This window comes from Enterobacter quasihormaechei (assembly GCF_004331385.1).
Taxonomy (GTDB): Bacteria; Pseudomonadota; Gammaproteobacteria; order Enterobacterales; family Enterobacteriaceae; genus Enterobacter; species Enterobacter quasihormaechei.
In genome coordinates, this window is sequence record NZ_SJON01000008.1 from 113,744 (window position 1) to 169,529 (window position 55,786).

Annotated in this window: 56 protein-coding genes and 1 pseudogene (2 of these 57 cut by a window edge); 27 read left to right on the forward strand and 30 right to left on the reverse strand. The window is 56.5% G+C overall.

What is annotated here, in order from left to right; genetic code table 11:
• The 14 genes from E0L16_RS12565 to ftsY all read right to left on the reverse strand — a co-directional run.
• Nucleotides 1–747, reverse strand: the 5' portion of a protein-coding gene (locus tag E0L16_RS12565; protein WP_107534115.1) for an MFS transporter. The gene continues 525 nt to the left of window position 1, outside the view; the window shows 747 of its 1,272 coding nt (coding positions 1–747); the start codon lies at nt 745–747; the stop codon falls past the left edge of the window.
• Nucleotides 747–1,361 carry a cysteine hydrolase family protein gene (locus E0L16_RS12570; RefSeq protein ID WP_107534116.1) on the reverse strand — a complete coding sequence of 205 codons (615 nt, stop codon included), beginning with the start codon at nt 1,359–1,361 and terminating at the stop codon, nt 747–749. The genes E0L16_RS12565 and E0L16_RS12570 overlap by 1 nt, the downstream gene beginning before the upstream one ends.
• 5 nt (nt 1,362–1,366) lie before the next feature.
• On the reverse strand, nt 1,367–3,238 hold the full coding sequence (locus E0L16_RS12575; RefSeq protein WP_131637039.1) for an FAD/NAD(P)-binding protein: 1,872 nt from the start codon (nt 3,236–3,238) through the stop codon (nt 1,367–1,369).
• Nucleotides 3,235–4,437: a pyridoxal phosphate-dependent aminotransferase gene (locus tag E0L16_RS12580; protein WP_107534118.1), complete on the reverse strand. Its 1,203-nt coding sequence runs from the start codon at nt 4,435–4,437 to the stop codon at nt 3,235–3,237. Before E0L16_RS12580 ends, E0L16_RS12575 begins: the two co-directional genes overlap by 4 nt.
• Before the next feature lie 44 nt (nt 4,438–4,481).
• Nucleotides 4,482–5,489 (reverse strand): TauD/TfdA family dioxygenase, encoded by a 1,008-nt coding sequence (locus E0L16_RS12585; RefSeq protein ID WP_131637040.1) that lies wholly within the window; start codon nt 5,487–5,489, stop codon nt 4,482–4,484.
• 44 nt (nt 5,490–5,533) lie between these two features.
• On the reverse strand, nt 5,534–7,468 hold the full coding sequence (locus tag E0L16_RS12590; RefSeq protein ID WP_131637041.1) for an aconitase family protein: 1,935 nt from the start codon (nt 7,466–7,468) through the stop codon (nt 5,534–5,536).
• Nucleotides 7,465–7,842, reverse strand: a complete 378-nt coding sequence (locus E0L16_RS12595) for a cupin domain-containing protein (protein ID WP_107534122.1) — start codon at nt 7,840–7,842, stop codon at nt 7,465–7,467. Before E0L16_RS12595 ends, E0L16_RS12590 begins: the two co-directional genes overlap by 4 nt.
• A gap of 29 nt (nt 7,843–7,871) precedes the next feature.
• The gene (locus E0L16_RS12600) at nt 7,872–8,423 is read right to left on the reverse strand and encodes a TetR/AcrR family transcriptional regulator (RefSeq protein WP_107534124.1); all 552 of its coding nucleotides are present in this window, start codon (nt 8,421–8,423) and stop codon (nt 7,872–7,874) included.
• A 411-nt stretch (nt 8,424–8,834) separates the two neighbouring features.
• Nucleotides 8,835–9,935, reverse strand: coding sequence for a branched chain amino acid ABC transporter substrate-binding protein LivJ (livJ, locus tag E0L16_RS12605; RefSeq protein WP_015571474.1), 1,101 nt, complete (start codon nt 9,933–9,935; stop codon nt 8,835–8,837).
• Between the two features lie 197 nt (nt 9,936–10,132).
• Nucleotides 10,133–11,398: a 4-aminobutyrate--2-oxoglutarate transaminase gene (locus tag E0L16_RS12610; protein WP_102750273.1), complete on the reverse strand. Its 1,266-nt coding sequence runs from the start codon at nt 11,396–11,398 to the stop codon at nt 10,133–10,135.
• Nucleotides 11,399–11,533: 135 nt separating this feature from the next.
• Nucleotides 11,534–12,391, reverse strand: a complete 858-nt coding sequence (rpoH, locus tag E0L16_RS12615) for an RNA polymerase sigma factor RpoH (RefSeq protein WP_000159624.1) — start codon at nt 12,389–12,391, stop codon at nt 11,534–11,536.
• A 250-nt stretch (nt 12,392–12,641) separates the two neighbouring features.
• Nucleotides 12,642–13,697, reverse strand: coding sequence for a permease-like cell division protein FtsX (gene ftsX, locus E0L16_RS12620; RefSeq protein ID WP_063449549.1), 1,056 nt, complete (start codon nt 13,695–13,697; stop codon nt 12,642–12,644).
• Complete coding sequence (gene ftsE, locus E0L16_RS12625) at nt 13,690–14,355, reverse strand: cell division ATP-binding protein FtsE (protein ID WP_063449550.1); 666 nt, start codon at nt 14,353–14,355, stop codon at nt 13,690–13,692. Before ftsE ends, ftsX begins: the two co-directional genes overlap by 8 nt.
• A gap of 2 nt (nt 14,356–14,357) precedes the next feature.
• A complete protein-coding gene (gene ftsY, locus E0L16_RS12630; protein ID WP_131637042.1) occupies nt 14,358–15,818 on the reverse strand; it encodes a signal recognition particle-docking protein FtsY in 1,461 nt (486 codons plus the stop codon).
• Nucleotides 15,819–15,944: 126 nt separating this feature from the next.
• Between ftsY and rsmD the strand changes: the two genes are divergently transcribed.
• Both rsmD and E0L16_RS12640 read left to right on the forward strand, forming a co-directional pair.
• Nucleotides 15,945–16,547 carry a 16S rRNA (guanine(966)-N(2))-methyltransferase gene (rsmD, locus tag E0L16_RS12635; RefSeq protein WP_131637043.1) on the forward strand — a complete coding sequence of 201 codons (603 nt, stop codon included), beginning with the start codon at nt 15,945–15,947 and terminating at the stop codon, nt 16,545–16,547.
• Nucleotides 16,531–16,812 carry a DUF1145 family protein gene (locus E0L16_RS12640; RefSeq protein ID WP_063449553.1) on the forward strand — a complete coding sequence of 94 codons (282 nt, stop codon included), beginning with the start codon at nt 16,531–16,533 and terminating at the stop codon, nt 16,810–16,812. The genes rsmD and E0L16_RS12640 overlap by 17 nt, the downstream gene beginning before the upstream one ends.
• An 82-nt stretch (nt 16,813–16,894) precedes the next feature.
• On the opposite strand, the gene E0L16_RS12645 is transcribed toward E0L16_RS12640, so the two are convergent.
• Nucleotides 16,895–17,254, reverse strand: coding sequence for a DUF2500 domain-containing protein (locus E0L16_RS12645; protein WP_063865367.1), 360 nt, complete (start codon nt 17,252–17,254; stop codon nt 16,895–16,897).
• Between the two features lie 129 nt (nt 17,255–17,383).
• On the opposite strand from E0L16_RS12645, the gene E0L16_RS12650 reads away from it, so the two are divergent.
• Together E0L16_RS12650 and zntA are read left to right on the forward strand one after the other, a co-directional pair.
• Nucleotides 17,384–18,010, forward strand: a complete 627-nt coding sequence (locus E0L16_RS12650; protein WP_063865366.1) for a lysoplasmalogenase — start codon at nt 17,384–17,386, stop codon at nt 18,008–18,010.
• Nucleotides 18,011–18,086: 76 nt separating this feature from the next.
• Entirely contained in the window at nt 18,087–20,258 is a 2,172-nt protein-coding gene (gene zntA, locus E0L16_RS12655; RefSeq protein ID WP_131637044.1) for a Zn(II)/Cd(II)/Pb(II) translocating P-type ATPase ZntA, read from the forward strand.
• Between the two features lie 93 nt (nt 20,259–20,351).
• Here the strand turns inward: zntA and E0L16_RS12660 are convergent, their stop codons facing one another.
• The 4 genes from E0L16_RS12660 to tusA form a co-directional block, all read right to left on the reverse strand.
• Complete coding sequence (locus E0L16_RS12660; RefSeq protein ID WP_131637045.1) at nt 20,352–21,638, reverse strand: TRAP transporter large permease; 1,287 nt, start codon at nt 21,636–21,638, stop codon at nt 20,352–20,354.
• A 10-nt stretch (nt 21,639–21,648) separates the two neighbouring features.
• Nucleotides 21,649–22,158 (reverse strand): TRAP transporter small permease, encoded by a 510-nt coding sequence (locus tag E0L16_RS12665; RefSeq protein WP_131637046.1) that lies wholly within the window; start codon nt 22,156–22,158, stop codon nt 21,649–21,651.
• Nucleotides 22,159–22,170: 12 nt separating this feature from the next.
• Entirely contained in the window at nt 22,171–23,142 is a 972-nt protein-coding gene (locus E0L16_RS12670) for a TRAP transporter substrate-binding protein (protein ID WP_063865363.1), read from the reverse strand.
• 233 nt (nt 23,143–23,375) lie between these two features.
• Complete coding sequence (gene tusA / locus E0L16_RS12675) at nt 23,376–23,618, reverse strand: sulfurtransferase TusA (RefSeq protein WP_023307136.1); 243 nt, start codon at nt 23,616–23,618, stop codon at nt 23,376–23,378.
• 169 nt (nt 23,619–23,787) lie between these two features.
• On the opposite strand from tusA, the gene E0L16_RS12680 reads away from it, so the two are divergent.
• The 5 genes and pseudogenes from E0L16_RS12680 (at nt 23,788) to acpT (ending at nt 26,995) form a co-directional block, all read left to right on the forward strand.
• Nucleotides 23,788–24,453, forward strand: coding sequence for a 7-cyano-7-deazaguanine/7-aminomethyl-7-deazaguanine transporter (locus tag E0L16_RS12680; protein ID WP_063449994.1), 666 nt, complete (start codon nt 23,788–23,790; stop codon nt 24,451–24,453).
• A 72-nt stretch (nt 24,454–24,525) separates the two neighbouring features.
• On the forward strand, nt 24,526–25,083 hold the full coding sequence (locus tag E0L16_RS12685) for a DcrB family lipoprotein (protein WP_063865362.1): 558 nt from the start codon (nt 24,526–24,528) through the stop codon (nt 25,081–25,083).
• 134 nt (nt 25,084–25,217) lie between these two features.
• A complete protein-coding gene (locus E0L16_RS12690) occupies nt 25,218–26,267 on the forward strand; it encodes an AI-2E family transporter (protein ID WP_063865361.1) in 1,050 nt (349 codons plus the stop codon).
• Nucleotides 26,268–26,399: pseudogene (locus tag E0L16_RS22220) on the forward strand (beta-ketoacyl-ACP synthase); the annotation flags it as partial. It lies immediately after the preceding gene.
• 2 nt (nt 26,400–26,401) lie between these two features.
• Nucleotides 26,402–26,995 carry a 4'-phosphopantetheinyl transferase AcpT gene (acpT, locus tag E0L16_RS12695; protein ID WP_112792227.1) on the forward strand — a complete coding sequence of 198 codons (594 nt, stop codon included), beginning with the start codon at nt 26,402–26,404 and terminating at the stop codon, nt 26,993–26,995.
• A 60-nt stretch (nt 26,996–27,055) separates the two neighbouring features.
• Here acpT and E0L16_RS12700 read toward each other — a convergent pair whose 3' ends face one another.
• On the reverse strand, nt 27,056–27,562 hold the full coding sequence (locus E0L16_RS12700) for a phenolic acid decarboxylase (protein ID WP_063449998.1): 507 nt from the start codon (nt 27,560–27,562) through the stop codon (nt 27,056–27,058).
• Nucleotides 27,563–27,661: 99 nt separating this feature from the next.
• Between E0L16_RS12700 and E0L16_RS12705 the strand changes: the two genes are divergently transcribed.
• The 3 genes from E0L16_RS12705 to E0L16_RS12715 all read left to right on the forward strand — a co-directional run bounded on the left by E0L16_RS12705 (nt 27,662) and on the right by E0L16_RS12715 (nt 30,136).
• Complete coding sequence (locus E0L16_RS12705) at nt 27,662–28,543, forward strand: LysR family transcriptional regulator (RefSeq protein ID WP_063865398.1); 882 nt, start codon at nt 27,662–27,664, stop codon at nt 28,541–28,543.
• Between the two features lie 32 nt (nt 28,544–28,575).
• Complete coding sequence (locus tag E0L16_RS12710; protein WP_063450000.1) at nt 28,576–29,370, forward strand: SDR family NAD(P)-dependent oxidoreductase; 795 nt, start codon at nt 28,576–28,578, stop codon at nt 29,368–29,370.
• Between the two features lie 106 nt (nt 29,371–29,476).
• Entirely contained in the window at nt 29,477–30,136 is a 660-nt protein-coding gene (locus E0L16_RS12715; RefSeq protein WP_074177577.1) for an HAD family hydrolase, read from the forward strand.
• Between the two features lie 83 nt (nt 30,137–30,219).
• Here the strand turns inward: E0L16_RS12715 and E0L16_RS12720 are convergent, their stop codons facing one another.
• A complete protein-coding gene (locus E0L16_RS12720) occupies nt 30,220–31,245 on the reverse strand; it encodes a TerC/Alx family metal homeostasis membrane protein (protein ID WP_023298822.1) in 1,026 nt (341 codons plus the stop codon).
• Nucleotides 31,246–31,573: 328 nt separating this feature from the next.
• Between E0L16_RS12720 and E0L16_RS12725 the strand changes: the two genes are divergently transcribed.
• A complete protein-coding gene (locus E0L16_RS12725; protein WP_107534143.1) occupies nt 31,574–32,908 on the forward strand; it encodes an MFS transporter in 1,335 nt (444 codons plus the stop codon).
• Nucleotides 32,909–32,943: 35 nt separating this feature from the next.
• Here E0L16_RS12725 and E0L16_RS12730 read toward each other — a convergent pair whose 3' ends face one another.
• A complete protein-coding gene (locus E0L16_RS12730; RefSeq protein WP_131637070.1) occupies nt 32,944–33,681 on the reverse strand; it encodes an IclR family transcriptional regulator in 738 nt (245 codons plus the stop codon).
• Nucleotides 33,682–33,850: 169 nt separating this feature from the next.
• Here E0L16_RS12730 and E0L16_RS12735 point away from each other — a divergent pair, with 169 nt between their 5' ends.
• Nucleotides 33,851–34,543, forward strand: a complete 693-nt coding sequence (locus E0L16_RS12735) for an RraA family protein (RefSeq protein WP_131637047.1) — start codon at nt 33,851–33,853, stop codon at nt 34,541–34,543.
• Nucleotides 34,543–35,490, forward strand: a complete 948-nt coding sequence (locus E0L16_RS12740) for a hydroxyacid dehydrogenase (protein WP_131637048.1) — start codon at nt 34,543–34,545, stop codon at nt 35,488–35,490. The genes E0L16_RS12735 and E0L16_RS12740 overlap by 1 nt, the downstream gene beginning before the upstream one ends.
• A gap of 30 nt (nt 35,491–35,520) precedes the next feature.
• Here the strand turns inward: E0L16_RS12740 and E0L16_RS12745 are convergent, their stop codons facing one another.
• On the reverse strand, nt 35,521–36,717 hold the full coding sequence (locus tag E0L16_RS12745) for a BaiN/RdsA family NAD(P)/FAD-dependent oxidoreductase (protein ID WP_131637049.1): 1,197 nt from the start codon (nt 36,715–36,717) through the stop codon (nt 35,521–35,523).
• 228 nt (nt 36,718–36,945) lie between these two features.
• On the opposite strand from E0L16_RS12745, the gene pitA reads away from it, so the two are divergent.
• From pitA to E0L16_RS12760, 3 genes are all read left to right on the forward strand, one after another.
• Nucleotides 36,946–38,445 carry an inorganic phosphate transporter PitA gene (gene pitA, locus E0L16_RS12750; RefSeq protein ID WP_063450006.1) on the forward strand — a complete coding sequence of 500 codons (1,500 nt, stop codon included), beginning with the start codon at nt 36,946–36,948 and terminating at the stop codon, nt 38,443–38,445.
• Nucleotides 38,446–38,617: 172 nt separating this feature from the next.
• Nucleotides 38,618–39,007 carry a polymorphic toxin type 44 domain-containing protein gene (locus tag E0L16_RS12755; RefSeq protein WP_207388506.1) on the forward strand — a complete coding sequence of 130 codons (390 nt, stop codon included), beginning with the start codon at nt 38,618–38,620 and terminating at the stop codon, nt 39,005–39,007.
• Nucleotides 38,985–39,392, forward strand: coding sequence for a hypothetical protein (locus tag E0L16_RS12760; RefSeq protein WP_131637050.1), 408 nt, complete (start codon nt 38,985–38,987; stop codon nt 39,390–39,392). Before E0L16_RS12755 ends, E0L16_RS12760 begins: the two co-directional genes overlap by 23 nt.
• Before the next feature lie 43 nt (nt 39,393–39,435).
• Here the strand turns inward: E0L16_RS12760 and uspB are convergent, their stop codons facing one another.
• Complete coding sequence (uspB, locus tag E0L16_RS12765) at nt 39,436–39,771, reverse strand: universal stress protein UspB (protein ID WP_003861224.1); 336 nt, start codon at nt 39,769–39,771, stop codon at nt 39,436–39,438.
• A gap of 282 nt (nt 39,772–40,053) precedes the next feature.
• On the opposite strand from uspB, the gene uspA reads away from it, so the two are divergent.
• Nucleotides 40,054–40,491: a universal stress protein UspA gene (gene uspA / locus E0L16_RS12770; RefSeq protein WP_003861223.1), complete on the forward strand. Its 438-nt coding sequence runs from the start codon at nt 40,054–40,056 to the stop codon at nt 40,489–40,491.
• A 60-nt stretch (nt 40,492–40,551) separates the two neighbouring features.
• On the opposite strand, the gene rsmJ is transcribed toward uspA, so the two are convergent.
• Both rsmJ and prlC read right to left on the reverse strand, forming a co-directional pair.
• Complete coding sequence (gene rsmJ / locus E0L16_RS12775; RefSeq protein WP_131637051.1) at nt 40,552–41,304, reverse strand: 16S rRNA (guanine(1516)-N(2))-methyltransferase RsmJ; 753 nt, start codon at nt 41,302–41,304, stop codon at nt 40,552–40,554.
• A gap of 7 nt (nt 41,305–41,311) precedes the next feature.
• Nucleotides 41,312–43,354 (reverse strand): oligopeptidase A, encoded by a 2,043-nt coding sequence (gene prlC, locus E0L16_RS12780; RefSeq protein WP_131637052.1) that lies wholly within the window; start codon nt 43,352–43,354, stop codon nt 41,312–41,314.
• A 206-nt stretch (nt 43,355–43,560) separates the two neighbouring features.
• On the opposite strand from prlC, the gene E0L16_RS12785 reads away from it, so the two are divergent.
• From E0L16_RS12785 to E0L16_RS12795, 3 genes are all read left to right on the forward strand, one after another.
• Nucleotides 43,561–44,403, forward strand: a complete 843-nt coding sequence (locus E0L16_RS12785; RefSeq protein ID WP_006808562.1) for a 23S rRNA (adenine(2030)-N(6))-methyltransferase RlmJ — start codon at nt 43,561–43,563, stop codon at nt 44,401–44,403.
• 71 nt (nt 44,404–44,474) lie between these two features.
• Nucleotides 44,475–45,827, forward strand: a complete 1,353-nt coding sequence (gene gorA / locus E0L16_RS12790; RefSeq protein ID WP_131637053.1) for a glutathione-disulfide reductase — start codon at nt 44,475–44,477, stop codon at nt 45,825–45,827.
• 184 nt (nt 45,828–46,011) lie between these two features.
• Nucleotides 46,012–47,661: an alpha,alpha-trehalase gene (locus tag E0L16_RS12795; protein WP_063865347.1), complete on the forward strand. Its 1,650-nt coding sequence runs from the start codon at nt 46,012–46,014 to the stop codon at nt 47,659–47,661.
• A gap of 52 nt (nt 47,662–47,713) precedes the next feature.
• Here the strand turns inward: E0L16_RS12795 and E0L16_RS12800 are convergent, their stop codons facing one another.
• Complete coding sequence (locus E0L16_RS12800) at nt 47,714–49,297, reverse strand: STY4199 family HEPN domain-containing protein (RefSeq protein ID WP_131637054.1); 1,584 nt, start codon at nt 49,295–49,297, stop codon at nt 47,714–47,716.
• A 149-nt stretch (nt 49,298–49,446) separates the two neighbouring features.
• On the opposite strand from E0L16_RS12800, the gene E0L16_RS12805 reads away from it, so the two are divergent.
• Nucleotides 49,447–49,986 (forward strand): GNAT family N-acetyltransferase, encoded by a 540-nt coding sequence (locus E0L16_RS12805; RefSeq protein ID WP_131637055.1) that lies wholly within the window; start codon nt 49,447–49,449, stop codon nt 49,984–49,986.
• A 71-nt stretch (nt 49,987–50,057) separates the two neighbouring features.
• Entirely contained in the window at nt 50,058–50,396 is a 339-nt protein-coding gene (locus E0L16_RS12810) for a lysozyme (RefSeq protein ID WP_063865344.1), read from the forward strand.
• Here the strand turns inward: E0L16_RS12810 and E0L16_RS12815 are convergent.
• Complete coding sequence (locus E0L16_RS12815; protein WP_131637056.1) at nt 50,375–50,977, reverse strand: response regulator transcription factor; 603 nt, start codon at nt 50,975–50,977, stop codon at nt 50,375–50,377. The two genes, E0L16_RS12810 and E0L16_RS12815, sit on opposite strands and share 22 nt — an antisense overlap.
• Nucleotides 50,978–51,150: 173 nt before the next feature.
• Complete coding sequence (locus tag E0L16_RS12820) at nt 51,151–51,909, reverse strand: SDR family NAD(P)-dependent oxidoreductase (protein ID WP_131637057.1); 759 nt, start codon at nt 51,907–51,909, stop codon at nt 51,151–51,153.
• 119 nt (nt 51,910–52,028) lie between these two features.
• Between E0L16_RS12820 and E0L16_RS12825 the strand changes: the two genes are divergently transcribed.
• From E0L16_RS12825 to E0L16_RS12835, 3 genes are all read left to right on the forward strand, one after another.
• Nucleotides 52,029–52,928, forward strand: a complete 900-nt coding sequence (locus E0L16_RS12825; RefSeq protein ID WP_063865341.1) for a LysR family transcriptional regulator — start codon at nt 52,029–52,031, stop codon at nt 52,926–52,928.
• 50 nt (nt 52,929–52,978) lie between these two features.
• Nucleotides 52,979–54,004: an inner membrane protein YhjD gene (yhjD, locus tag E0L16_RS12830; protein ID WP_131637058.1), complete on the forward strand. Its 1,026-nt coding sequence runs from the start codon at nt 52,979–52,981 to the stop codon at nt 54,002–54,004.
• A 260-nt stretch (nt 54,005–54,264) separates the two neighbouring features.
• Nucleotides 54,265–55,587, forward strand: a complete 1,323-nt coding sequence (locus E0L16_RS12835; RefSeq protein WP_131637059.1) for an MFS transporter — start codon at nt 54,265–54,267, stop codon at nt 55,585–55,587.
• 93 nt (nt 55,588–55,680) lie between these two features.
• Here E0L16_RS12835 and E0L16_RS12840 read toward each other — a convergent pair whose 3' ends face one another.
• On the reverse strand, nt 55,681–55,786 hold the 3' end of the coding sequence (locus E0L16_RS12840) for an AsmA family protein (protein WP_131637060.1). 1,937 nt of this gene lie beyond the right edge of the window; 106 of the gene's 2,043 nt are visible here — the last part of the coding sequence; its start codon lies off the right edge, out of view; its stop codon occupies nt 55,681–55,683.

Genomic DNA, 55,786 nt, shown 5'->3' on the forward strand with positions numbered 1-55,786 from the left:
AGTGAGCAGCGCGAACTGCGGCCCGCAGAGAATGCCGATTGCCAGCACGATTTTCCAGATGGCAGGATCGTACAGCGGCCCTTTGCCCGGTACGGCAGACGCAGTAGCGGCCTGAGCCGTATTGCCCCCGACGCGATCCGGCTCGTGCAACCACAGCCAGGCATAAAAACCCACCACGGCGCACAGCAGCGCAGAGACGATAAACATCGTTACAAACCCCCATGTAGCCGCCAGCCAGGGGAGAAGTAACGCGCCAATCCCATAGCCCATCGGTACCGCGGTCTGACGGATACTCATCGCCAGACCGCGCTCCCCCTCCTGAAACCAGGCCATGATCGCCCTGCCGCTGGAGCCGTTTACGCTGCTGCCAAGCAGTCCGATAAACAACACTCCGGTAATAAGCAGGCCGTATGCGGGAATAAAACCGTTATGCGGCGCGGCAAAGGCCGCCATCAGCAGCAACATCGCGCCGGTACTTAACAAGCCGGTCAGCAGGATCGGGCGGTCGCCCCAGCGGTCGGTCAAAAGCCCCCAGGGCAGCTCGCTAATCGCGATCCCCAATCCCAGCATCCCAAGCACGAACCCCAGCTCGGCATTGCTGATGTTGTAATCGGCACGCATAAAGACCGCCGTCGCCGGCAAGCCTCCTACCACCATTGAGAAACAGGCGTTGGCCGCTACGCCAATACCCAACACTTTCCAGCGGTGGCGCGCGCCGCGCAGCAGAGTCGTTGCAACTTCTGTCATCAGAGGGCCTCCTGAGTGGCATTAAACGTCCGGCGAGCCGGGAAAAGATCGGCGGTTTTTCGCCGTTCAGCGGTACTGCCAATCACCTCCAGAGCCGCCAGATGTTTCACGTTATTCACCGCCGCAACGGCATCTTCCAGCACTACGACGTGAAAACCGCGATCGTGGGCGCTCATCGCCGTCGCCAGCACCACAAACTCGGTAGAAACGCCGGCCAGCACCAGCGTGTCCACGCCCATGCTTCGCAGCGTCAATTCAAGGCTGGTCTGGTAAAACGGATCAACCCGATGCTTGCGGACAATGCTCTCCTCCGGCAGCGGTGCCAGCGCTTCGACGATATCCGTCGACCAGGTGTCAAAACGCAACAGCCGGTTGCGACGTGCGATATCAAAAACCTCGGAGCCGGTTGGGCATTCAACGTAGTTTTCAGAAAAACCAACTACCACATGCACCACCGGAGTATGAGCGGCACGCGCCCCTGCCAGCGCCTGAGCAGCCTGTTTAATCACCCCTTTTTCCCGCACCTGCTGGTAGTAACCCATCTGCGCGTATACGCCGTCGGGATGGACTATCTCATTGAGAAAATCCAACATCAGTAACGCCATTTTTTTCATCGTCTTTATTCCTGCTTAAGATCGGCAGCGGGTAGCGCCGTTAAGATGTGTTCTGCAATGGCATCCGCATCGCAGATAAAATCAGTCCAATAGCCCGGGCGGCTGCTGCCAGCGGACATAAACCAGCGCGTGTGTTCGCTGGGAATACCAATAACGTAAAGCTGGGGAACCGCCTTCCCCTGCTGGTTAAGGGGATGATATGGCGCGCGGGTAACCGCCACGCCGCCGGTCTGAAAGCGGGTATCGGCATCTTCCACGGTGAAGTTTTGCCAGAGACCACGCTGCCGCAGCGCCTGAGTCAGCGGCGATAGATCCCGCGTCAGATCCTGCCCCGGCACCCTGGCGTCCAGCAGCGTCTCTACGCGCCACACGGCCCCTTCCACCTGTGGGGAAGAGAGCTCAAAAGCAGCGCTTTCCACGCCGCAGGTGATCTGCATACGCGGCCCGACGACCGCCAGAATGCCGGCGTCAATCAGAGCGAGCATTTGACGGGTTCGGTAGCGCGGCGGCCCGGCGGAAAGCAGCGCACTCACCGGGGAGTAGCGGGAGAGAAACGCATCGCGAAACGAGGCCGGAGCCAGACCGCCGAAATCCACCACTCTGCGCACCAGCCCGCGAGTATCGCGCAGCGTATCCAGCGCTGCCTTAAGCGGGTTATCCACGTTACCTCCCTCCGCGTGTTCACTATCGCGAACCAGCTCTTCGCGCAGCGCGGCATGGAAATGGCTCGCGGAGATGAACCGGCGCTCACGAAAGGGATCGCCGAGCTGATAAATATCCAGTGCAGGCACATCGGTGAGGCCAAAGCGCGCGGCGATGTCCGGCAGGCTATCAAACGCCTCAACCTCCAGCGCCTGCGCGCAGGCACGAAATTCCAGTTCGGCGGAAAGGCCAAAACGCTGGCGCAGCGTGGTGGCGTACCAGGTCAGGTTGACCTCTGCCATCAGCAGCGGCAGCACGTCGCGATCAAAATCGAGTTGTCCGCGGGCGGCCAGGGCCTCGGCACGCTCCTGGGTAAAAAGCACGCTTTGATAGCGGAAGTTAGGGGGCTTCTGGTTACGCCCACGGCCGGGGATGGGCAGACTACTGCGTGAACCGGCCACCAGACGCGGCTCGCGCCCGGAGGGTTGATAGCGCAGTGAGCCATCGGCCTGCTCAATAAACTGGCCGCCGCGCCCGGTGGTTAACGCCGCCATGACATCCAGAAACGACAGCCCCAGTCCTAAAATGCCGACGGCGCTGCCGGGGGCGATCTCCTCCAGCGGCATATCGGCGGCTGAATCGCCAGGCACCCAGCGCAGCGACGGATGAGTGTCTGCATAGGCCTGCCAGCGCTGCTCCTGTTCGCTCAGGCTGTTACGGGGATGGCCGCTGGCAATAACCACGCGGTCTACCGTGAGGGTTTCACCATCGCGAAATAACAGCACCGCCCGGCTATTGTTCAACGGCACTATGTCTGTTACCTCCGCCTGTCGAGGGCAAAAGCGCTGCGCCGGGCTAAACGAGGCTTTGATGCAGTTCAGAACGAAGTGCATATATTCGCCATACAGCGCACGCGGCGCCCAGGCATTCTCGCCAGGGAAGTCGTCCCGCGTGGCACGCCACCAGGCGGCGAGCGAAGGGCCGCAGCCTGGACGAGCCGTTGCCACGTCGCCTTCGCCGGAAAAGGCGGAGACTTCTTCCGCTACGGTATTCATGACGAAAGCGGCATCCTGTTCCTGGCGCCAGATACGGCCCGTTCCGGGGTGCTGTTTATCGATATAGTGGATTTCCACCCCGGCGTCCGGCTGGTCCTGTAAACGCGCGGCGAGGCGTTCAAGTACCGAAAGCGCCCGAGGGCCATTGCCAATAATGGCGATTCGAAGCGCTTCGCTCATGACGCCACCTGCTTTAGCGGATACGGGCAGTCAGCGAGCGCCTGGCTGATGCTATCCAGCGCGGCGATAAGCGTGTCAGTCGCCCCGGCAAACGACAGGCGAATCGCGCTGGATTCCTCCTTGCCGAATGCGGTACCCGGCGTGACGGCAACATGGGCGTGAGTCAGCAGCCAGTGTGTTACAGCCCGGGCGTCCCCCATACCCAGGCCGCTGATGTCGGCGTAAACATACAGTCCTCCCTCCGGCGCCCGGCAGGCGATCCCCGGAATGGCGTTTAGCCGGTTTACCACCAGATCCCTGCGCTGACGGTAGTGCGCCACCATATCCAGCATCGGCTGACGGTCACCAATCAGCGCGGCCAACCCGCCCTGCTGCACGAAGGAGCCGGCGCATCCCACGCTGTGCTGCTGAACTTTAAGAATTTCATTGAGCAGAGTTTCCGGCGCGCTGAGGTAGCCGAGCCGCCAGCCGGTCATCGCCCAGGCTTTGGAGAAACCGCTGATAGTGACGGTACGCTCAAACATGCCGGGTTCCGCCGCGAGGCTACGATGGCGCCCCGGCAGATAGCGGATATGTTCGTAAATTTCATCCATCACCACGAACAGGTCATGCTTCTGCGCGACCTGGCAGACCGCGTCGATCTCCTCTGTTGTTAACACCCGCCCGGTGGGGTTGTTCGGGTTATTAAGCAACAGCACGCGGGTTTTCGCGGTGATGCAACTTTCTAGCGCCTGACGGGTGAGGAAGAACTGATTCTCTTTTGCCAGCGGCAGGGTCACCGGCTTCGCCCCGGCCATTTCCGCCATCGCGATATAGCTCACCCAGCAGGGGGTGGGGATCACGATTTCATCGCCAGGATTCAGCAGCGTCATCAGCGTAATAAACAGCGCGTGTTTCGCCGAAGGCGTCACAATAATATTTTTATTCCACTGAACCGGCAGCTGATTTTCTTCAAAGAGCTGGCTGGCGATGGCTTTTAATAATCCAGGCGTACCTTTACTGGCGGTGTAATGGGTCATGCCATTTTTCATCGCCGTTATAGTGTAATTAGTAATATGATTTGGCGTGGCGAAATCAGGCTCGCCGCCGCCTAAATCATAAATAACTTTCCCTTCCGCCTGCATGGTTTTAACTTTATCGAGAATGGCATAGGTTTCTGATAACCCTATACGCTTTACGCGATCGGCGACGTTTCTCATCGTACATGTTCCGTTAAATAAAGAAATAAATTTTGCGAAGCGGTCTAATCTTCAACCCGGCCAAAAATACCGTTATGCCAGTGTTCCTGATATTTCTCGGCAGTTTGCCGATCGCGGAATGCATAGGTTTTTAATAGCCAGCGGCGCGCGGCATTCTCTTTATCCTTAATTTCAATTTTTTCCCGGTTGTGCAATCCATCCTGGTTGGCGAAGGTTAAAAGGTCGCCCTGCAAAATCCGGTGGCGCTGTTTATCCGCTTTGGTCATCGCCTGCATAAAAGCAATCAGGGCGTCTTTTGCCTCATTGGGCGCCTCTGGCGCAACGTGAGTCAACGTATCCAGGTAACGAATGCTATGGTGATTTTTCAAAATGGCGTGATCCGGCGAGCTCACCTGACGGCGGTTGGTTTCACGGGAGTAAACGTCAAACTGGGTGCGATACCACGGCTGGCGAAGCGCCGCCTGCTGGTCGTCCGTCAGGTGCGCCAGAATGGCTTTGCCGTCAATATAGCCGGTAAAAATCAGCTCCTCGTCCGGGCTGCGTAGACCCAAAAGCGTGACGAAATCAGCGCGTACCGCGTGAGCGGTACGGTCGTTATGGTAGACCAGTTCACTATCGCTAAAACCCGTTAATTGCCCGCTGTATTTGCGAATAGCAATAACATCGGTAAAGAAATCTCCATTATTACGGCTGCCGTAGGCTAATAACGGTGTATCGGTTAGCAGCGAAAAACATTCCAGCAGTACCTCGCCGATAAATGTTTTTTTCTTTTTATATTTATCGCTAATGGGATTTTCCGGATCCAACTCCGGCAAGTCGATATCCCGTGGGCAATTGCGTAATACATGAATATCACTTACGCCCAACTCGCGTTCATTTTTAATTGCGGTACAAATATCGACAAAAAAGCCTGGCACGCCTCTAAAATAACAAATCTCAGCAACCGCAAGCTTAAATACCTGATAATCCGTATAAGGATTAACAACAATTTGCTGGAAGAAGCGGGTTAATTCTTTGTTTTCTTCATCCGAAAAATGATAAAACGGTTTCATGATGTCTTGCACCCTGTTAATGAGCTGATTGTAAGTAAGTAGAATTAACGGTACTGACGTTTTAAATCATTAAATGAGGTTATTTCACCCTTTATTGCGCTGGCGACCACCGTCGAAGGGCTGCCTAGCCAGACTTTCCCCGGACCTGAGCGGCCAGGAAAATTTCGATTAATGGCGCTGATAGTGACCTGTCCAGCATTCACCGACGATCCGGGGCCGCAGTTTGCGCAGGCACCGCAGGCAGGTTTGAGCAGTATCGCCCCAGCCTGATGGAACGTCTCCAGATACCCTTGCTCGCGACAGTAGTCGTAGACATCCATGGTGCCAAACTGTAGATAGAGCGTCACATCCGGCGGCAGTAGTTTACCCCTGGATAAAGCCCAATCCAGCACCGCATGATATTCATCAAAATCATCCCGCTTGCCCGCAGTACATGAACCGCCGTAGGCAATATCAATTTTAACCGGCTCGCTCAAAGACGACAGCGCCAGCCCATTACCCGGATCGCCCGGCAGTGCAATCATTGGCGCAAGATCGATGCAGTCAATCACCATTGTTGAGGCGTAATGCGCGCCCTCATCGCTACGCATCCACGCTTCAATGGTGAAATCGATTCCGCGACGGGCCTTCAGGAAGGCAACAGTCTGCGCATCGGGCGCCACCAGTCCTGAAACGCCACCCAACTCTGCCACCATATTGGTGAGCGTGGCGCGTTCGTCCACCGATAATCCCTCGACGGCCTCACCACAAAATTCAAAGATTTTGCCAATACCACCTCCCTGACGGATCCACTCCGTTGCCAGCAGGTGCAGTACCATATCTTTCGCGCCAGTGCCTTCCGGCAGCGTACCGGTGAACACTACTTTCACCGTTTCCGGCGGCGTCATACGAAAAGCGCCGGTAACCATGCTGCCTGCCATATCGGTGCTGCCGACGCCCACAGCCAAACAGCCCAGCGCACCACAGTGTGGGGTGTGGGAGTCGGTGCCGATGATAAGCTGCCCAGGCAGGGCGTGGCGCTCCGCCATCAGCGCATGGGAGATACCTTCTGCACCCTCGCCGTCCGGGTTGTATCGGTGTGCCGTCAATCCCCACGTTTGGGTAAACGCCCGGTGAGCCGCCAGCAGGTGTTCCAGGTCGCCGGTAAGCTGCCCGTCAATATGCACTTTGCTTTGATGCATGTACGGCAGGTGATCTTCAAAGGTGATGATCGAATCCGGCTGCCACAGGGTCAGCTCGCGGCCAAAAGTCCGTTTCAGCATATGGCCACACATGGCGGTGTAATACTCATGGATAAAGCGCCAGTCCGGGCGCAGCAGTAGCGCGGTGCCGGGGAAATCGCCCTGCTCCAGACGATGGCGGACAATGATTTTCTCCCCCAGCGTCATCGGTTTCGGCTCGCTCGTGGCGGCTAAAGGCGGCAGACCGCTTTTCTCCATCTGTCCTTTCCACCAGGCCAGCAGCCCGCCGGACTGGATAACGCGTCGGGCGCTCTCTTCCCGGTCAGCAACAATCTCTTCAAGGGTGAGCGCTTCTCCGCGCGCCAGTTTGTCCACCAGCGCCATGTTAGTGGAGGTGAGCAAACCTATGTTATCGGCGTTTTGCCGGTAGATACGTTCAAAACTTTCGGCGATGACCAGCTGTACGCCGGCTGCCTTCTCCGCAACCGGGCTATGCTCGCGGGATGAGCCTTTACCGTAGCGCAGTCCGCCAACCACGACGTTTATCCCTGCCTCAACGATGGCATTTTTTCCTATCGGATTTTCAGCGCCGCACTTCAGGCCCGTCCAGGCGAATGCTCCCAGTCGTTCGTCGTAGTAGGCTAGCGCCGGGATAGGGGTGATTTCATCGGTGGAAATGTTATCGCGCAGCGGCCTGGCCTGCGCCAGCGAAAGAGATTCGCCACGAAGCTGAGCCGTAATTTTGTTCGGGTCTGCCGCCAGGAATAATATTCTGGCCTGAGTTAGCATCAGTTTCATGCGGCGACATCCGTAAGAGCGGCTTCAACGCGGCCGCCCCAGACTGCATAGATGAGCGCGCCTTGCGGCGTTCGCCAGGCGTGCTCGCTGCCTGGTGCGTAGCAGATTAGCTCACCGGGGTGGTAAACACCGTTATCGTCTTCAAAGGTGCCATCCAGAATCAGAAACGTTTCATGCCCCGTATGGAGATGAGATTTTGCAGATGCCCCCGGCGCGCAATGCACTAGCGCGATGCGCTGCCCTGAATCATCCTGAAAAAGTTCAAAAATGCGCGCATCCTTGCGATCAAGCGTGCTGTGGGCTTCCCAGGCGACGCTATCTATATTCTTCAACACCGAAAACAAATTCAGGGTAACGGGCAGACCGTTATTCATTCTCTCTTCTCCCAAAAGCCAGGCGGTATTTATTTGAGCATTGCGATCACTCCAGCAATAGCTTGTTTGTAATACGCTTCGGACTGGGTTGCCCTGGCGATAACAAACGCCCCCTGCATGACTGAAATGAGCGTTAATGCCGTTTGTTTTACATCCAGATCGGCAGAAAATTCACCGGAGGTTTTTCCCTCTTCCAGCACTTTTTCCAGCTCGCCGATCAGCCATTCAAAATTGTTCGCAATGGGTTCACGTAGCGTGTCGTCGCGAATCACTTCGCTATCCTGCGCTAATCCGCCCATCCTGCACCCAGCCAGTACTTCACGTTCACGCAGCAGATAGTCCTTAATTCGCTCACGTGCATTTTTCTCAGCATGCAAAATGGTGGAAATCTCTTTTTGTAGCTCCTCGGCGTTAAGCAGGATCGTCTGTCGGGCCAGATCCGCCTTGCCTTTGAAGTGGTGATACATGCTTCCTTGCCCAACGCCAGAAACCTGTTGTATCTCTTTCGGGCTAGTGTTGGAGTAACCACGGGTCCATAAAAGTTCCTGCATGGTTTTAATCAGTGCGTCTTTGGTTTTCATTTTTGTACCTATTAGTATGTAAAATGGCAATCACTAAATTAGCAAAAAGTTGTTAATATCGACCCTCTCAAATGTTACAGATGTTAATTTTATGTATATGCAATATTCCGATATAAAAATTCCATCACCCCTTTTTGCTCTGCAATAACCACAATAAATGTAGTAAATTCGTTGGGTTACGCTAAAAGTGCATAAGAAAAGCACAGACGAGGCGGTAGTAAAAGCCCTGAAACATGTTGTTTGATCAATATCACCTTCTGGTTTGCCCGATTGTTCTTAATCATCAGGCAAAAGCATAGTGCGATGGCGCTAAATAATATTGTAGTGATAGTAAACAAAACCGGAGGCGGGAAAGAAAAAAGCGAGGAGAGGAGAGACGGCGAGCGGTAAATCCCGCCCGCCGCAGGAAAATTATTTTGCGTCGGTGGCAGTACCGTTAGCATGCCAGTCAAACACGCCGAACTCGAAGCCCTTCAGGTCGCCCTTCTCATCCCATGAGAGCGGCCCCATCACGGTTTCTACCGAATTCGCTTTCAGCCAGGTGGCAATCTCCGCCGGATCGGCTGACTGGTTCAGGCCCGCTTGCAGAGACTGCAACGCTGCGTAGGTGGTCCACACGAACGCACCGCTTGGATCCTGTTTCTTCGCCTTGATGGCATCCACCACTGGTTTGTTCGCAGGTACCTGGTCGTAGTTCTTCGGCTTGGTCACCAGCAGGCCTTCGGCAGATTCACCCGCGATGTTAGACAGGGAAACGTTCGCCACGCCTTCTGGGCCCATGAACTGAGTCTTCAGACCCGCCGCACGCGCCTGACGCAGGATCTGCCCCATTTCCGGGTGATAGCCGCCGTAGTAAACGAAGTCGATATTCTCTTTCTTCAGACGCGCCACCAGGGTAGAGAAATCTTTCTCGCCGGCGGTGATACCGTCAAAGAACACCACGTTGGCGTTCGCTTTTTTCAGGTTGTCCTGCACCGCGCGCGCCAGGCCTTCACCGTACTGCTGTTTATCATGAACAATCGCGATGCGCTGCGGCTTCACTTTTTCCACGATGTATTTCGCGGCGGTTGGGCCCTGATCGGAGTCCAGACCGGTGGTGCGCAGGATCAGCTTGTAGCCGCGTGCGGTCAGCTCGGGTGCCGTCGCTGCCGGGGTGATCATCAGAATGCCTTCGTCTTCGTAGATGTCAGACGCGGGCTGCGTGGAGGAGGAGCACAGGTGACCGATAACGTATTTGATGCCGTCGTTCACCACTTTGTTCGCCACCGCGACCGCCTGTTTCGGGTCACAGGCATCGTCATATTTTACGATTTGCAGCTTTTCGCCCTTGATACCGCCCTTAGCATTAATGTCTGCAACCGCCTGTTCCGCGCCCGTAAATTCCTGGTCGCCGTACTGTGCTACCGGACCGGACATCGCGCCCACCACGGCCACTTTAATATCGGCCTGCGCCATGGTGCTGAATGCCAACGCGATACATCCTGCCAGTAACGCTTTACCCTTCATATTCATCCTGAGATTCCCCATTATTATGGTTATAACGATTGTTGTGATGTTGTTGTGTAGCGCTTTATTTCAGTTATAGGCCTGCTGCTCGCGCTTTTTCAGCATACTCTGCTAAAACATACCCCATTTTTATGATTTTGGAATAGCTAATTTGAAATGAAAATATGATACGCCCGACCGTTATTTCAGCCGGGCGTTTGGCTTTATCGTGTCAGCGAGGCGGAAATAATATCCAGCGCTTTACGGAACTGTGCTTCGGGGATGGTAAGCGGATAGAGAAAACGGATCACGTTGCCGTAAACGCCGCAGCTCAGGAGCAACAGCCCTTCGTTCAGCGCGCGCTCCTGAACCTGGCGGGTAAATTCCGGCGACGGCTGCCCGGTTTGCGGATCGGTAAATTCCACCGCCACCATTGAGCCCTGCGCGCGGATATCGGCGATATACGGACAGCCATCCTTCGCTTTGTTCAGCACCTCGACCAGATGATGGCCGAGATGAGACGCGCGCGTGCAGAGGTTGTCTTCGTCAATCACGTCCAGCACCGCATGGGCCGCGGCGATCGCCAGCGGGTTACCCGCGTAGGTACCGCCCAATCCGCCAGGCGCAGGCGCATCCATCACCTCGGCACGGCCCGATACCGCTGAGAGCGGCATTCCGCCCGCCAGGCTTTTCGCCATGGTGATGAGGTCCGGCTTCACGCAATGGTTTTCCATGGAGAACAGCTTGCCGGTGCGGGCGAAGCCGGTTTGTACTTCATCGGCAATCAGCAAAATACCGTGCGTGTCGCACAGGGCACGCAGCGCCTGCATGAAATCAGCGGGCGCGACGTTGAACCCGCCTTCCCCCTGAACCGGTTCAATAATGATGGCCGCCACCTGATCGGGCGCGATGTCGGCTTTGAAAATGCGCTCCAGGCTTTTTAGCGCTTCGGCGGTACTGACCCCGTGCAGGTCGTTGGGGAATTGCGCGTGGTATACCGAGCCGGGGAACGGGCCGAAGCCGAGCTTATAGGGCGCCACTTTGCCGGTCAGCGCCATGGTCATAAAGGTACGACCATGGAACGCGCCGCCGAAGGTGATGAGGCCGGGACGTCTGGTATACGCGCGGGCAATTTTCACCGCGTTTTCGACCGCTTCTGCACCGGTTGAGAAAAAGGCGGTTTTGGCCGGTCCCTCTATCGGTACGCGCTGGTTGATGCGCTCGGCAAGCGCCACATAGCCTTCGTAGGGGACGATTTGATAAGCGGTATGGGTAAAGGCGTGAAGCTGTTTTTCGATGGCAGCGATAACTTTTGGATGGCGATGGCCGGTATTCAGCACGGCGATCCCGGCGGCAAAATCAATATACTCGTTACCTTCCACGTCCCACACCGTGGCGTTTTCGGCTTTATCGGCATAGAAGTGACACATGACGCCGATACCGCGCGGCGTTGCCTGGATACGTCGGTCATTCAGTTCGTTATTTTTCACCCTGATCCCCTGAGAATGTCGCCTGCTTAGCGCACCAGTAAGTGTTTGCCAGGGGGGAGAAATTCGCCAGAGCGGGCGCTAAAAAAACAGAACCCCCGAATTTGCATTCGAGGGTTATCGGGGACTTCGCCTGAATTACGCTTCGATAGCGGCGCGAAGTTTTTTCATGGCGTTCTTCTCAAGCTGACGCACACGTTCAGCGGAGACGCCGTAGCGGTCGGCCAGCTCCTGCAAGGTGGACTTGTTATCTTCGTCCAGCCAGCGGGCACGGATGATATCCTGGCTACGCTCGTCGAGGCCTTCCATCGCGAAGGTCAGCTTGTTTGCCGCCTGGTCTTCCCAGTTATCCTCTTCAATGCCATCAGCAAAGTTAGAGGTTTTATCCTGAAGATACAGGACCGGGGCCATCGGCTGGCTGTCGGACGCATCGTCGTCGGCAGACATATCAAACGTCATGTCCTGCGCGGCCATACGGGATTCCATCTCGCGGACGTCTTTGCTGGAAACGCCCAGCTCGCGCGCGACCATTTCCACTTCATCCTGATTGAACCAGCCCAGACGCTGCTTGGTTTTACGCAGGTTGAAGAACAGTTTGCGCTGCGCTTTCGTCGTGGCGACCTTCACAATACGCCAGTTACGCAGAACGTATTCGTGAATTTCCGCTTTGATCCAGTGCACGGCGAAGGAGACCAGTCGCACACCCACTTCCGGGTTAAAGCGACGCACCGCTTTCATCAGGCCAATGTTACCTTCCTGAATCAAGTCCGCCTGCGGCAGGCCGTAGCCCGCGTAATTACGAGCAACGTGAACAACAAAGCGCAGGTGAGACAGGATCAGCGTTTTAGCTGCTTCCAGATCGCCCTGGTAATGCAGCTTTTCAGCAAGCTCCTTTTCTTCCTCAGCCGTTAACATCGGCCAGGTGTTCGCAGCCCGGATGTAAGATTCCAGGTTACCAACAGGGGCTAAAGCTAAAGTTTGCATTTCTTTGGTCATTCATTCCTCTCAATGTTTCTTCTGGTCCAGGTTGTCCCCGTCAGGCAACAACCATGCCAAAGCGTTTGAGCAACGAGATTAGCATTCACTCTTTTATCAGACAGTGATTTTATCCACAAGTTCCAGGTGCAACCGTGAATAAATTACGCACAAAATGTGACATGAAGATGATTACAGGGGAAGAGACGACAGGGACGCTTTCCCTGCAAGCGAACATCTCGGTGCAGGGAAAGATTATATCACGCTTTTATTAGTCGGGAGTAAAGTGGCGTAAATGTTGAACCGTTGCCAGCCATGCCGCTATCCAGCCGATCATGGAGCAGACCAGCAGCAAAAGCAGGCACTCATCGAAGCCTAAACCACTGATATCAAACTTCGTTCCAAAAACCTGCGCCACTTCGGTGACGGCAGACGAAAGCCGCATCACCAAAATTTCTGACAATATCAGTGAAAGAAATGCGCCGGAAAAACCGAGCAGCGCGCCACCATAAAGGAACGGACGCAGGATGAAACCATCCGTTGCACCAATCAGCTTCTGCACGTTGATGGTATCGCGACGGGCGAAGATGCTCAGGCGAACGCTGTTACCGATGACGAGGAAGACCGCCGCCACCATCAGCACGCCAATCATCGCCGACACGCGTCCTACCAGCCCGGTCAGGGCGGCAAGACGGGCAAACCAGCTGTCGTCCATGCGCACTTCATCAATCCCATTGATGCGGGTAATGCGGTCGCGCAGGGTGTTGAGCGAATCCGTGCCCTGGAAATCCAGCTTCGGGATCACCACCGCCACGGCGGGCAGCGGGTTCTCTTCGAGCATATCCAGCGCCCCGCCGAACCCGGACCAGTTGCGGAACTCGCCCAGCGCTTCATCGCGAGAAAGATAGTTCACCTTCTCCACGCCCTGTTCAGCCTGAATCTGCCCGACCACCTGCGCCGCCGCGTTATCGTCGAGCGCTTTATCCAGATAAACGGTGATCTGCGGCGACGGATAATACTGTGACGCCGCCTGGTTAACGTTTTTGTAAACCATATAGCAGACGCTCGGCAGCGTCAGGGAGATGGCAATCACCATCACCGTCAGGAACGTCGCCAGCGGTTTGCTTTTCAGATCCTGCAACGCGCCCTGGAAGGCGTAGCGCACCTGTTCGTTAAAGACGTTGGTTTTGCGGGAGTTCGGCTTCGGTGTCGCTTTGGCACGCTTAGGCGCATGGCGATTGCCGTCCCCGCCGCCCTGAGGCTTGCGGAAACGGTCAAACCGGTTGCTGAACTGCCGAATCTGGTTCATTGCATCACGCTTATTCACCGTGGCCTCCGTGCAAATGCCCGTCGCTCAGGGTCAGCATGCGGTACGAACGACGGGAGATCAGCCCCATATCGTGCGTCGCCATCAGTACCGTTACCCCCACGCGGTTAAATTCCTCAAACAGACGCAGGATGCCTTCGGAGAGGGCATCGTCCAGGTTACCGGTCGGTTCATCCGCCAGCAAAACGGCTGGCTTGTTCACCACCGCACGGGCAATGCCCACGCGCTGCTGCTCACCGCCGGACAGCTGGATAGGGAAGTTCTTCGCTTTGTCCAGCAGCCCGACCTTATCCAGCGCCGCAGAGACGCGACGGCGGATATCATCGTAACTGGCGCCAGCAATAATCAGCGGGATCGCGACGTTATCGAAAACCGTGCGATCCATCAGCAGGTGGTGATCCTGGAAAATCATGCCGATCTGACGACGCAGAAACGGCACTTCACGGTTCTTAAGACGGCTAATGTCATGGCCGCTGAACCAGATTTTCCCGGCGCTTGGCCGCTCGATCCCACAGATCAGCTTGAGCAGGGTACTTTTCCCCGCGCCGGAATGGCCGGTCAGGAATGCCATCTCGCCTGGCTGGAGGTGAAATGTCACCCCCTGTAGCGCTTGTCTCCCACCGAGATAGGCCTTGCTGACGTGTTCAAAGCGAATCATTGTTAGTCCTCTCGGGCAAAAAGTGCCTCAATAAAGTCGTCCGCTTTAAACGGACGTAAATCCTCAATACGCTCGCCCACACCGATGTAACGGATAGGAATGCCGAACTGGTCGGCCACAGAGAAGATCACCCCGCCTTTCGCGGTGCCGTCCAGCTTGGTCAGTGTGATCCCGGTCAGTCCTACCGCTTCATGGAACAGCTTCGCCTGGCTAATGGCGTTCTGTCCGGTGCTGGCGTCGATAGTCAGCATAATTTCATGCGGTGCCTCTTCGTCCAGCTTCTTCATGACGCGAACGATTTTCTTCAGTTCTTCCATCAGGTGCGATTTGTTCTGCAAACGCCCTGCGGTATCCGCAATCAGCACGTCCACGTTACGCGACTTCGCCGCCTGGATGGCATCGAAAATCACGGACGCAGAATCCGCGCCGGTGTGCTGGGCAATCACCGGAATGTTATTGCGCTGGCCCCACACCTGGAGCTGCTCCACCGCGGCCGCACGGAAGGTATCGCCCGCCGCCAGCATCACCGATTTGCCCTGCTGCTCAAACTGGCGCGCCAGCTTGCCGATGGTGGTGGTTTTACCCACGCCGTTGACGCCAACCATCAAAATAACAAAGGGCATTTTGCCTTCAATATTAAGCGGTTCGTCAACTTTTGCGAGAATTTCGCCCATCTCATCTTTCAGCAGGCCGTACAGCGCCTCGGCGTCACGCAGTTGCTTGCGGCTCGCCCCTTCGGTCAGGTTGGTGATGATCTTCCGGGTGGTTTCCACGCCCACGTCCGCGATCAGCAGCTGTTCTTCCAACTCCTCAAACAGATCGTCGTCGATTTTTTTGCCGCGGAACAGACTGATAAATCCGGAACCTAAGTTTTCTTTGGTTTTTAACAGGCTGCGTTTCAGGCGCGCGAAGAAACCTTCTTTGGTTGGTTTTTCCTGCTCCTGAGCGATCTCGTCTTCGGCCTGCTCTTCTACCGGCACAACAATGACCGCTTCTTCAGCGGCTTCCGCCGCCAGCGCCTGGGCTTCCAGCTCTTCGTCGGTCAGTTCAGGCTCAAGGGCCGCTTCTTCTTCCACCGCCTCAACAATTTCAACGGTTTCCGCTTCGGCCTGCCACTCTTCGGCAGAAACCTCTTCGGTGTTCACCTCTTCCGGCAGCGGCAGCGCTTCGTGTTCGATAGCGGCCTGCGGCGCTTCGGTAAGGGTTTCTACCATAACCGGCTCTGGTTTTTCGCTCTCCTGAACCTGTTCAGTAACCTCGACCACCTCTTCAGCAAAGGATTCAATCTCTTCTTTGCTGTGCGCTGGTTCTTCCGCTTCGACAATCGCAGCGGTTTCGACAGGCGTTTCAGGCTGTGACTGCTCTTCTACAACCTGTTGTTCTTCGGTTTTCTGTTCTGTTTCTTGCTCTTTTTCACCGAAACCCAACCAGGAAAAGAAGCCACGTTTTTTTTGTTTTGCCATCTGCGACTACACTCCTCGCGGCGCTATATACAGGGAAGCTAAAAAAATGATGAAATAGTCTAACACTTTACTTAATTGACATCACCGCCCGCAATCGCAGGGCATTGTTAACAGAGCTTTCCTGAGATGAAGAAACCCACCCGCGCCCCGGCCGGTCAAATTCGAATTATCGGCGGTCAGTGGCGAGGCCGGAAATTACCGGTGCCGGACAGCCCCGGTTTACGCCCTACCACGGACCGCGTACGCGAGACGCTGTTTAACTGGCTTGCCCCGTCAATGGTAGACGCCAACTGCCTGGACTGCTTCGCCGGAAGCGGCGCACTGGGGCTGGAAGCGCTGTCTCGCTATGCCGCCAGCGCCACGCTGCTGGAGATGGAACGCGGCGTTGCGCAGACGTTGCAGCAAAATTTAGCTACGCTGAAGGCAACCAACGCGAAGGTAGTGAACACCAACACGCTGAGCTTCCTCGCGCAAAAGGGGACGCCGTTCAACGTGGTGTTTGTCGATCCGCCGTTCCGTAAAGGGCTGCTGGAAGAGACATTATCGTTGCTGGAAAAAAATGGCTGGCTGGCAGACGACGCGCTGATTTACGTTGAAAGCGAAGTGGAAAATGGCCTGCCGCCCGTTCCCGTTCACTGGGATCTGCACCGCGAAAAGGTCGCCGGTCAGGTGGCTTATCGTCTGTATCACCGTCAGGCACAAGGAGTATCCGATGCCAGTACTGATTAACGTAGGGCGCTTGCTGATGCTGGGCGTCTGGGCATTTTTGATTTTGAATCTGGTGCACCCATTCCCGCGCCCGCTGAATATCTTTGTTAACGTGGCGCTGATTTTTACCGCGTTTATGCATGCCTTACAGATGGTGATGCTGAAAAACGGTCTGCCGAAAGATGGCCCACCGATGACCGGCTGGCAGCAGCTGCGGGTGTTTATTTTCGGCGTGTTTGAGCTGCTGGTGTGGATGAAGAAGTTTAAGGCGCAGGTGAAGAAGTAAGTTGCGGTGTGATGCCCGGTGGCGCGCAGCGATCCGGGCCTACAAAACCCCGTAGGCCGGGCAAACGCAGCGCCGCCCGGCGTCACAGCTCCGGTTCAAACCCTTCAAACCGCGACCCTTTGTAGCTCAACGTACCTTTCTCTCCCACTGTCAGCTGGTGATACTGCTGCGCCTCCAGGCGGAAGGTCATCTCCAGCCCGCCGGTTTCCGGCTTAAAGCTTGCTTCATAGCGCATCGTTGTCCCCGCAGGCGTCACCTGCTGCTGGCGAGAGCGGCGGTCATTAAGCGGTTTCTCGCGTTTGTTCGCCACCACCACGCGCTTATGCAACAGCGGCGCGGCATCGTTGTCGGCCTTCTCACGGCGCTGCTGCACGAAGCGAAACGAGGCGGCAATGACGATGATCGCCACCACGATAATGAAAAACAGCGGCATCTTGCTCATTGGAAAATCCCATCAGATTATGCGGAATTCAGGATACCTCGCCTGCCCCGGCATTGCCAAACGCCCGCTCGCGTCACTACACTGGATCAGAAACTGATTATTCAGCCTCAACAGTTACAGGGAGTTAATATGCTTTGGTCATTTATCGCTGTCTGTTTTTCCGCATGGCTTTATGTCGATGCGTCCTACCGTGGCCCAGCCTGGCAGCGCTGGTTGTTTAAACCCGTCACGCTATTGCTCCTGCTGTTGCTTGCCTGGCAGGCCCCCATGTTCAACGCCATCAGCTATCTGGTCCTCGCCGGGCTGTGTGCCTCCCTGATTGGCGATGCCTTAACCCTGCTGCCGCGCCAGCGCCTGCTGTACGCCGTAGGGGCGTTCTTCCTGTCGCATCTGCTTTACACCATCTATTTTGCCAGCCAGATGACGCTCTCCATCTTCTGGCCGCTGCCGCTGGTGCTGCTGGTGATTGGCGCCCTGTTGATCGCGGTGATCTGGTCGCGTCTGGAGGAGATGCGTCTGCCGGTGTGTACCTTTATCGCCATGACGCTGGTGATGGTGTGGCTGGCCGGTGAGCTGTGGTTCTTCCGCCCAACCTCACAGGCAATGTCTGCCTTCTTCGGGGCCGCGCTGCTGCTGCTCGGCAATATCGTCTGGCTGGGTAGCCACTATCGCCGCCGCTTCCGCGCGGATAATGCGATTTCCGCTGCCTGTTACTTCGCCGGACACTTCCTGATCGTGCGTTCGCTGTATATCTAAATAACGCTTGACTCTGGAGTCGACTCCAGAGTGTATGCTGCGGTTAATGAGAAAATTATCATTACCGGAGACTGCCATGTCGACTCCAGAAACACCTAAAAAAGTTCCCCAGTTCTCGGCACTTAAGCTCAGCCCGGTTCCGGCAAAAGGCGACTGCTGCTGCGAAGGAACGTGCGAAACACCAATCCAAACGCTTCCTGAAAGCGGCAACCGCTACAGCTGGGTAGTCAACGGTATGGACTGCGCGGCCTGCGCCCGCAAAGTGGAAAATGCGGTGAAGCAGGTAGCGGGCGTGAACCACGTTCAGGTCCTGTTCGCCACCGAAAAGCTGATGGTCAGCGCCGAAAAAGACGTCAGCAAGCAGGTTGAAGCCGCCGTCAGCAAGGCGGGCTATACCCTGCGCAGCGAAACGGCACCTGCCGAAAAAACCTCTCCCCTGAAAGAAAACCTGCCGCTCATTACCCTCATCATCATGATGGCCCTGAGCTGGGGGCTGGAACAGGTTAACCACCCGTTCGGCAACCTGGCGTTTATCGCCACCACGCTGGTCGGCCTGTTCCCCATTGCCCGACAGGCGCTACGCCTGATGCGGAGCGGAAGCTGGTTTGCCATCGAAACGCTGATGAGCGTGGCGGCCATCGGCGCGCTGTTCATTGGCGCGACGGCGGAAGCGGCGATGGTGCTGCTGCTGTTCTTAATCGGCGAACGCCTTGAAGGCTGGGCGGCGAGTCGGGCGCGTAAGGGGGTGAGCGCGCTGATGGCGCTGAAGCCGGAAACCGCCACACGTGTGATAGACGATACTCGTGAAACGGTCGCCATTAACGCCCTGCGCCCGGGCGACGTGATTGAAGTGCCCGCAGGTGGACGCCTGCCGGCCGATGGGGCGCTCGTTACCGCCACCGCGAGCTTTGACGAAAGCGCCCTGACCGGGGAATCCATTCCTGTAGAGCGAGCGGCGGGTGAAAAAGTCCCTGCCGGAGCCACCAGCGTCGACCGCCTGGTGCAGCTTACGGTGCTTTCTGAACCGGGCGACAGCGCCATCGACCGTATCCTGAAGCTGATCGAAGAGGCCGAGGAGCGCCGCGCGCCGGTCGAACGCTTTATCGACCGCTTCAGCCGGATTTACACGCCCGCCATCATGCTGGTGGCGCTGCTGGTCACCGTCGTTCCACCGCTGTTCTTCGGCGCGCCGTGGGAGGGCTGGATTTATAAAGGGCTGACCCTGCTGCTGATCGGCTGCCCGTGCGCACTGGTGATTTCCACCCCGGCAGCGATTACCTCCGGGCTGGCAGCGGCGGCACGCCGCGGGGCGCTGATTAAGGGCGGCGCGGCGCTGGAACAGCTGAGCCAGATCCAGCACATCGCCTTCGATAAAACCGGTACGCTGACCGTCGGCAAACCGCAGGTAACCGGGGTGTATCCGCAGGACATCAGCGAAAAGGAACTGCTTAGCCTGGCCGCCGCCGTGGAGCAGGGCTCCACCCACCCGCTTGCGCAGGCGATCGTGCGGGAAGCGCAGGCGCGCGGGCTGGCTATTCCTTCAGCAACCGCTCAACGAGCGCTGGTCGGTTCAGGGATTGAAGCCGTGGTCGAGGACAAAAAAGTGCTGATTGTCGCGGCGGGCACGCGCTCTACGCCACAGGTTGAGGCGCTGGAGCAGGCCGGTCAGACGGTCGTTACCGTGATGCAGGACGGCGTACCGATGGGCATGCTGGCCCTGCGCGACACCCTGCGTGACGATGCGAGAGACGCCGTCGAGGCGCTGCACAGGCTGGGCGTGCAGGGCGTGATCCTGACCGGCGATAACCCGCGCGCGGCGGCCGCAATTGCCGACGAGCTGGGGCTGGCGTTTAAGGCCGGATTACTGCCTGCGGACAAGGTCAGCGCGGTAACTGAACTGAACAGCCATGCCCCGCTGGCGATGGTCGGTGACGGGATAAACGATGCCCCGGCGATGAAAGCCTCAACCATTGGCATTGCCATGGGCAGCGGCACCGACGTGGCGCTGGAGACCGCCGACGCGGCGCTAACGCACAACCGCCTGACCGGGCTGGCGCAGATGATAGATCTTGCGCGGGCGACGCGGACCAACATTCGTCAGAACATCGGCATTGCGCTGGGGCTGAAGGGCATTTTCCTGGTCACTACGCTGCTCGGCATGACCGGACTGTGGCTGGCGGTGCTGGCGGATACCGGAGCGACGGTGCTGGTCACGGCGAACGCATTGAGGTTATTACGACGCCACTAAAAACGCCCGGTGGCGGCTGCGCCTTACCGGGCCTACAACGGCTCTGAACCGTAGGCCGGGTAAGGCGCAGCCGCCACCCGGCAAACAACGGCGTCACTGCATCCCTAACATCCTCGGCAGCCACAATGATATCGCCGGGATATACGTCACCATCCCCAGCACCACCAGCAGGATGCCGTAGAACGGCAGCATCGCCCGCACCACGGTTTCAATCTTCTGCTTGCTCACCGCGCTCGCCACAAACAGCACCGACCCAACCGGCGGGGTGATCAGCCCGATCCCCAGGTTAACCATCATGATCATCCCGAAGTGCACCGGGTCGATCCCCAGCGCGTTGGTCACCGGCAGCAGCACCGGCGTCAGGATCAGAATGATCGGTGCCATGTCCATCAGCGTGCCAATCAGCAGTAGCATGACGTTGAGATACATCAGGATCACGTACTTGTTATCGGAGAGCGACGTGAAGAACTCGGTGATGCGCATCGGCAGCTGCATGTAAGTCATTACCGCGCCAAACGCCGCGGCAAAGCCGATTAAAATCATCACGATGGTGACGGTTTTCACCGTGCGGCACATCAGCTTCGGCAGTTCGCTCCATTTGTAGTCGCGGTAGATAAACATGGTGACGAAAAACGCCCACAGGCAGGCCACAGCGGCAGATTCGGTGGCGGTAAAAATCCCGGACAAGATCCCGCCGAGGATAATCACCACCGTCATCAGCCCCCACAGGGCATCGAGCATGATTTTCAGCGCCTGCCTGAACGGGATTTTCTCCCCCTTCGGGTAGCCGCGCTTGCGGGCGAAGCACAGGCAGAGCACCATCAGGCTCACGCCCAGCAGCAGGCCCGGCAATACGCCCGCGATAAACAGCGTGGCGATGGAGACCGTGCCCCCCGCCGCCAGGGAGTAAATCACCGAGTTGTGGCTGGGCGGGATTAAAATCGCCTGTACCGACCCGCTGGCCGTTACCGCCGCCGCGTATTCGCGCGGGTAGCCCTTCTTCTCCATCTCCGGGATCATCACGCTGCCGATGGACGCCGTATCCGCCACCGACGAGCCGGAAATCGCGCCGAAGAACGTTGAAGCCACGATGTTCACCAGCGACAGCCCGCCGCGAATAAAGCCGACAAACACGTACGCGAAGTTAACCAGCCGTCGGGCAATGCCCCCTTCTGCCATGATCGCCCCGGCAAGGATGAAGAACGGGATCGCCAGCAGCGTGAATTTGTTCACCCCGCTGGTGATCTGGATCATCAGCGCCTCCAGCGGCAGGTCAATCCACAGCGCGCCCGCGACGGCGCTCAGGCCCACGGCGAAGGCCACCGGCATCCCCAGCGCCAGCAAAATGGCGAGGGTGAATAACAAAATAAAAGCATCCATTGTTCACCCCTTAACTGTGGTTGCCGATCAGCACGACCGGACGGTTTTCCTGCGAGCCAAACAGCAGGCGTTCAAGCACAAACAGGATCAAAATCGCCGATCCGACAGGCAGCGGCAGATAGCTCTCGCCGGAGGTCAGGAGCGGAAACTCCGCCACCGGCTGCTCCCACAGCTCGACGCACAGCCAGTAGCTGTACCAGCACATCAGGCCAGAGATCAGCAGCATCAGCAGGTCCACCGCCCGCGCGCACAGCCTTTGCAGCGATGCAGGCAGACGGTCGGTGAGCATGTTGACCGCAATATGCGATCCGGCGCGGTAGCTCACCGCCGCGCCGATAAAGGTAAACGTCACCATGCAGATAATGGCGACGGGCTCCGGCCAGGATTCGCCGCGGTTGAGCACGTAGCGTGAGAAGATGCCGATGGGGATGACAATCGTCATCACCAGCAGCGAGACACCCGCCACCGCCATGGCGAGCAGGTACAGACGGTCCATCCACTTCAGGTAGAGTTCGGACATACGTACTCCGGATCACTGAACGTCGGCGATGGCTTTCATCAGATCCTGATGCTTGTCGCCATACTGCGCGCGCACCGGCTCTGTCGCCTTGATAAACACCGTTTTATCAATATCGTGGAACTGCACGCCGCCGGCCTTCATTTTCGCCAGCGCCTGGTCGTTATAGGCATTCCACAGTTTGCGCTGCTCTAACTGCGCTTCACGGGCCAGTGTCAGGATCTTCTGCTGCTCGTCAGCGCTCAGCTTGTCCCATTTCACTTTGGAGTAGAGCAGCATTTCCGGGGTGATGAAGTGGCCGCTCAGCGTGTAGTTTTTCGCAACCGGCATATAGTTGTGGGCGACAAAGGTTGGCGGGTTGTTCTCCGCACCGTCAATCACCCCGGTCTGCATGCCGCTGTACACCTCGCTGACGCCCATCGCGATTGCGTTCGCCCCCATCGCTTTCAGCGTGGCCAGCGCCACCGGACTACCCTGCACGCGGATTTTCTTCCCTTTCAGATCGTCCGGCTTGACGATCGGCTCTTTGGTGATCAGGTTGCGGGTGCCGGAGTCCATCCAGCCGAGGAACACCAGACGAGATTTCGGGTTGGCGGTGAGCTTGTCGCCGATCTGCTTGCCGATATCCCCGTCGATCACCTTGTGCATGTGGTCCTCATCGCGGAACACGTAGGGCAGCGTAAACACTTCGATATCCGGCAGGATGGCGGCAACCGGCGCCATGGAGACGCGGATCATATCAATCGCCCCCATCTGCGCCTGCTCAATCATCTGCTTTTCATCCCCCAGCACGCCGCCGGGAAAGACCTTAATCTCCAGCTTGCCGTCGGTTTGTTGTTTGAGTTTTTCACCCATCTGCTGAACCGCCACCACGTTCGGGTAGCCTTCAGGATGCACATCGGCGGCCTTAATGGTTTGCGCGGAAACGGTGCAGGCAAAAGCAGACAGGCACAGAGCGGCCAGTAACGGCTTGAGGGTCGTTTTCATTCAGTCAACTCCAGGGTAGTGAGATAAGCGTTAAAACGGTGTTTTAGTTTTTGACGTTTAAAAATTAGACTACGGCTGGAAAAGGGAGGGTGAAGCGCCTCACAAAAGCGCGAAATTTTGAAACGATGGTTCGAAATTGTGATGGGTGCTTGTCGGGTGGCGGCTGCGCCTTACTCGACCTACTACACCCGTAGGCCCGTGCAAGCGAAGCGCCGCCGGGCTTCAGGCCGCACTTACCCCTTACGAATCACATACCGGTACGGCAGGGTTTCTGTTTGCTGCGCCACCAGCTCGTGTTCCATAAAGGTACAAAAGCCGGGGATATCGCGGGTGGTGGCCGGATCGTCAGCGACGATCAGCAGCGTTTCGCCGCTCTGCATGTTACGTACGGTTTTACGCACCATCATTACCGGCTCCGGGCAACGGAGGCCCTGGGCGTCAAGCGTGTGGTCTGGGCTGGAAAACAGATCGGTCATTTTCTTCTCGTTCAGGTAAAAACGGCTGTAGTTTACGCCCCGCTATCGTCAATGCAAACCAGGTTAACGATTGCGTGAAAATTAGCCATTGCAAAGTGCGGTTAAAGCAGTATCATGCGGCGGCTTTATTGGGTTCCCTCACCCCAAATATTAATCAAAAAGGTACAATATGAACTCCTTTACACAATCGCAGCGCGTCAAAGCGTTGTTCTGGCTTTCGCTATTTCATCTGCTGGTGATCATCTCCAGTAACTATCTGGTACAGCTCCCTATCTCCATTTTTGGTTTCCATACCACCTGGGGCGCGTTCAGTTTTCCGTTTATTTTCCTCGCGACCGATTTAACCGTGCGTATCTTTGGCGCACCGCTGGCGCGGCGGATTATTTTCGCGGTGATGATCCCGGCGCTGTTCGTTTCTTACGCCATCTCCTCCCTGTTTTACATGGGTAGCTGGCAGGGCGTTGAAGCGCTAACGCATTTCAACCTGTTCGTCGCGCGTATTGCCGCCGCCAGCTTTATGGCCTATGCCCTGGGGCAGATCCTCGATGTTCACGTCTTTAACCGCCTGCGTCAGAATCATCGCTGGTGGATGGCACCGACGGCCTCGACGCTGTTCGGTAACGTGAGCGATACGCTGGCCTTCTTCTTCATTGCCTTCTGGCGCAGCCCGGACGCCTTCATGGCAGAACACTGGATGGAAATCGCCCTCGTGGACTACGCCTTTAAGGTGCTTATCAGCCTGGTTTTCTTCCTGCCGATGTACGGCGTGCTGTTGAATATGCTGCTGAAAAGGCTGGCAGATAAATCTGAAATCGCCGCATTACAGGCAGGTTAAGGGTTCGCTTTATCAGTTGTGATAAGATGAACGAATGAGCCGCTATGGCCGTTTATCGAAAGGAAGAAGTCAATGCGCAATCTGGTTAAATATGTCGGGATTGGCCTGCTGGTTGTTGGCCTTGCAGCCTGTGATAACAGCGACACCAAAACGCCTGCTCAGGGCGCGTCAGCAGAAAGCAACGCCACCGGTCAGCCGGTGAGCCTGATGGATGGCAAACTCAGTTTCTCTCTGCCCGCGGATATGACCGATCAGAGCGGTAAACTGGGCACCCAGGCGAACAACATGCACGTCTATTCCGATGCCACCGGCCAAAAAGCGGTCATTGTGATTGTCGGTGACGATACCAGCGAAGATCTCGGCGTGCTGGCCAAACGTCTGGAAGACCAGCAGCGCAGCCGCGACCCGCAGCTTCAGGTGGTCACCAACAAGTCGATTGAACTGAAAGGCCACACGCTGCAACAGCTGGACAGCATCATCTCCGCCAAAGGCCAGACCGCGTACTCCTCCGTGGTGCTCGGCAAGGTGGATAATAAACTGCTGACCATGCAGATCACCCTGCCAGCAGACAATCAGCAGAAAGCGCAGAGCGCCGCTGAAAACATCATTAACACCCTCGTGATCCAGTAATCGTTCATGGGGTACCGTGGCCTCCGTCGCTTGCGCCGGGGGCCATTTTTTTGCCACGACTTTCAGACTAACGCTCCAGACGAAGCATTTCCGGCGCACTACAATTAACGAGCCCCCCGGAAAAAGGAATTCTTATGACTGCCAGCCCGCCCGATAAAGCCGGACTTCATATTTTACTCAAACTCGCCTGCCTGGTGGTTATCCTTGCGGGTATCCACGCGGCAGCGGATATCATTGTTCAGCTTCTGCTGGCGCTGTTTTTCGCCATCGTCCTCAACCCGCTGGTGACATGGTTTTTACGCCGGGGCATCAGCCGCCCGGTCGCCATCACCATTGTGGTTATCGTAATGCTGATTGTGCTGACGGCGCTGTTCGGCGTGCTCGCCGCCTCGCTGAGTGAATTTTCCACTATGCTGCCGCAGTACAATAAAGAGCTGACGCGCAAGCTGGTCGATCTCCAGCGAATGATGCCGTTCGTTAATCTGCATATTTCACCGGAGCGAATGCTGCGCCGGATGGATTCCGAGAAGGTCATGACCTACGCCACCACGTTAATGACCGGGCTTTCCGGGGCGATGGCCAGCATTCTGCTGCTGGTGATGACGGTGGTGTTTATGCTGTTCGAAGTGCGCCACGTGCCGTACAAGCTGCGTTTTGCCCTGAACAATCCGCAGATCCACATTGCCGGCTTGCACCGCGCGCTGAAGGGCGTGTCCAAATATCTGGCGCTGAAAACCCTGCTTAGCCTGTGGACCGGCGTGATTGTCTGGCTGGGGCTGGTACTGCTGGACGTGCAGTTCGCGCTGATGTGGGGCGTGCTGGCGTTTTTACTGAACTACGTGCCCAATATCGGCGCGGTGCTTTCTGCCGTCCCGCCGATGATCCAGGCGTTCCTGTTTAACGGTTTTTATGAGTGCATGCTGGTGGGGGCGCTGTTCCTCGTCGTGCATATGGTACTGGGCAATATTCTCGAACCGCGCATGATGGGCCACCGCCTGGGCATGTCGACGATGGTGGTGTTTTTATCATTACTGATCTGGGGATGGCTCCTGGGACCGGTGGGCATGTTGCTCTCCGTACCGCTCACCAGCGTCTGTAAAATCTGGATGGAAACCACCAAAGGAGGCAGTAAACTCGCCATTCTGCTGGGGCCGGGTCGGCCAAAAAGCCGTTTGCCGGGATAACCGGGTGAGCAATGTGGCGCTTTAGATTATATTATGGGGGAAGCCCGCCCGATTGATTGCGAATTTATACAGAGCAATAACTTTGCCTTTGGCGGCATCAATACCTCGATAATCATTAAACGCTGGGCGTAACTATGTACCAGTTTGTACTGGGAAAGATCTCCACCCTTAGCGCGGACCCGCTGGCGTCAACGCTCGCAGACATGGCACCTCAGGGTGCGCGACACGCTTCCTGGCTTGCAGGCCGGACGCTGCTCGCCAGAACCTTATCCCCTTCTCCGCTTCCCGAGATAATCTACGGCGAGCAGGGGAAACCGGCCTTCGCTAACGGTCATCCACTGTGGTTTAACCTGAGCCACAGCGGGGACGACATTGCCCTGCTGCTGAGCGATGAAGGTGAAGTTGGCTGCGATATTGAAGCGATTCGTCCGCGCGCGAACTGGCAGGCGCTGGCGAATGCCGTCTTCAGCCTTACCGAACATGCCGAGCTGGAACGTGAAGCGCCGGAAGAGCAGCTTTCCGCCTTCTGGCGCATCTGGACGCGCAAAGAGGCCATCGTCAAGCAGCGTGGCGGCAGCGCGTGGCAGATTGTCAGCATTGACAGCACCGCCCAGTCGCTTCCGGTCAGCCAGCTACGCTTCGGCTCGCTGAGCCTGGCGGTCTGTACCCCTACCCCCTTCACCCTGACGGCAGAATCAATCGCTTATTGCGGTACCTCTGCGGCATAAAAAAACGGCCATTCCGGTTAATACCGAAATGGCCGATGTGCATTTAACGCGTTGCGAAGCTTATTTCAAATTTTCAGGGAAGTTTGCTGGCAGCTCGCTGGCCGCACATGCAATCACGGTATCATCGTTAGCACCACAGTCGCGAACGAAGGTGATGGTGGCAAATTCATCAATTACTTCAGTCGGATAGGCCGGACCGGCATCACGGTAGCTGTTCATCAGCGGAATGTGATCGTTCTGGAAGCAGACGGTTTTTTCCGGATTGTTCATGACCCAGCGCGGGAAGAAAATGGTGCCGTGGAACAGGCTGTCGCCCAGGTTCACAATCAGGCTAACGTCGGTACCGGTTGGCTCGGTCCAGGAAATTTTATAGATGCTCTCCCCGACGCGGACGATGTACGCCTGCTGATCTTTCACCCAACGATTACCCACCAGACCGCTGTGAATACGGTAGTCGAGCGTGTTCTCGTTTTTGACGTAAATTTCGTAGTTCCAGCCGTTATCGTAGGTATAAACCAGATGTTTGCCGACGAAGCCGCTTAAGTCATGTTTGTCGAAGGTGTTCATAAGATGTCTCCTTTGTTTTGATGAAACTATCGTACCCCTTCAAAAAATGAATGAATAACGCTATGTTTGAATCAAATTCATCCAAAATTTAGATTGATCATGCATAAGACGACGCTAGAACAATGGGCCCTGCTGGAGAGAGTAGTCGAGGCTGGCAGCTTTGCCAGAGCAGCAGAAGAGACGCACCGCAGCCAGTCCTCGGTTAGCTATAACCTGTCGCTGTTGCAGGAACGGCTTGGCGTGGCGCTTTTAATGACGGAAGGCAGGCGGGCTGTGCTGACCCCGGCGGGTGAGCTGTTGCTGAATCAGGTGAAGCCGCTGCTGAAAGCCTTCGCCTACGTTGAAACCCGCGCTGCGACCCTGCGCAGCGGGATGCGAACCCGTATTGATTTGATGGTAGACAGTATTTTTCCGCGCAGCCGGCTGTTCGCTATTTTGCGGCAGTTTCAGCAGCGGTATCCGCAAACGCAGGTGCGGCTTACCGAGGTGCTGGAAAACAGCCGCGCGGACGCGCTCAATGATGAAGCCGACGTGATGGTCTTAACCCGCCGCCAGGACGTCACCGGGCTGGGCGAATGGCTGATGAATATCGATTTTGTTGCCGTTGCGCATCACGCGCACCCGCTGTTCGCGCTGGATACACCGCTTAATGACGAGACGTTACGCCCGTGGCCGCGCATTCAGATCGCAGACAGCCAGCCCACCGTTCGTCCCGCCGGGGAGTCGTGGACCTTCTCAACCATTGATGCCGCGATCGAAGCGGTGATGTATCAGGTTGGATACGGCTGGCTACCGGAAGAACGCATTCAGGCCCCGCTCCAGCAAGGCATCCTTAAAACCCTGCCGCTCAGCCACGGCGTACGTCGCGCCACGCCGCTGCACCTCATCGTCAAACGCTCCCTCAGCCCGCTGGACGAGCAGGTTGAGACGTTGTTGCGCCTTTTTAAGCAGGAGCCGTCATCGTCACCTGCTACGCTTTAAGTTTTGAACCAGAAGACGACAAGGAGCGAACGATGAAAATCGACTTAACGGGAAAAGTGGCGCTGGTGACCGCGTCCACCGGCGGTATAGGGTTTGCCATCGCCCGCGGGCTGGCGGAGAGCGGTGCGGAAGTGATCGTGAACGGGCGCAGCATCGACTCGGTGAACAAAGGTATTCAGGCCTTACAGCAGGTGGTGCCTGGCGTACAGGTCCGTGCCGCCATCGCCGATCTGAGCTCGCAGGAGGGCGTTGACGAACTGCTCAGGGTTGCCACTCACGTCGATATTCTGGTGAATAACGCCGGGATTTATGGTCAGCAGGATTTTTATTCCACCGACGACGAGACCTGGGAACGCTACTGGCAAACCAACGTGATGTCCGGCGTGCGCCTCTCCCGCGCCCTGCTGCCTGGCATGGTGCAAAAAGGCTGGGGTCGGGTGGTGTTTATCTCGTCAGAATCGGCCTGCAATATTCCGGCGGATATGATCCACTATGGCGTAACGAAAACAGCCCAGCTTTCGCTGGCGCGCGGTCTGGCGAAGTTTGTGGCGGGCAGCGGCGTCACGGTGAACAGCGTGCTGCCGGGCCCGACGATGTCGGACGGCTTTGCCGCGATGATGAAGGACGAGATCGAGAGAACCGGCAAATCGCTGGAGCAGCTGGCGAAAGCGTTCGTGATGGAGAATCGCCCCAGCTCGGTGATTCAGCGCGCCGCCACGGTGGAAGAAGTGGCCAACATGGTCGTTTACGTCTGTTCGATGCAGGCCTCCGCGACTTCCGGCGCGGCGCTGCGCGTTGACGGTGGCGTGGTGGATGACATCGTTTGACCCGTCAGGCCACAGGTTCGAGAAAAAATGAGATCGGATAGAAGGACTGCGAAGGTAAAGCAGGTAAACTAGTGAACAGAATGTGTATTTCAGCTAAGACGTATTTATGACCAATATGATTGCCGACGAAGCCGTGGCGAAGTCCAGCGTGCTCTCTGTCTTTGACTTTGATGGTACGTTGACGCACCACGACAGCTTTATTCCTTTCCTGCGCTTTGCCTTTGGCAAGCGCTACTTTGCTGGCCGACTGGTGCGCATGGCCCTGCCTACGCTGCACTGCGTGCGCCGCAAGCTGACGCGCGATGAGCTGAAAGAGGTGCTGATCAAAACCTTCCTGACGGGCGTAGATGAACACTGGTTACGTCAGCAGGCGGAAGCCTTCTGTGAAAAATACTGGAGCAAGCTGATGCGCCCGGAAGGGGTCATGGCCGTCGCCAACGAAGTCAATTCTGGTGCGGAAGTGACGATTTGCTCCGCCTCCCCGGCGCTGGTATTGCAGCCGTGGGCCGATAAGCTCGGCATTAAGCTGATTGGCACGCAGCTGGAAGTGAAGGACGGCAAGCTGACCGGGCGGATCACCGGCCATAACTGCCGTTGTGCGCAGAAGGTGGCGAGGCTGGAGAAGGTGTATGGGGATTTGAACGCGTATCACCTGCGCGCCTGGGGCGACACCCGTGGCGACCACGAGCTGCTGGCGGCGGCGCAGGATCCGCACTGGCGCCATTTCCATCATCCGAGCAAGCGCCGGAATTCACCAATAAGGTAGCCTTTTGCCGGGTGGCGGCTGCGCCTTACCCGGCCTACAACCCAATCGTAGGCCCGGTAAGCGAAGCGCCACCGGGCGGTACATCAGGCCTCACGTTTCCCCGGGAACATTACGCTCGCAATAATCCCCAGCGCCAGTACCCCCAGCACCACAAACAGGCTTGCCGTGGCACCGATGTTATAACCGTGATGCCAGAAGTGGTCGGTCGCATTTAGCCCCAGCTTGAACGCCACGAAGAACAGCAGCAGCACGACCGCTTTCTCCAGATGCACCAGATACTGCTTCAGCGCCTCCAGCACGAAGTAGAGGGTACGCAGGCCGAGGATCGCGAACATCATTGCGCTGTAGATAATCAGCGGCTCGCGGCTGACGGCAATGATGGCGGGAACGGAGTCGAACGCGAACATCACGTCGGACAGCTCTACCACCGCCACGCAGAGCAGCAGCGGCGTCGCGTAGCGCTTCGCCTTCTTCACGCGGCCTACCATCACATCCTTGTTTTCAGGCTTCTCCAGCTCGGCATCCACCTCTTTCTGGGTCAGGATAAACGCGTGGCTGCTGATTTTTGGCCAGACCGGATAGAAGCGTTTTACCAGGCGGTACGCCAGGTGGTTAGAGTAATCTTCGACTTCATCGCTCTCTTCATTGCGTTTCAGCATCATCACCGCCGTCCAGCCGACGACCAGCGCAAAAATGACCTCAACGTACGGCCCGAGGCTCAGGAGGCTGGTGCCGATGGCCACAAAAATCCCGCGGAACACAATCGCCCCCAGCACGCCCCAGTAGAGCACGCGGTGGCGATACTTATCCGGCACGCCGAACCAGGCGAAGATCGCCATCATCACGAACAGGTTGTCGACGGAGAGCACCTCTTCCAGCGCATAGCCGGTAAGGAACAGACTCGCCATCTCTGCGCCGTGGTGCACGTATAAGAAGCCGGCAAACGCCATGGCCATCATGACCCAGAAGATGGACCACATAGCCGCGCTTTTCAGCGAGATAGGTTTATCGTGACGGTGCATGAAGAGGTCGATAAACATCGCCCCAACGGCCATCACCACAAAGACAACAACGGTTTCCGTCGGGAAACCGAGATGAGCAGCAGACATAGACAACCCTTTTAAGAAGACAAAACACAACACCATGCAGGCTGGCGTAGACCAGAAGTGAGAATGGGGGAACGTGTTATCCGCATCTACCCCACTAAACCGCAGCTCTGTGGCTGCGCAAGGTGTGTACTTTACCTCACAACGTAGGGTGGTGCATCTGTCGTTTAGGCGCATTTAGCAGAGCGCGTTATCTGTGAGTCACGTCTTATTTACATCATTTAAACCTTCCATTAACTGGATAAAAAGAACGCGCCGACGCTATAGTGGTTTTGTTTAATAAAACTGAGTTGTACCTGATAAAACCAAGAACAGACCCTGCGAGGAACTCATGACAGAACATATTCGTAATGGCGTTGCCGCCACTGAGGACATAGAACGAAAGACTATGCGCAAGGTGATCTGGCGTATTCTCCCGTTTCTGATAGTCAGTTATCTGGTCTCTATTATCGATCGCGGCAATATCGGCATGGCTTCGCTACAGATGAATGAGGATCTCGGCCTCAGCAAAGCGGCGTTTGGCTTCGCCAGCAGTCTCTATTTCGTGGCGTATTTTCTGTTTGAAGTTCCAAGCAATCTGGCGATGCAGAAGGTGGGCGCACGTCTGTGGATCCCCCGCATTATGATCAGCTGGGGGGTGGTATCCATGTGCATGGCACTGGTACAAAACACCACGTCGCTTTATATCGTGCGTTTTCTGCTGGGAGCCGCTGAAGCGGGCTTTTTCCCCGGCGTCGTACTCTTTTTGACCTGGTGGATCCCTGCCCGCTACCGTGCGCGAATTATCGCGTCCTTTATGGTCGCGATCCCGCTGGCCAATTTTATCGGCTCGCCGCTGTCGGGGTTGATTCTGTCACTGGACGGCTGGTTAGGTCTGCGCGGCTGGCATCTGCTGTTTATCATTGAAGGCTTACCCGCGGTTCTGCTGGGTATTGCCGCCTGGTTTGTTCTTCGCGATCGCCCGCACCAGGCTAACTGGCTTAACGCGGAGCAGAAAAAATGGCTGGAAACAACGCTTGAAAGCGAGCGTCAGCAGCAAAAAAATATCGGCCACCAGACAACGTGGCAGCTGCTCCGGCATCGTCAAATCTGGCTGCTGGCGCTGATTTACGCAGGCGCGTCCTCAGCAGGCACCACCATCAGCGTCTGGTCACCGCAGCTGCTGAAATCGTTCCATCTTGATAATCTGGAGACGGGTCTGCTCAACGCCATTCCTTACGGCCTGGCATCCGTACTGATGATTGTCTGGGGACGGAGTTCTGACCGAACCAATGAACGCCGCTGGCATACCGCGCTGACGCTATTCATGATTGCCGCAGGCGTAGTTGCCGCATTTGTCAGCGTCTCTCTTTCTGCCACCCTTATTATTTTGAGCATCATGCTGATAGGCGCGTATTCAATGAAGGGGCCGTTCTGGGCGCTGGCGTCAGGCTGGATGAGCAGCACGTCGGCTGCTGCGGGGCTGGCCGCGATTGGCGCCATCGCTAACCTTATCGGCGGCGCGGTGATGGTCAACGCTTACGGCATCATTAACGAGCGGACGGGTAGCCACACGCTGGCCATGCTTCCTCTGGCTGCGCTGTGCGTCGCGGGGGGTGTCGCAGTGTTGGTGATGGGACGCCAGGCCCGCAATGCGCATCTGCATGAAAAACAGGTCACCCATTAGACATAAAACAGCGGGACGCCCGTCCCGCTTTATGCTCAGAGGCTCTCTTCCGCAGCGTCTTGCGTTTCCCCATAAAACTGCTGGCAGAAAGCCTTACTCGCCCCCATTTTCTGCGACAGGCGACTGGCGGTGGCGTGCATCAGCTGGCTGATCCCCTGTTCACGGCGATCTTCAGTCAGTCTGGAGATGGGCCCGGTCAGCGCCAGCGCCGCAATCAGCTTGTCATTGACGCCGAAGACGGGCATCGCAAACGCCGCGGTATGCGGGTCTCGAGCACCTGAGGTATAGAGCGGAACAGCGGGCTCCCCCTCTGGTAGCGCATCATTAAGGCCCCAGTGGCGAAGCACTTTACTGATGGCAGAATCGTCCAGCGGAAACTGAGTACCCGGCAGATTACTGTGGCGTAGCCCGTGGGAGGCTTCCGCACGGAACAGGCACAAACGTTGCCCGCCTTCTAACACATACCAGCTGGCGCTCTCCTGAGAGGCCTGAGATAACGCCTGAAGCTCAGGCTGCACCACCCGGGAAAGATGAAAAGATTGCTCATAAAGCTTACCGAGGTAAAGCAGACGTGGGCCAAGCGCGTAATTGCCGTCATCGTGCCTGACGACATAGTTCATTCGTTCAAGCGAATTCATTAACCGGTAAACCGTGGTTTTGTGATAACCCGATAGCTGCGCCAGCGCGGTCAGCGTCAGGCTCTCATCGCCGGGACGAAAGCAATCCAGTAAAGCCAGCGCTTTTTCGACCGCCACAACGCCTTCATTACCCATCATCATCTCCTTTTCTGCTCGGCAGTGAGTGTACCTCAATTTTTGTGAGTCACTTCGTGTTTACATCACAAACGCCGTTGCAGATCTGGCTAAAGGGAAAGCTACACCGCTATAGTTGTTTTGTATTGTACACCTGCATTGTACACAGTAAAACAATATGGAGGCATTCATGTCCGTTTCAGAAAAACCATTCATTAACCGTCAGTTCGAACGCGTGTCGACCGAAGAGGTTCACCAGGCCGCTGAGTATCAGGCCGCTATCCTCGCGGATGTTGCCGGCCGCCGCGGTACGCTCCATGGTCGTATCAAACCGCTCGCACCTCAGATGGCCGTTGCGGGCCCGGCTGTGACCGTGGAGGTGCGCCCGGGAGATAATCTGGCCATCCATGCCGCAATGGCCGTCGCCCAGCCTGGCGATGTGCTGGTTATTGACGGCAAAGGCGACCTGACCTGTGCGCTGCTCGGCGAGATTATGGCGACTCAGGCCCAGGCAAGTGGGATCGCGGGCATCATCATTGACGGAGCGGTACGTGATGCCGATACCCTGAGTAAAGGGCATTATCCCGTCTTCGCCGCCGGTCTAAACCCCTGTGGCCCGACAAAATCCATTCCTGGCCGGGTTAATCACCCCATCTCTATCGCTGGCGCGACGGTCCGGGCCGGGGATCTGATTGTTGCGGATATCGACGGCGTGGTGGCGATCCCGCGTGATGAAGTGCAGGCCATTATCGCCATGGCCAAAGGGAAACTCGAAACAGAGACCCGACGTCTTGCCGCTATTCGTGAGGGTGATTTGCGTCCACACTGGCTTAACGACGCGCTGCGCAAGGCGGGCATGTTATCTGACGGGGAGACGCTGTAATGGCAGGCAAACGCGTTGTACTGGTTACCGGATGCGACCTGGCAGACCAGGCTGTAAACATGCTGCGAGACTTTGACGTGGTGTATGCAGGACGTCAGCCCACAGAAAATGAGCTGGTTACGCTGTGCGAGCGGCACAATCCTGTGGCCATCCTGGTGCGTTACGGCAGGATAACCGCACGGATCATGGATGCTGCCCCCGCATTACAGGTTATATCAAAACACGGAAGCGGCATTGACGTGATAGACCAGCCAGCGGCAGCGGCGCGTAATATCGCCGTACGTTCCGCCCCCGGTGCCAATGCGGCAGCGGTTGCGGAACATACCTGGGCATTAATTCTTGCCTGTGCCAAATCCGTGGTTGCCCTTGATAAGCGCCTGCGTGACGGGCACTGGGATAAAGCCACGCACAAATCGATCGAGCTGGAAGGCATGACGCTGGGGCTTATCGGCCTGGGGGCGATTGGCTCGCGAGTGGCGAACGTGGGGCTGGCATTCGGCATGCAGGTTGTGGCGTACGATCCTTACGCTAAAACGATGCCTTCAGGCTGTGCTCGGGCAAACACCTTAGCCGACCTGCTTTCCCGTGCCGATGTTATCTCCCTGCATTGCCCGCTCACTGACGACAACAGAGGAATGATTAACGCAGACACGCTCGCCCACTGTAAGCCGAACGCTATTCTGGTGAACACGGCGCGCGGCGGGTTGATTAACGATGACGCCTTGCTCAGGGCGCTCAAGGATGGAACCTTGCACAGCGCGGCACTCGACAGCTTTACCAGCGAGCCTCTGACCGCCCCGCACAGGTGGCAGACCGTCGATAATGTCATCATCTCGCCGCATATTGGCGGCGTCAGCGAGGCGTCATACGTCAGGATGGGAACCGTGGCCGCCAGCAATATTCTGGACGTTGTGCGCGTGGCTGACGATGCCACCGTCAGCCCGTGAAGCGCATTGATAAATGACAGCGCCCGCTTGTCACTTATCCTCAGCGAGTGCCTGCGCGCATGCCCAGGCACTGGCCCACGCCCACTGGAAGTTATACCCGCCGAGCCAGCCGGTCACGTCCATCACTTCGCCAATGAAGTAGAGACCCGGCACGTTGCGGGCTTCCATCGTGCGGGATGAGAGTTCGTTTGTATCCACGCCGCCCAGCGTCACTTCCGCCGTGCGGTAGCCCTCGGTGCCGTTTGGCTGTACGCGCCAGTTCGTCAGCGTCTCCACCAGCGTTTCCTGCTCGCGGCTGTTCAGCTGCTTAAGCGACACGTCCGGGATCTGCCCCAGCGCCTGCAAACATTCCACCAGGCGCTTCGGCAGCTGCATTGCCAGGGTATTTTTCAGGCTTTGATTCGGGTGCGCAGCGCGCTGTTCGTTCAGGAACGCGTCCAGATCGCAGTCCGGTACCAGGTTTACGGAGACAAACTCTCCCGGCTGCCAGTAGCTGGAGATCTGCAACACCGCCGGCCCCGAAAGGCCGCGATGGGTAAAGAGCAGGTTTTCACGAAATACCGTGCCGTCTTCGGCCGTAATAACCGACGGCACAGACACGCCGGAGAGCGTCTGAAGCTGTTCCAGCAGCGGCTTATGCAGCGTGAACGGCACCAGCCCGGCGCGGGTGGGCAGCACCTTCAGGCCAAACTGCTCGGCGATTTTGTAGCCGAACGGTGAAGCGCCAAGACCCGGCATTGAAAGGCCGCCGCTGGCGATCACCAGATTGTCGGCGCTGACGGTTTCACCGTTGAGTTGTAGCGTGTAGCCCTGCTCGTCGCGGGCGACCTCGAGCACTTCTGTCCGCAGGCGCATGACCACGCCGCCTTTCTCGCACTCGGCCACCAGCATATCAACGATTTGCTGGGCGGAGTCGTCGCAGAACAGCTGTCCCAGCGTCTTCTCATGCCACGCGATACCGTGTTTACCCACCAGTTCGATAAAGTCCCACTGGGTGTAGCGCGCCAGCGCAGATTTACAAAAATGACGGTTCTGGCTCAGATAGGCCGCCGGTTCGACATAGAGATTGGTAAAGTTGCAGCGCCCGCCGCCGGACATCAGGATCTTGCGGCCAGGCTTTTTTCCGTTATCCAGCAGCAGCACGCGACGACCCGCTTGTCCGGCCATTGCCGCACAAAACATACCCGCCGCACCGGCGCCAATTACTACGGCATCAAACCTTTCCACGTCAAAATCCTCTTCGTTAACTGCCGCGGATTGTAAAGTTTCCTCAGTGGTCGCACCAGCGTAAAAAGATATTACAAAGCCATTTCATTGATATTTAAAGATTATCCTTTCAGGCACATTTCTCAAATCAGGTGGTATGTCAAAAAAAGTCTATATTTCACTTTGCCCGTTGCGCATTTGTCCTGGATAATGCGCCGCGTTCATGTCCTCAAAATGGCGTAACGTCCTATGCTACATTTGTTTGCCGGCCTGGATTTACATACCGGGCTTTTATTATTGCTTGCTCTGGTTTTTGTGCTGTTTTACGAAGCGATCAACGGCTTCCACGACACTGCAAACGCAGTTGCAACGGTTATCTACACTCGCGCAATGCGATCGCAGCTTGCGGTCGTTATGGCGGCGGTATTTAACTTTTTTGGTGTCCTCCTGGGCGGACTGAGCGTTGCGTATGCCATTGTGCATATGCTGCCAACGGATCTGCTTCTTAACGTGAGTTCCGGTCATGGCCTGGCCATGGTGTTCTCAATGCTGCTTGCTGCCATTATCTGGAACCTCGGTACCTGGTATTTCGGCCTGCCTGCATCCAGCTCTCACACCCTTATTGGCGCGATTATCGGTATTGGGTTAACCAACGCCCTGATGACCGGTACCTCGGTTGTTGATGCGCTGAACCTGCCTAAAGTACTGGGCATTTTCGGCTCTCTGATCATCTCTCCTATCGTGGGTCTGGTGGTGGCGGGTGGCTTGATTTTCATCCTGCGTCGCTACTGGAGCAACACGAAGAAACGTGCGCGTATCCACCTGACGCCAGCAGAGCGTGAAAAGAAAGACGGCAAGAAAAAGCCGCCGTTCTGGACGCGTATCGCGCTGATCGTTTCCGCTATCGGCGTGGCCTTCTCTCATGGCGCGAACGATGGTCAGAAAGGCATTGGTCTGGTGATGCTGGTTCTGATTGGCGTCGCACCGGCGGGCTTCGTGGTTAACATGAACGCCTCTGGCTACGAGATCACCCGTACCCGTGATGCGGTAAACAACGTTGAAACGTACTTCCAGCAGCATCCTCAGCTGCTGAAGAAAGCGACCGGCGTAGACCAGCTGATCCCTTCTCCTGACTCTGGCGCACTGACTGCACCGGGCGAGTTCCATTGCCACCCGGCAAACGCGATTAACGCGCTGGAACGTGCGAAAGGCATGCTGGCCGATATCGAAAGCTACGACAAACTGGCTGTTGAACAGCGTGGTCAGCTGCGTCGCATCATGCTCTGCATCTCCGACGTGACCGATAAAGTCGCGAAGCTGCCAGAGGTGACTGCCGACGACAAACGTCTGCTGAAGAAACTGAAAGGCGATATGCTCAACACCATTGAGTACGCGCCAATCTGGATCATCATGGCGGTCGCGCTGGCGCTGGGTATCGGTACGATGATTGGCTGGCGTCGTGTGGCGACCACCATCGGCGAGAAGATCGGTAAGAAAGGCATGACCTATGCGCAGGGTATGTCCGCGCAGATGACGGCAGCGGTGTCTATCGGTCTGGCGAGCTACACCGGTATGCCAGTATCAACCACCCACGTACTCTCTTCGTCCGTGGCAGGTACCATGATTGTTGACGGCGGCGGTTTACAGCGTAAAACCGTGACCAACATTCTGATGGCCTGGGTGTTCACCCTCCCGGCGTCCATCCTGCTGTCCGGCGGTCTGTACTGGATTTCGCTGAAGCTGATTTAACCGGCTGAAGGCGACAAAAAAGCGGGTCAGGAAACTGGCCCGCTTTTTTTACGTGTAATTTCTGATTAATTAACTAATTTCATTAGGAAAATCTGAACACTTTTTGCTCAGATAATCTGTTTGCGAGAAACTATCATGCCGGGAAGGATGAATAACGCCTACTGGAGAATGTATGGCTTCCGTTCCAACGCCTGGCCCTGGTTCAATTGTAATAGCTAACAACATGCGTGAAGCGCGCCAAAATGGAATGTCACGCAATATGGCCACAGCCTATACATATTACTGGTTCTATCAAAAAGTCCGAAATGGCGGCCCATGGGATTATAAAAAGTTCGATCCGTATTTCGCAGCATTTGGCAATTTTAACTTCGGTTCCGCAGGGACCGCGGCTGGGATTCCTGCGAAGATCCTCCTCATGGGCGCGGGTTGGGCTCAGAGTCGCGCAGGGACCTCAAAAGCCAAATGGGGTAAATGGTACGATAAACCCCCTTACGGTGATGACCCGACGGATCAGCGCAATATCAGAGAAGGAATAGATTATGCCATTCAGAATGGTTATTAGCTGGCTCCATCGGCTCGTCACGCTTGTACTGCTCTTCGTGGTTGCCGGTTTTGCCTGGCTAAATCATCAGCCCGACTCCCGTCGTTACGACGAGTTGCAGCGCGTTTATCACGTTTCAGATAGCGTCTGGCTGTACATGACGGTGAATCATGGCGGTGGCGCAACCGTACCGACCATTTATCGATACTATCTCTCGAATAAGCTAGAAGGGAAAAACGTCGACATTCTCAGGCAACTCTCCACGAAATCTCCCGTCATTGAGGGTACTGGCACGATTACAAATGCCAGCCTGGTCAAAAACGGGGCTGTGAGCATTTCTTACAGTGGTAAAGTGATATCAATTCAGGACACGATCTCTGACCTCCGATTCACGGCTACCCCCTAAATCGAATGGTAAGAAGGCGAGGCTGGCCTCGCCTTCATCATGCTCAGTGCCAAATCATCAGTGCAATCATACTCACCACAACCAGGCCACACAGGGCGCTGGTCAAAATGAACTGACGACGCAGGCGCTCGCAGCGACGGATAAACTCTTCATCGTGGTGATCGCGGTAGCGCTGGTAATAGATGTACCCCACCAGACGCATCTGTTTGCTGGGCTGTCCATGCGAGGTGAAGAACCCTCCACCGTCCACGTACTGATAAAGCAGCGGATCGCAACCACGAAGTACCACTAACAGCGCACGTAACGATGAGAAGTAGCGCGCCATATTCACTATGCAAACTACGCATAACGCCCAAAACAATGCGACGGTGCTAATCATACATCCTCCCCGGCGTCCGCCCATGAAGCAAGGCTCCTGAGCTACCGCACCCCAATGCCCTGACAGACAGTTCAGTGAAAGAATGACTAAAAGTCGATCCGGTTCGCGTTTTAATATCCGAACGGCTCATTAAATAGTGTAGGAGATCCGTTAATTTTTTTGCCACAAGGTTAATCGTTATCAACACCAAAGCTTGAAAAATATGTTTAACTGGGCCGTAATGAAAGCATCAGACGACGCTTTCCCATTTAGTCATCGATAACTTAAGGAAGGAGTAACACTATGGCTTACAAACACATTCTTATCGCGGTAGACCTCTCCCCGGAGAGTAAAGTGCTGGTCGACAAAGCCGTATCCATGGCACGTCCCTACAACGCGAAAGTTTCGCTGATTCACGTTGATGTGAATTACTCCGACCTCTACACCGGTCTGATCGACGTGAATCTCGGCGATATGCAGAAACGCATCTCCGAAGAGACTCACCACGCGCTGAGCGAGCTCTCTACCAACGCGGGCTATCCGATCACTGAAACCCTGAGCGGTAGCGGCGATCTGGGTCAGGTGCTGGTTGATGCGATTAAGAAATACGATATGGATCTGGTGGTCTGCGGTCATCACCAGGACTTCTGGAGCAAGCTGATGTCCTCAGCGCGCCAGCTGATTAATACCGTTCACGTGGATATGCTGATTGTTCCACTGCGTGACGAAGAAGACGAGTAAGTGCAAAAAAAGCGGCACTGAATGTAGGCCGGGTAAGGCGAAGCCGCCACCCGGCTTTTTTTATTCCGGCGTCCCCGCATAAATATCAAACCGGTGCCCTTTGGTGGTCACCGCGTTGGTCGTGGCAACGTCCGCCAGCGGCGGCGCGTAGTCCGGACGCTTCACCACCACCCGCTTCGTCGCGAGCTGACGAGCAGGCTCCAGCAGGCCATCTGCATCCAGATCCGGCCCCACCAGCGACTGAAACACACGCATCTCTTTCTTCACCAGCGCGCTTTTCTGCTTATGCGGGAACATCGGGTCGAGGTAGACCACCTGCGGGCGCGGAGTGATATCCGTCAGCGCCGTCAGGCTTGACGCGTGGATCAGCTGCAAACGTTCCTGCAACCACGGGCCGATTTCCGGGTCCGCATAGCCTCGCGTCAGCCCGTCATCGAGCAGCGCGGCGACAACCGGATTACGCTCCAGCATCCGCACCCGGCAGCCCACCGACGCCAGCACAAAAGCATCGCGCCCCAGCCCCGCCGTGGCGTCCACCACGTCAGGCAGATAGCTTCCCTTAATGCCGACCGCTTTGGCCACCGCTTCGCCGCGACCGCCGCCGAACTTACGCCGGTGCGCCATCGCGCCGCCGACGAAATCGACAAAAATCCCGCCGAGCTTCGGCTCGTCGCGCTTGCGAAGCTCCAGATGTTCCGGCGTCATCACCAGCGCCATCAGGTTGTTTTCATCATGTTCCAGCCCCCAGCGGGCCGCCAGAACAGATAAGGCGCCGTTCCCGGCGCCCGTTTCATCCACTAAGCAGATCTTCACGTAGCAATCAGCCTTTGATTCCGTAATGCTCCAGCATCGCATCCAGCTGAGGCTCGCGGCCACGGAAGCGTTTGAACAGCTCCATAGGCTCTTCTGAACCCCCGCGCGTCAGGATGTTATCGAGGAACGACTGACCGGTTTCGCGGTTGAAAATCCCCTCTTCTTCGAAGCGAGAGAAGGCGTCCGCCGCCAGCACGTCGGCCCACAGGTAGCTGTAGTAGCCCGCGGCGTATCCGCCTGCGAAGATATGGCTGAACGCGTGCGGGAAGCGTCCCCAGGTTGGGCCTGGAATAACGGCGACCTGCTTTTTAATCTCGGCCAGCGTTTCGAGGATTTTCGCCCCCTGCTCCGGGCTGAACTCGGCGTGCAGGCGGAAATCGAACAGGCCGAACTCCAGCTGACGCAGGATAAACATCGCCGCCTGGTAGTTTTTCGCCGCCAGCATTTTATCCAGCAACTCTTTAGGCAGCGGTTCGCCGGTCTCATAGTGGCCGGAGATAAACGCCAGCGCGTCCGGCTCCCAGCACCAGTTTTCCATAAACTGGCTTGGCAGCTCGACCGCATCCCATGGCACCCCGCTGATACCGGCGACGCCGGCGGTTTCGATGCGGGTCAGCATGTGGTGCAGGCCGTGACCGAACTCGTGGAACAGAGTGATCACTTCATCGTGGGTGAACAGCGCCGGTTTGCCGCTTACCGGACGGTTGAAGTTACAGGTCAGATAGGCGACCGGTTTTTGCAGGGAACCATCCGCTTTACGCATCTGGCCCACGCAGTCGTCCATCCACGCCCCGCCGCGTTTGTTTTCACGCGCGTAAAGATCCAGATAGAAGCTGCCGCGCAGCTCGTTTTTCTCGTCATACAGCTCAAAGAAGCGCACGTCCGGATGCCAGACGTCGATATCGGTACGCTCTTTAGCGGTAATGCCGTAAATGCGTTTCACCACTTCAAACAGACCGTTGACGGCTTTGTTTTCCGGGAAGTACGGACGCAGCTGTTCGTCGCTGATGCTGTAGAGGTGCTGCTTCTGTTTTTCGCTGTAGTACGCGATATCCCACGGCTGAAGCTCGTCCACGCCAAACTCGGCTTTCGCAAAGGCACGCAGCTGGGCCAGCTCTTTCTCCCCCTGAGGACGGGCGCGTTTCGCCAGATCGGTCAGGAAGTCGAGCACCTGCTGCGGGTTCTCGGCCATTTTGGTGGCGAGGGATTTATCCGCGTAGCTGTCGAAGCCCAGCAGCTGTGCCAGCTCGTGGCGCAGGGCGAGGATCTCCGCCATCACCGGGCTGTTATCCCATTTACCCGCATTCGGCCCCTGATCGGAGGCGCGGGTGCTATAGGCGCGGTACATCTCTTCACGCAGGGCCTGGTTGTCGCAGTAGGTCATCACCGGCAGATAGCTCGGGATATCCAGCGTTAACAGGAAGCCTTCCTGCTCTTTCGCTTCGGCCTGGGCTTTCGCCGCCGCCAGCGCGCTTTCCGGCATACCCGCCAGCTCGGCTTCGTCGGTAATCAGCTTCGTCCAGCCCATGGTGGCGTCGAGGACGTTGTTGCTGTACTGGTTGCCCAGCTCGGACAGGCGCGCAGCGATTTCGCCGTAGCGAACCTGCTTCTCTTTTGGCAGACCGATACCGGACAGCTCAAAGTCACGCAGGGCGTTATCAACCGATTTTTTCTGCGCCATGTTCAGTTCGGCATAATGGTCGCCGTCGCGCAGGTCGCGGTAGGCTTTGTACAGTCCTTCATGCTGGCCGACCCAGGTGCTGTACTCAGAGAGCAGCGGCAGGGTTTGTTCGTAGGCTTCACGCAGTTCCGGGCTGTTTTTCACCGAGTTCAGGTGGCTCACCGGGGAGAAGATACGCCCCAGCACGTCGTCCACTTCGGCCAGCGGCTGACACAGATTCTCCCAGGTGTACGGCGCGCCCTGCGCAACCACGCTTTCTACCGCCGCGCGGCAGTTGTCCAGCGACTGGGTAACGGCTGGAACCACATGCTCAGGGAGGATTTTAGAAAACGGTGGCAACGAAAAAGGCGTCAGTAATGGATTGGTCATAAACGCTGTCCTGTTGAAATAGATGAATGAAGCGCGCATCCGGCGCTGTGCATATTGTTCAGTAATGGGGTTAAGTGTAGAGGATTTCAATGCCGGACGTTGTCGAAAAGAGCCCGGTGGCGCTGCGCTTACCGGGCCTGCGGGTAATCTTTGCCGTTCTGCTGTAAACTGTGGCAAATCGTCAATTCAGCGGAATATCATTACCCATGCTCAGTTATCGCCACAGCTTCCACGCTGGCAACCATGCCGACGTCCTTAAACACACCGTTCAGAGCCTGATCATCGAATCGCTCAAAGAGAAGGATAAACCGTTTCTCTATCTGGACACCCACGCGGGCGCGGGCCGTTATCAGCTGAGCGGCGAGCATGCCGAGCGTACCGGTGAATATCTGGAAGGGATTGCGCGTATCTGGCAGCAGGACGATCTGCCTGCCGAGCTGGAGCCGTACATCGGCGTGGTGAATCACTTCAACCGCAACGGCCAGCTGCGTTACTACCCGGGCTCTCCGCTGATTGCCCGTCAGCTGCTGCGCGAGCAGGACAGCCTCCAGCTGACCGAACTGCACCCGAGCGATTTCCCGCTGCTGCGCTCTGAGTTTCAGAAAGATAACCGCGCCCGCGTGGACAAAGCCGACGGTTACCAGCAGCTGAAAGCCAAGCTGCCGCCGGTTTCCCGTCGCGGCCTGGTGCTGATCGACCCGCCGTACGAAATCAAAACCGACTATCAGGCGGTGGTGACCGGCATCAACGAAGGTTACAAACGCTTTGCGACCGGAACCTATGCCCTGTGGTATCCGGTGGTACTGCGCGCGCAGATTAAACGCATGATTAAAGATCTGGAAGCGACCGGCATTCGTAAAATCCTGCAAATTGAGCTGGCGGTGCGCCCCGACAGCGACCAGCGCGGCATGACCGCTTCCGGCATGATTGTGATTAACCCGCCGTGGAAGCTGGAAGCACAGATGAACAATGTGCTGCCGTGGCTGCACAAAACGCTGGTGCCTGCCGGAACAGGGCACGCCACCGTAAGCTGGATCGTGCCGGAGTAATTGCAGCCATCGGTGGAAACTATTGATTTCAGGTATACAATCGCGGCAATTCACGATTAAGGACAAAAACTATGACCAGGCATTATGACTACATCGCAATCGGCGGCGGCAGCGGCGGCATCGCCTCCATTAACCGTGCGGCTATGTACGGCCAGAAGTGTGCGCTGATTGAAGCCAAAGCGCTCGGCGGCACCTGCGTGAACGTCGGTTGTGTACCGAAGAAAGTGATGTGGCATGCCGCGCAAATCCGTGAAGCTATTCATATGTATGGCCCGGACTACGGTTTTGATACCACCATCAACCACTTCGACTGGGACAAGCTGATCGCCAGCCGTACCGCCTACATCGATCGTATTCACACCTCGTACGACAACGTGCTGGGCAAGAATAACGTTGACGTGATCCGCGGCTTCGCCCGTTTCGTGGATGCGAAAACGATCGAAGTGAACGGCGAGACGATCACTGCCGATCACATCCTGATCGCCACCGGCGGCCGTCCGAGCCATCCGAACATTCCGGGCGCGGAATACGGTATCGACTCCGACGGGTTCTTCGAGCTGCCAGCTCTGCCTGAGCGCGTGGCCATTGTGGGCGCAGGTTACATCGCGGTTGAGCTGGCTGGCGTGATTAACGGCCTGGGCGCAGAGGCGCACCTGTTCGTGCGTAAACACGCGCCGCTGCGCAGCTTCGACCCGCTGATCGTCGAGACGCTGGTTGAGGTGATGAACGCCGAAGGCCCAACGCTGCACACTAACGCCGTACCAAAAGCGGTCGTTAAAAATGCAGACGGCAGCCTGACGCTGGAGCTGGAAGATGGCCGCAGCCAGACCGTTGACTGCCTGATCTGGGCGATTGGTCGTGAACCGGAAACCGACAACTTCAACCTGGCCGCAACTGACGTGAAAACCAATGAAAAAGGGTATATCGTCGTTGATAAGTTCCAGAACACCAGCGTACCGGGCATTTATGCCGTCGGGGATAACACCGGTGCCGTCGAACTGACGCCGGTTGCCGTTGCCGCAGGCCGTCGCCTCTCCGAGCGCCTGTTTAACAACAAACCGGACGAGCACCTGGATTACAGCAACATCCCGACCGTGGTCTTCAGCCACCCGCCCATCGGCACCGTCGGCTTAACCGAGCCGCAGGCGCGCGAGCAGTACGGCGATGACCAGGTGAAAGTGTACAAATCGGCGTTTACCGCAATGTATACCGCAGTCACCTCACACCGTCAGCCGTGCCGCATGAAGCTGGTCTGCGTGGGCCCGGACGAGAAGATCGTCGGTATCCACGGCATTGGCTTTGGCATGGACGAGATCCTGCAAGGCTTCGCGGTGGCGCTGAAGATGGGCGCCACCAAGAAAGACTTCGATAACACCGTCGCGATCCACCCGACGGCGGCAGAAGAATTTGTGACCATGCGTTAAGCCTGATGCCCCTCTCCGGAGGGGCATTTTTCATTAACATTCACAAATCGTTGCAAAACGAATGCTCCGAAAATAGTGATCTACCGCACATATCCCCCCACATCTACCGAAGCGAATGTCTACGCTTATAGGACGCCCGGAAAAACCAGTCTTTGAGAACACATAACCGGAGGTCTTTATCACCATGTTCAACCAGAAACTACAGACTGCCGAGGAAATCGAGTTCGAAATTGCAGAAGAGCTGCGCTACGAAACCGATCCCTGTGAGTTAAAACTGGATGAGATGATCGAGGCAGAGCCGGAACCGGAAATGATTGAAGGGCTGCCGGCGTCCGATGCCCTCACGCCCGCAGACCGCTACCTTGAACTGTTTGAACACGTCCAGTCGTCGCGGCTGTTTGCGGACAGCAAAACCTTCCCCGACTGTGCGCCGAAGATGGATCCGCTGGATATCCTGATTCGCTACCGCAAGGTGCGTCGTCACCGTGATTTCGACCTGGCGCGCTTTGTGGAGAATCACTTCTGGCTGCCGGAGGATTACAGCAAAGAGTACGTCTCTGATCCCGGCTTCTCCCTGAAAGAACACATTGATAACCTGTGGCCGGTGCTGACGCGCGAGCCGCAGGATCACATCCCGTGGTCGTCGCTGCTGGCGCTGCCGCAGGCCTATATTGTGCCCGGCGGTCGCTTCAGCGAGACCTACTACTGGGACTCCTACTTCTCCATGCTGGGGCTGGCGGAAAGCGGTCGTAACGATTTGCTGAAATGCATGGCCGATAACTTCGCCTGGCTGATTGAGCGCTATGGCCATATCCCGAACGGCAACCGTACCTACTATCTCAGCCGCTCCCAGCCGCCGGTTTTTGCGCTGATGGTGGAGCTGTTTGAAGAGGACGGCGTGCGCGGGGCAAAGCGCTATCTTGAACACCTCAAGATGGAGTACGCCTTCTGGATGGACGGGGCAGAATCGCTGCTGCTCAATCAGGCCTATCGCAGTGCGGTCCGCATGCCGGACGGCTCCCTGCTTAACCGTTACTGGGACGATCGCGATACGCCGCGGGATGAATCCTGGATTGAGGACGTTGAAACCGCCCGTCATTCGGGTCGCCCGCCGAACGAGGTGTATCGCGACCTGCGCGCCGGGGCAGCCTCCGGCTGGGATTACTCGTCCCGCTGGCTGCGCGATCCGGCGCGGCTGGCCAGCATCCGCACGACACAATTTATCCCCATCGATTTGAACGCGTTCCTGTTCAAGCTGGAGAGCGCTATTGCCAATATCTCAGCATCGAAAGGGGATAAAGAGACCGCCGATCTGTTCCGTCAGAAAGCCAGCGACCGCCGCGCGGCGGTGAACCGTTATCTGTGGGACGACGAGAACGGCTGTTATCGCGATTACGACTGGCGACGTGAAGCGCTGGCGCTCTTCTCTGCGGCCAGCATTGTGCCGCTGTACGTGGGCATGGCGACGCATGAGCAGGCGGAGCGGCTGTCCGATGCCGTTAAAGCACGTCTGCTCACACCGGGCGGGATCCTCGCCACCGAATATGAAACAGGCGAACAGTGGGATAAGCCGAACGGCTGGGCGCCGCTGCAATGGATGGCCATTCAGGGGTTCAAACAGTACGGCAACGACTCGCTGGGAGATGAGATCGCCTGGAGCTGGCTGCACACCGTGAACCATTACTATAAAACCCATCATAAGCTGATTGAGAAGTACCACATCGCCAGCAGCACGCCACGCGAAGGTGGCGGGGGGGAGTATCCGTTGCAGGATGGCTTCGGCTGGACCAATGGCGTGGTGCGGCGGTTGATTGGGTTGTATGGGGAGCCCTGAGCCTCGCCCCTCACCCTGATCCTCTCCCCTGAAGGGAGAGGGGGAAAAATAATCAGCGGATCACCTCATAAATGTCAGTCTGGATGGACTGCCATTTTTTTGTGGTGGCATCCGGCTGAGATTTAGCGCGCCGCGTGGCCATATCCGCATCATGCTGTTGGCGTTTCACCACTGCCGGGACGGTACAGAACGCTTTCAGGTACTGCTTGCGCATAGACGTCAGCGATTCGCCGTTCGCCATCGCATGGCTAAGCGTGTTAATAAAGCGTCGGCAGGGCTTTTGCTCTGTCATTTGCAGGCGGTAGCGCAGCATCACTTCCAGCACGTCGTCGTAGCCTGCTGATAACGCCTCTTCTGTCCATGACACTTTCCAGTCCATCCCGCCCTGCAAGAACAGGAGCGCCACGCGGGTATCGTTGCGGCTGATAGCTGAACGGAAGTTGTTTTCATCCCAGGTCACACCCATACGCGTCAGCGTTTCTCGCGAGGAAGGCGTTTCGCGCATCTCCTGCACCGGCGCGGGAGATGCCGAACTGGCCACAGCCGGCTGGGGTTTACTGCTGGTTACCAGCCAGGCTCCCCCCACGATAATCGCGATAACCATCACGCCAACCGCTCCCCACAGCACGCCAGAAATCAGCTGTTCGCGCTGCTCGGGCGTTCGCGCGGCGCGCTGGGTCGGTTTCTCGATGCTGTCGCGCACTTCAAAAAGATCGCCACCCGTGGTGCGATCCCTTTTCTGCGCCTTTTCCCAGAACGCGTGCAGCTCGCTTTCCTCCACCGCCATGAGCGCCGCCGGGTTAATGCGTGTTCGCCCTTCCTCAAACGCGCGCTGAACGGAGCGGGTTATCTGCGTGTAATAGCTGTCGAGCAGCTGGATTTGCGCCCCGCTTAACGGCTGCTGCACGGTGATGCTGTTGCGGATTTGACGGATATCCTCGAGGAAGGTTTGCAGCGTTTTACGAGGCTCTACCAGCAGCGTCAGCATGTCCGGGTCGTTAAACAGCGACGCGTAGTAGCGGCTAAATTCTTTTTTATCCACCAGCATCTGGGCCAGCTCGCTGAACAACATGCCGCTCAGCACATCGTTAATTTCACCGTTTTTCAGCCAGCGACGCACGCGATCGGCGTTAAACAAGGTCTTAAGATGATTATTCAGCCGCGTCGGATCGGGCCACGCCTGCTGTATCAGCCCTTTTATCATTAGCTCGATGGCTCGCACCTGTTTCTGCGCCTGGAGCTGGCTCGCCTGCTCTGGCGCCATCCCGGTATCGTAGGTCAGGAGGGGCTGTTGCAAACGCAGATATTCAAGAGCGGTTACAAAGCGCATCGCCGCAATCAGCTGGTTTTCGCTGACGTCCTGCCCGCTTTCATACTGGGGGACGCGCTGCTGAAGCAAGCGTAATTGCAGCGTAAAGGCCGTCATTTCCGCATCATTCAGGTTCAGCTTCCTGGCAACGGCGCCCCACCCGCCCAGCCCCAGACGGGCGCTGTCCAGCTGTTCCAGAAACCAGCGTGGATCTTTGCCTTCACTAACAGGTACATTCAACAGAAGTAAGATTTCGACAGACGCCTGACGGATCGCCGCCAGGCAGTGTTCAAACTGCTCGCGGGTATGATGCGATGAGCTCATCATCTTTGTTTTCCTTGAGAGACAACAAATACCGCTAAAGCGGCATTAAAGGTGATTTTTCTTTTTATTTATACGAGGTTAAACATACCTGACTTTCTGTTGAAATAAAGTGACAACCCTATAATCATTTACAATGCCTCAGGAGAATCTGAATGCCCGCCTTTACGACCGCACGCCTCACCTGCTCGCCGCTTCAGGAGCAAGACTGGCCCTTTTTTCTGTCGCTTCAGCAACATCCTGACGTGATGCGTTTTGTCGCCGAGGCGCGTAGCGAGGCGGACATTCGGGATGCCTTTGAGTCTCGACTGTTGCCGTGGACGCCGGGCAGCTCACACTGGCTCTGCCTTGTGGTGCGTGATACGGCCAGCCAGACGCCGCTGGGCGTAACCGGCTATGTACACCGGGAAGCAGATTGTGCCGAAGTCGGTTTTCTCTTTGCGCCCTCTGCGCAGGGGAAAGGTTACGGCTTTGAATCGCTGCGGGCCGTGTGTGATTTCGCGTTGACTCAGGGCAATATTCGTCGGCTCACCGCCACCGTTACCGCGGGAAATATCGCCTCAAGGCGGCTGCTGGAAAAAACAGGTTTTCAGCTGGAAGGTGAATTGCGCGAGAGTTATTTCCTTTCAGGGCAATGGCATAACGACTGGCTGTTCGGTTTATTGAAAAAGGAATACCCGTTCAGTAAAACCTGATCAACAGCCATTTGGCGGATATTCCCCGGACGTCGTTTCCTCTATAGTCCCGCCATTAAGAGGAAACGCTTATGACGGGTTATGCAATGCAGATAACGTCTGCTGCAATCGCATTAATTAAAAAGCAGCAGGGACTTTCCCTGGAAAAATACCGTGACGAAAAGGGAATATGGGTTATAGGTTACGGTCACGTGATTCGCCAGTGGGAGAAATTTAACGGCCTCATTACGCCGGCTGAGGCGGAGTATTTGCTTTTCAATGATATTCAATTATGTGAGACGCTGCTGCGGGAAACGAACCGACGCCCATTAACCCAACAGCAGCATGATGCCCTGGTATTAACTCTCTTCAGTTTTGGAGAAGACTCCCCTCTGCCAGAGAAGATCCTTCAGGCTGTCGCCCGGGTGTAGTACATCGCGGCCTGCGTCCGGTTTTTGACGTCAAGACGGCGGAAAAGCGTCTCAAGATGCGCTTTTACCGTTGCCGCACTGATGTTGAGATTACGCCCAATCTCTTTATTCGACTCTCCGGCCGCCAGTAACTTCAACACCTCACGCTGGCGCTCGCTTAACAATGACAGTTCATCATGAGAGGAGTGCTGCTTCAGCCACTCGCCGGGAAAACAGACCATTCCTCGCGATACCGAATCCAGCACTGCGGAAAAGCGTTCGGGATTCGCATTGCGGGGGATTATCGCCACCACGTTGCGCTGTAGCATTTGCTCAACCCAGCGAGGCTCTTTTTTCGTTAATACCAACACCACGCGCGCCGCTGGAAAACGATCCGTAATCTCTTCCAGTAAAGCCACACCATTATCATGAATTAAATATCCATCTATCATGACGATAGCGGAGGGTGACGCGGATAATTGCGCCCATAATTCATCAGTCTGACGAGTCCCTGTCAAATCTATTTCCGGAATTAACTTCTGCAAACTGCACATCGCTCCATGAATAAATAATGACTGCCTGTCAAACATGATTACTCGCATCGTTTTACTCCTCTGAGAATAGCGAAGGGGGATTCTACAGAGGCATTTTTTAAGAAAAAACTCAATGAACGGAGAGGTTACAATTCATCCAGCTATCTTTATATTTTCCCGCATTTAGACATACCTGAATTAAGAATTTCCTTAAGAGGGTTCCCTCCTCTTAAGACCGAACATTACAGGAACATACCGCCTGAGACTTCAATACGTTGCGCATTCATCCAGCCCAGTTTGTCGCTGAGCAGGGCCGCAATGGCGTCACCAATATCATCGGGCAGGCCCACGCGTCCCAGCGCAGTTTGCGACGCCAGCATCTGGTTAAGCTCCGCATTATCCCGCACGCGTCCGCCGCCAAAGTCGGTTTCAATGGCGCCAGGCGCGATGATATTGACGGAAATACCGCGCGCGCCCAGCTCTTTTGCCTGATAGCGGGTCAGCACTTCCATCGCCCCTTTCATGGCAGCGTAGGTGCCTGAGCCTGGCTGAGTAAAACGGGCCAGTCCGCTGGAGACGTTCAGGATCCGTCCCCCGTCTTTTATTAACGGCAGCAGCTGCTGCGTGAGGAAAAACGGGCCTTTGAAATGAATGTTCACCGCATCGTCAAACTGCGCCTCCGTCGTCTCGGTATAGGGGGCATATAAGCCTGTGCCGGCGTTGTTCACTAAATAGTCAAAGGCGTCACGTTGCCAGACGTGCTGAAGGGTGTCCTTCACCTGTTGAGCAAAACGCGGAAAACTTGCCGTATCGCCGACGTTAAGCTGCAATGCGGCCGCTTTTCCGCCTTTTGTCTCTATTTCGCGCACAACGTCATGCGCCTCCTGCTGGCTGCTGTTCCAGGTCAGGATGATGCCTGTCCCTTCCGCAGCCAGCTTCAGAACGGCGTTTTTACCCAGGCCGCGGCTACCGCCGGTCACTAATGCAATACGTTCACGCATAATTCACCTCGTTTCGTCTGTGATGAAGATTGAGAAAGAGCTTATTAGATGGTAGAAAATCAATAAATACTCCTGCTAACGCTTCACTGTTTCATTCATAACAACAATGACTAACATCTATGGATAAAATACACGCAATGCAGCTTTTCCTTCGCGTCGCGGAACTGGAGAGTTTTTCCCGCGCGGCGGAGACGTTAAGCCTACCGAAAGGGAGCGTATCGCGGCAGATCCAGGCCCTGGAAAACGCGCTGGGTACGCAGCTGCTGCACCGCACTACCCGCCGCGTCAGCCTGACGCAGGACGGCATGGTTTATTATGAACGTGCAAAAGATCTGCTGATGAATCTGGACGAGCTGGACGGCATGTTCCTGCACGACCCCTCCTCCATCAGCGGTCGGCTACGCGTGGATATGCCCGTTGCCATTGCGCGAAATGTCGTCATTCCAAAACTGCCTGCCTTTTTACAGCAGTACCCCGGCATTGAGCTGGAGCTGAGCAGCAGCGACCGCCTGGTGGACGTCATCCGCGAAGGATTTGACTGCGTGGTGCGCGTGGGTAACCTGAAAGACTCCGGGCTTATCGCCCGTCCGCTTGGGAAGCTTTCGGTGATTAACTGCGCCAGCCCGGACTATCTGACGCGATTCGGCTACCCTGAGACGCTGGACGATTTGGCCTCACACGCCCTCATTCACTACTCCGCCACGCTGGGCACCCGCCCGCTGGGTTTTGAGTATTTCAACGGCAGCGCGACCCAGTGGGTAAAAACGGGAGGCGTGCTGACGGTCAACAGCACGGAAACCTACCAGGCCGCCTGTATCGCCGGGCTTGGCATTATTCAGGTCCCGCGCGTCGGGGTGCGTGATGCCCTGCGCACGAAAAAACTCGTGGAGATCCTGCCGCAGTACCGGGCTGAACCGATGCCCGTCTCCCTCATTTATCCCCACCGCCGTAACCTCTCCCGCCGGGTGCATGTGTTTATGGCGTGGCTTACCGAACTCACAAAAAGTTACGTGGACTAGTCGCAAGCTATAATTCAGTAACATCCAGCTCAACGAAAAGGAAAATGCGCGTGACGCCGGAAAATAACCCGCAACGACCGACTCAACATTTAGATTATGAACCCATCAAAAAGATGGATAACGAACCTGAAGCGTCGAAAGAGCCTGGAACGGCCAGCAAAGCGCTGGGCACCGTAACCGGTATAGCTGAAAAAATTCAGCAGATACCCGCGATTGCCCACCTGATACGCGCCGCTGAGCGCTTCAATGACCGCATGGGAAATCAGTTCGGCGCGGCGATCACCTACTTCTCTTTCCTGTCGATGATCCCCATCCTGATGGTGTCGTTTGCCGCCGCCGGTTTTGTGCTGGCGTCTCACCCGACGCTATTGCAGGACATCTTCAATAAGATCCTGAACAACGTTAGCGACCAGACGCTCGCCACGACGCTTAAAAGCACCATCAATACAGCCGTGCAGCAGCGTACCACCGTGGGTATCGTCGGGTTGCTCATTGCGCTCTACTCCGGGGTGAACTGGATGGGCAACCTGCGTGAGGCCATTCGCGCCCAGTCGCGTGACGTCTGGGAGCGTACCCCGCAGGACCAGGAGAAGATATGGGTGAAGTATCTGCGCGACTTTATTTCGCTGATTGGGCTGCTGGTGGCGCTGGTCATCACGCTCTCTATCACCTCGGTCGCCGGTTCCGCGCAGCAGATGATTATCTCCGCGCTGTATCTGGATTACATTGAATGGCTTAAGCCGGCCTGGCGCGGTATAGGGCTTGCCATCTCCATCTTTGCTAACTACCTGCTGTTCTTCTGGATCTTCTGGCGTTTGCCCCGCCATCGCCCGCGCAAGAAGGCGCTGATCCGCGGGACGTTGATTGCCGCTATTGGTTTTGAGGTGATCAAAATTGTGATGACCTATACGCTGCCGTCGCTGGTCAAGTCTCCCTCCGGCGCGGCCTTTGGTTCAGTGCTGGGGCTGATGGCCTTCTTCTATTTCTTCGCGCGCCTGACGCTGTTCTGCGCCGCGTGGATCGCTACCGCAGAGTATAAAGACGACCCGCGCATGCCGGGAAAAACCCACCACTGATGTTCTGTCGGGCTGATATTTCAGCCCGATCCATCATTTCAGCATATAAATCCAGACCGTAACTTTTATTTAACTCAAAACCAGTTTTAATGACTGATATTTAAAATGTGTGAAGCATTTCATGGAAGTGTTTTCGCTGGCCTGAAAATTATCCGCTTTTTGTTGCTTTTATGACCACGCCACGCCTTTGTTACAGATTGAAATGTCGCTTTTGCTATGCCTAATATGGCCCTTCGTTCGTCCAAAAATAAGAAAATATTATGCAAGCAACAGCCACCACACTTAACGAAGGGGCGGAACACGTTCCGGTCAACTCCCGCAATAAAGTCGTCGTCGCATCGCTGATTGGCACCGCCATTGAGTTCTTCGACTTTTACATTTATGCCACCGCTGCGGTCATTGTCTTTCCGCATATTTTCTTCCCACAGGGCGACCCGACGGCAGCCACGCTACAGTCTTTAGCCACCTTTGCTATCGCCTTCGTTGCGCGTCCGATTGGTTCAGCGGTCTTTGGGCATTTTGGCGATCGCGTTGGCCGTAAAGTGACGCTGGTTGCCTCGCTGCTGACCATGGGGATCTCTACGGTTGCCATCGGCCTGCTGCCGACCTATGAAACTATTGGCATTCTGGCGCCCGTGCTGCTGGCGCTGGCGCGCTTTGGTCAGGGTTTAGGCCTGGGCGGGGAATGGGGCGGCGCGGCGCTGCTGGCGACCGAAAACGCCCCGGCGCGCAAGCGTGCCCTGTATGGCTCTTTCCCGCAGCTGGGCGCACCGATTGGCTTCTTCTTCGCTAACGGCACCTTCCTGCTCCTCTCCTGGCTGCTGACCGATGAACAGTTCATGAGCTGGGGCTGGCGTATTCCGTTCGTCTTCTCAGCCGTGCTGGTGCTGATTGGCCTGTACGTGCGCGTGTCCCTGCACGAAACACCGGTCTTCGCGAAAGTCGCCGCGGCGAAAAAACAGGTTAAAGTTCCGCTGGGCACGCTGCTGACCAAACACCTTCGCGTAACCGTGCTGGGCACTTTCATAATGCTGGCGACCTATACGCTGTTCTACATCATGACCGTTTACTCCATGACCTACAGCACCGCCGCCGTACCGGTCGGGCTGGGCCTGCCGCGTAACGAAGTGCTGTGGATGCTGATGATGGCGGTTATTGGATTTGGCGTGATGGTGCCCATCGCGGGCCTGCTGGCGGATAAATTTGGCCGTCGTTCAAGCATGATCGTCATCACCTCGCTGATCATCCTGTTCGCGCTGTTTGTCTTCCCGCCGCTGCTGGGTTCAGGTAGCCCTGCGCTGGTGATGGCGTATCTGCTGATTGGCTTGAGCCTGATGGGACTGACCTTTGGCCCGATGGGCGCGCTGCTGCCGGAGCTGTTCCCGACTGAAGTGCGTTATACCGGCGCGTCGTTCTCCTATAACGTTTCGTCTATTCTGGGCGCCTCGGTCGCCCCGTATATCGCCACCTGGCTTCAGGCAAACTATGGCCTGTTCTATGTGGGCGTCTATCTGGCGGCAATGGCAGCGCTGACGCTGATTGCGCTGCTGATGACGCACGAAACTAAACATCAGTCGCTGTAAGATGATGCCGGGTGGCGGCTACGCCTTACCCGGCCTACGATTCACATGCAGGCCGGGTAAGCGCAGCGCCACCCGGCAAGAACGGGCCACACCTTACTTCTTCATCTGCGACAAAATCGTCCGACACTGATTCGCTTCGCCTTCTGACGGCGAAATCAACGCCAGCAGCGCCGCCGCAGGGGTGACCAGCGTGGCGAGT

Excerpts from the sequence above, each read along its gene's own strand:
- E0L16_RS12570 (WP_107534116.1), bottom strand. The coding sequence starts at position 1,361 with ATGAAAAAAATGGCGTTACTGATGTTGGATTTTCTCAATGAGATAGTC.
- E0L16_RS12575 (WP_131637039.1), bottom strand. The coding sequence starts at position 3,238 with ATGAGCGAAGCGCTTCGAATCGCCATTATTGGCAATGGCCCTCGGGCG.
- E0L16_RS12580 (WP_107534118.1), bottom strand. The coding sequence starts at position 4,437 with ATGAGAAACGTCGCCGATCGCGTAAAGCGTATAGGGTTATCAGAAACC.
- E0L16_RS12585 (WP_131637040.1), bottom strand. The coding sequence starts at position 5,489 with ATGAAACCGTTTTATCATTTTTCGGATGAAGAAAACAAAGAATTAACC.
- E0L16_RS12590 (WP_131637041.1), bottom strand. The coding sequence starts at position 7,468 with ATGAAACTGATGCTAACTCAGGCCAGAATATTATTCCTGGCGGCAGAC.
- E0L16_RS12595 (WP_107534122.1), bottom strand. The coding sequence starts at position 7,842 with ATGAATAACGGTCTGCCCGTTACCCTGAATTTGTTTTCGGTGTTGAAG.
- E0L16_RS12600 (WP_107534124.1), bottom strand. The coding sequence starts at position 8,423 with ATGAAAACCAAAGACGCACTGATTAAAACCATGCAGGAACTTTTATGG.
- livJ (WP_015571474.1), bottom strand. The coding sequence starts at position 9,935 with ATGAATATGAAGGGTAAAGCGTTACTGGCAGGATGTATCGCGTTGGCA.
- rpoH (WP_000159624.1), bottom strand. The coding sequence starts at position 12,391 with ATGACCAAAGAAATGCAAACTTTAGCTTTAGCCCCTGTTGGTAACCTG.
- ftsE (WP_063449550.1), bottom strand. The coding sequence starts at position 14,355 with ATGATTCGCTTTGAACACGTCAGCAAGGCCTATCTCGGTGGGAGACAA.
- ftsY (WP_131637042.1), bottom strand. The coding sequence starts at position 15,818 with ATGGCAAAACAAAAAAAACGTGGCTTCTTTTCCTGGTTGGGTTTCGGT.
- rsmD (WP_131637043.1), top strand. The coding sequence starts at position 15,945 with ATGAAGAAACCCACCCGCGCCCCGGCCGGTCAAATTCGAATTATCGGC.
- E0L16_RS12640 (WP_063449553.1), top strand. The coding sequence starts at position 16,531 with ATGCCAGTACTGATTAACGTAGGGCGCTTGCTGATGCTGGGCGTCTGG.
- E0L16_RS12645 (WP_063865367.1), bottom strand. The coding sequence starts at position 17,254 with ATGAGCAAGATGCCGCTGTTTTTCATTATCGTGGTGGCGATCATCGTC.
- E0L16_RS12650 (WP_063865366.1), top strand. The coding sequence starts at position 17,384 with ATGCTTTGGTCATTTATCGCTGTCTGTTTTTCCGCATGGCTTTATGTC.
- zntA (WP_131637044.1), top strand. The coding sequence starts at position 18,087 with ATGTCGACTCCAGAAACACCTAAAAAAGTTCCCCAGTTCTCGGCACTT.
- E0L16_RS12660 (WP_131637045.1), bottom strand. The coding sequence starts at position 21,638 with ATGGATGCTTTTATTTTGTTATTCACCCTCGCCATTTTGCTGGCGCTG.
- E0L16_RS12665 (WP_131637046.1), bottom strand. The coding sequence starts at position 22,158 with ATGTCCGAACTCTACCTGAAGTGGATGGACCGTCTGTACCTGCTCGCC.
- E0L16_RS12670 (WP_063865363.1), bottom strand. The coding sequence starts at position 23,142 with ATGAAAACGACCCTCAAGCCGTTACTGGCCGCTCTGTGCCTGTCTGCT.
- tusA (WP_023307136.1), bottom strand. The coding sequence starts at position 23,618 with ATGACCGATCTGTTTTCCAGCCCAGACCACACGCTTGACGCCCAGGGC.
- E0L16_RS12680 (WP_063449994.1), top strand. The coding sequence starts at position 23,788 with ATGAACTCCTTTACACAATCGCAGCGCGTCAAAGCGTTGTTCTGGCTT.
- E0L16_RS12685 (WP_063865362.1), top strand. The coding sequence starts at position 24,526 with ATGCGCAATCTGGTTAAATATGTCGGGATTGGCCTGCTGGTTGTTGGC.
- E0L16_RS12690 (WP_063865361.1), top strand. The coding sequence starts at position 25,218 with ATGACTGCCAGCCCGCCCGATAAAGCCGGACTTCATATTTTACTCAAA.
- acpT (WP_112792227.1), top strand. The coding sequence starts at position 26,402 with ATGTACCAGTTTGTACTGGGAAAGATCTCCACCCTTAGCGCGGACCCG.
- E0L16_RS12700 (WP_063449998.1), bottom strand. The coding sequence starts at position 27,562 with ATGAACACCTTCGACAAACATGACTTAAGCGGCTTCGTCGGCAAACAT.
- E0L16_RS12705 (WP_063865398.1), top strand. The coding sequence starts at position 27,662 with ATGCATAAGACGACGCTAGAACAATGGGCCCTGCTGGAGAGAGTAGTC.
- E0L16_RS12710 (WP_063450000.1), top strand. The coding sequence starts at position 28,576 with ATGAAAATCGACTTAACGGGAAAAGTGGCGCTGGTGACCGCGTCCACC.
- E0L16_RS12715 (WP_074177577.1), top strand. The coding sequence starts at position 29,477 with ATGACCAATATGATTGCCGACGAAGCCGTGGCGAAGTCCAGCGTGCTC.
- E0L16_RS12720 (WP_023298822.1), bottom strand. The coding sequence starts at position 31,245 with ATGTCTGCTGCTCATCTCGGTTTCCCGACGGAAACCGTTGTTGTCTTT.
- E0L16_RS12725 (WP_107534143.1), top strand. The coding sequence starts at position 31,574 with ATGACAGAACATATTCGTAATGGCGTTGCCGCCACTGAGGACATAGAA.
- E0L16_RS12730 (WP_131637070.1), bottom strand. The coding sequence starts at position 33,681 with ATGGGTAATGAAGGCGTTGTGGCGGTCGAAAAAGCGCTGGCTTTACTG.
- E0L16_RS12735 (WP_131637047.1), top strand. The coding sequence starts at position 33,851 with ATGTCCGTTTCAGAAAAACCATTCATTAACCGTCAGTTCGAACGCGTG.
- E0L16_RS12740 (WP_131637048.1), top strand. The coding sequence starts at position 34,543 with ATGGCAGGCAAACGCGTTGTACTGGTTACCGGATGCGACCTGGCAGAC.
- pitA (WP_063450006.1), top strand. The coding sequence starts at position 36,946 with ATGCTACATTTGTTTGCCGGCCTGGATTTACATACCGGGCTTTTATTA.
- E0L16_RS12755 (WP_207388506.1), top strand. The coding sequence starts at position 38,618 with ATGGCTTCCGTTCCAACGCCTGGCCCTGGTTCAATTGTAATAGCTAAC.
- E0L16_RS12760 (WP_131637050.1), top strand. The coding sequence starts at position 38,985 with ATGCCATTCAGAATGGTTATTAGCTGGCTCCATCGGCTCGTCACGCTT.
- uspB (WP_003861224.1), bottom strand. The coding sequence starts at position 39,771 with ATGATTAGCACCGTCGCATTGTTTTGGGCGTTATGCGTAGTTTGCATA.
- uspA (WP_003861223.1), top strand. The coding sequence starts at position 40,054 with ATGGCTTACAAACACATTCTTATCGCGGTAGACCTCTCCCCGGAGAGT.
- prlC (WP_131637052.1), bottom strand. The coding sequence starts at position 43,354 with ATGACCAATCCATTACTGACGCCTTTTTCGTTGCCACCGTTTTCTAAA.
- E0L16_RS12785 (WP_006808562.1), top strand. The coding sequence starts at position 43,561 with ATGCTCAGTTATCGCCACAGCTTCCACGCTGGCAACCATGCCGACGTC.
- gorA (WP_131637053.1), top strand. The coding sequence starts at position 44,475 with ATGACCAGGCATTATGACTACATCGCAATCGGCGGCGGCAGCGGCGGC.
- E0L16_RS12795 (WP_063865347.1), top strand. The coding sequence starts at position 46,012 with ATGTTCAACCAGAAACTACAGACTGCCGAGGAAATCGAGTTCGAAATT.
- E0L16_RS12800 (WP_131637054.1), bottom strand. The coding sequence starts at position 49,297 with ATGATGAGCTCATCGCATCATACCCGCGAGCAGTTTGAACACTGCCTG.
- E0L16_RS12805 (WP_131637055.1), top strand. The coding sequence starts at position 49,447 with ATGCCCGCCTTTACGACCGCACGCCTCACCTGCTCGCCGCTTCAGGAG.
- E0L16_RS12810 (WP_063865344.1), top strand. The coding sequence starts at position 50,058 with ATGACGGGTTATGCAATGCAGATAACGTCTGCTGCAATCGCATTAATT.
- E0L16_RS12815 (WP_131637056.1), bottom strand. The coding sequence starts at position 50,977 with ATGCGAGTAATCATGTTTGACAGGCAGTCATTATTTATTCATGGAGCG.
- E0L16_RS12820 (WP_131637057.1), bottom strand. The coding sequence starts at position 51,909 with ATGCGTGAACGTATTGCATTAGTGACCGGCGGTAGCCGCGGCCTGGGT.
- E0L16_RS12825 (WP_063865341.1), top strand. The coding sequence starts at position 52,029 with ATGGATAAAATACACGCAATGCAGCTTTTCCTTCGCGTCGCGGAACTG.
- E0L16_RS12835 (WP_131637059.1), top strand. The coding sequence starts at position 54,265 with ATGCAAGCAACAGCCACCACACTTAACGAAGGGGCGGAACACGTTCCG.